Annotated in this window: 49 protein-coding genes, 1 pseudogene and 1 riboswitch (2 of these 51 cut by a window edge); of the genes and pseudogenes, 23 read left to right on the forward strand and 27 right to left on the reverse strand. The window is 36.8% G+C overall.

Annotation, left to right across the window (positions count from 1 at the left end):
• From uvrC to FORMA_RS06775, 10 genes are all read left to right on the forward strand, one after another.
• Positions 1–466 carry the 3' end of an excinuclease ABC subunit UvrC gene (gene uvrC / locus FORMA_RS06730; RefSeq protein ID WP_069674938.1) on the forward strand. Its footprint begins 1,331 nt before the window's first position, so 466 of the gene's 1,797 nt are visible here — the last part of the coding sequence; its start codon lies off the left edge, out of view; its stop codon occupies positions 464–466.
• Positions 463–2,691, forward strand: a complete 2,229-nt coding sequence (locus FORMA_RS06735; RefSeq protein WP_069674939.1) for a patatin-like phospholipase family protein — start codon at positions 463–465, stop codon at positions 2,689–2,691. The genes uvrC and FORMA_RS06735 overlap by 4 nt, the downstream gene beginning before the upstream one ends.
• 164 nt (positions 2,692–2,855) lie before the next feature.
• Positions 2,856–4,016 carry a homogentisate 1,2-dioxygenase gene (locus FORMA_RS06740; protein WP_069674940.1) on the forward strand — a complete coding sequence of 387 codons (1,161 nt, stop codon included), beginning with the start codon at positions 2,856–2,858 and terminating at the stop codon, positions 4,014–4,016.
• Between the two features lie 21 nt (positions 4,017–4,037).
• Entirely contained in the window at positions 4,038–5,198 is a 1,161-nt protein-coding gene (gene hppD / locus FORMA_RS06745; protein ID WP_069674941.1) for a 4-hydroxyphenylpyruvate dioxygenase, read from the forward strand.
• A gap of 83 nt (positions 5,199–5,281) precedes the next feature.
• Entirely contained in the window at positions 5,282–6,061 is a 780-nt protein-coding gene (locus FORMA_RS06750) for a DUF3108 domain-containing protein (protein ID WP_069674942.1), read from the forward strand.
• Between the two features lie 9 nt (positions 6,062–6,070).
• The gene (locus FORMA_RS06755) at positions 6,071–7,000 is read left to right on the forward strand and encodes a tryptophan 2,3-dioxygenase family protein (protein WP_069674943.1); all 930 of its coding nucleotides are present in this window, start codon (positions 6,071–6,073) and stop codon (positions 6,998–7,000) included.
• Entirely contained in the window at positions 6,990–8,249 is a 1,260-nt protein-coding gene (locus FORMA_RS06760; RefSeq protein WP_083236572.1) for a peptidoglycan DD-metalloendopeptidase family protein, read from the forward strand. The genes FORMA_RS06755 and FORMA_RS06760 overlap by 11 nt, the downstream gene beginning before the upstream one ends.
• A 16-nt stretch (positions 8,250–8,265) precedes the next feature.
• On the forward strand, positions 8,266–9,885 hold the full coding sequence (gene pgi, locus FORMA_RS06765) for a glucose-6-phosphate isomerase (protein ID WP_069674944.1): 1,620 nt from the start codon (positions 8,266–8,268) through the stop codon (positions 9,883–9,885).
• Positions 9,886–10,033: 148 nt separating this feature from the next.
• Positions 10,034–12,637 (forward strand): TonB-dependent receptor, encoded by a 2,604-nt coding sequence (locus FORMA_RS06770; RefSeq protein ID WP_069674945.1) that lies wholly within the window; start codon positions 10,034–10,036, stop codon positions 12,635–12,637.
• Positions 12,638–12,742: 105 nt separating this feature from the next.
• Positions 12,743–13,174, forward strand: coding sequence for a hypothetical protein (locus FORMA_RS06775; protein ID WP_069674946.1), 432 nt, complete (start codon positions 12,743–12,745; stop codon positions 13,172–13,174).
• Between the two features lie 3 nt (positions 13,175–13,177).
• On the opposite strand, the gene FORMA_RS06780 is transcribed toward FORMA_RS06775, so the two are convergent.
• Positions 13,178–14,233 carry an endonuclease/exonuclease/phosphatase family protein gene (locus FORMA_RS06780; protein ID WP_069674947.1) on the reverse strand — a complete coding sequence of 352 codons (1,056 nt, stop codon included), beginning with the start codon at positions 14,231–14,233 and terminating at the stop codon, positions 13,178–13,180.
• A gap of 127 nt (positions 14,234–14,360) precedes the next feature.
• Here FORMA_RS06780 and FORMA_RS06785 point away from each other — a divergent pair, with 127 nt between their 5' ends.
• From FORMA_RS06785 to FORMA_RS06795, 3 genes are all read left to right on the forward strand, one after another.
• Positions 14,361–17,117 carry a carboxypeptidase-like regulatory domain-containing protein gene (locus tag FORMA_RS06785; RefSeq protein ID WP_069674948.1) on the forward strand — a complete coding sequence of 919 codons (2,757 nt, stop codon included), beginning with the start codon at positions 14,361–14,363 and terminating at the stop codon, positions 17,115–17,117.
• 32 nt (positions 17,118–17,149) lie between these two features.
• Positions 17,150–18,574 carry a DUF5689 domain-containing protein gene (locus FORMA_RS06790; protein WP_069674949.1) on the forward strand — a complete coding sequence of 475 codons (1,425 nt, stop codon included), beginning with the start codon at positions 17,150–17,152 and terminating at the stop codon, positions 18,572–18,574.
• Positions 18,575–18,635: 61 nt separating this feature from the next.
• Positions 18,636–19,010, forward strand: coding sequence for a hypothetical protein (locus tag FORMA_RS06795; RefSeq protein WP_069674950.1), 375 nt, complete (start codon positions 18,636–18,638; stop codon positions 19,008–19,010).
• A gap of 54 nt (positions 19,011–19,064) precedes the next feature.
• Here the strand turns inward: FORMA_RS06795 and FORMA_RS06800 are convergent, their stop codons facing one another.
• From FORMA_RS06800 to FORMA_RS06810, 3 genes are read right to left on the reverse strand one after another with little or no spacing between them, the layout of a single operon-like run.
• Positions 19,065–20,975: an OmpA family protein gene (locus FORMA_RS06800; protein ID WP_069674951.1), complete on the reverse strand. Its 1,911-nt coding sequence runs from the start codon at positions 20,973–20,975 to the stop codon at positions 19,065–19,067.
• Between the two features lie 21 nt (positions 20,976–20,996).
• Positions 20,997–21,914 (reverse strand): PorP/SprF family type IX secretion system membrane protein, encoded by a 918-nt coding sequence (locus tag FORMA_RS06805; protein WP_069674952.1) that lies wholly within the window; start codon positions 21,912–21,914, stop codon positions 20,997–20,999.
• Between the two features lie 23 nt (positions 21,915–21,937).
• Complete coding sequence (locus FORMA_RS06810) at positions 21,938–26,269, reverse strand: gliding motility-associated C-terminal domain-containing protein (RefSeq protein WP_069674953.1); 4,332 nt, start codon at positions 26,267–26,269, stop codon at positions 21,938–21,940.
• A 168-nt stretch (positions 26,270–26,437) separates the two neighbouring features.
• On the opposite strand from FORMA_RS06810, the gene hflX reads away from it, so the two are divergent.
• The gene (gene hflX / locus FORMA_RS06815) at positions 26,438–27,649 is read left to right on the forward strand and encodes a GTPase HflX (protein ID WP_069674954.1); all 1,212 of its coding nucleotides are present in this window, start codon (positions 26,438–26,440) and stop codon (positions 27,647–27,649) included.
• 43 nt (positions 27,650–27,692) lie between these two features.
• On the opposite strand, the gene FORMA_RS06820 is transcribed toward hflX, so the two are convergent.
• The 15 genes from FORMA_RS06820 to FORMA_RS06890 form a co-directional block, all read right to left on the reverse strand.
• Complete coding sequence (locus tag FORMA_RS06820) at positions 27,693–28,532, reverse strand: DUF3078 domain-containing protein (protein WP_069674955.1); 840 nt, start codon at positions 28,530–28,532, stop codon at positions 27,693–27,695.
• A 77-nt stretch (positions 28,533–28,609) separates the two neighbouring features.
• The gene (locus FORMA_RS06825; RefSeq protein ID WP_069674956.1) at positions 28,610–29,122 is read right to left on the reverse strand and encodes a DUF2480 family protein; all 513 of its coding nucleotides are present in this window, start codon (positions 29,120–29,122) and stop codon (positions 28,610–28,612) included.
• A gap of 1 nt (position 29,123) precedes the next feature.
• On the reverse strand, positions 29,124–29,450 hold the full coding sequence (locus FORMA_RS06830; RefSeq protein WP_069674957.1) for a DUF59 domain-containing protein: 327 nt from the start codon (positions 29,448–29,450) through the stop codon (positions 29,124–29,126).
• Positions 29,447–29,872, reverse strand: coding sequence for a SufE family protein (locus FORMA_RS06835; RefSeq protein ID WP_069674958.1), 426 nt, complete (start codon positions 29,870–29,872; stop codon positions 29,447–29,449). The genes FORMA_RS06830 and FORMA_RS06835 overlap by 4 nt, the downstream gene beginning before the upstream one ends.
• 18 nt (positions 29,873–29,890) lie before the next feature.
• Positions 29,891–30,349, reverse strand: coding sequence for a hypothetical protein (locus tag FORMA_RS06840; RefSeq protein ID WP_157506047.1), 459 nt, complete (start codon positions 30,347–30,349; stop codon positions 29,891–29,893).
• Between the two features lie 8 nt (positions 30,350–30,357).
• Entirely contained in the window at positions 30,358–31,590 is a 1,233-nt protein-coding gene (locus FORMA_RS06845) for an aminotransferase class V-fold PLP-dependent enzyme (RefSeq protein ID WP_069674960.1), read from the reverse strand.
• Positions 31,590–32,906, reverse strand: coding sequence for a Fe-S cluster assembly protein SufD (gene sufD, locus FORMA_RS06850; protein WP_069674961.1), 1,317 nt, complete (start codon positions 32,904–32,906; stop codon positions 31,590–31,592). The genes FORMA_RS06845 and sufD overlap by 1 nt, the downstream gene beginning before the upstream one ends.
• A 15-nt stretch (positions 32,907–32,921) precedes the next feature.
• Positions 32,922–33,677, reverse strand: a complete 756-nt coding sequence (gene sufC / locus FORMA_RS06855; protein ID WP_069674962.1) for a Fe-S cluster assembly ATPase SufC — start codon at positions 33,675–33,677, stop codon at positions 32,922–32,924.
• A 2-nt stretch (positions 33,678–33,679) separates the two neighbouring features.
• On the reverse strand, positions 33,680–34,033 hold the full coding sequence (locus FORMA_RS06860) for a hypothetical protein (protein WP_069674963.1): 354 nt from the start codon (positions 34,031–34,033) through the stop codon (positions 33,680–33,682).
• 11 nt (positions 34,034–34,044) lie between these two features.
• A complete protein-coding gene (gene sufB, locus FORMA_RS06865) occupies positions 34,045–35,493 on the reverse strand; it encodes a Fe-S cluster assembly protein SufB (RefSeq protein WP_069674964.1) in 1,449 nt (482 codons plus the stop codon).
• A 20-nt stretch (positions 35,494–35,513) separates the two neighbouring features.
• A complete protein-coding gene (locus FORMA_RS06870; RefSeq protein WP_069674965.1) occupies positions 35,514–35,843 on the reverse strand; it encodes a HesB/IscA family protein in 330 nt (109 codons plus the stop codon).
• 106 nt (positions 35,844–35,949) lie between these two features.
• Entirely contained in the window at positions 35,950–37,023 is a 1,074-nt protein-coding gene (locus tag FORMA_RS06875; RefSeq protein WP_197500752.1) for a cytochrome-c peroxidase, read from the reverse strand.
• A complete protein-coding gene (locus FORMA_RS06880) occupies positions 37,016–37,786 on the reverse strand; it encodes an MbnP family protein (protein WP_069674966.1) in 771 nt (256 codons plus the stop codon). Before FORMA_RS06880 ends, FORMA_RS06875 begins: the two co-directional genes overlap by 8 nt.
• Positions 37,783–39,135 (reverse strand): hypothetical protein, encoded by a 1,353-nt coding sequence (locus FORMA_RS06885; RefSeq protein ID WP_069674967.1) that lies wholly within the window; start codon positions 39,133–39,135, stop codon positions 37,783–37,785. The genes FORMA_RS06880 and FORMA_RS06885 overlap by 4 nt, the downstream gene beginning before the upstream one ends.
• A gap of 10 nt (positions 39,136–39,145) precedes the next feature.
• Positions 39,146–40,504 (reverse strand): choice-of-anchor B family protein, encoded by a 1,359-nt coding sequence (locus FORMA_RS06890; protein WP_083236573.1) that lies wholly within the window; start codon positions 40,502–40,504, stop codon positions 39,146–39,148.
• Between the two features lie 90 nt (positions 40,505–40,594).
• Between FORMA_RS06890 and thiL the strand changes: the two genes are divergently transcribed.
• The gene (gene thiL, locus FORMA_RS06895; RefSeq protein ID WP_069674969.1) at positions 40,595–41,644 is read left to right on the forward strand and encodes a thiamine-phosphate kinase; all 1,050 of its coding nucleotides are present in this window, start codon (positions 40,595–40,597) and stop codon (positions 41,642–41,644) included.
• On the opposite strand, the gene gldD is transcribed toward thiL, so the two are convergent.
• From gldD to mutY, 4 genes are read right to left on the reverse strand one after another with little or no spacing between them, the layout of a single operon-like run.
• Positions 41,641–42,201 (reverse strand): gliding motility lipoprotein GldD, encoded by a 561-nt coding sequence (gene gldD, locus FORMA_RS06900; protein ID WP_069674970.1) that lies wholly within the window; start codon positions 42,199–42,201, stop codon positions 41,641–41,643. The two genes, thiL and gldD, sit on opposite strands and share 4 nt — an antisense overlap.
• On the reverse strand, positions 42,201–43,523 hold the full coding sequence (locus tag FORMA_RS06905) for a gliding motility-associated protein GldE (protein ID WP_069674971.1): 1,323 nt from the start codon (positions 43,521–43,523) through the stop codon (positions 42,201–42,203). The genes gldD and FORMA_RS06905 overlap by 1 nt, the downstream gene beginning before the upstream one ends.
• 22 nt (positions 43,524–43,545) lie before the next feature.
• On the reverse strand, positions 43,546–43,989 hold the full coding sequence (locus tag FORMA_RS06910) for a single-stranded DNA-binding protein (RefSeq protein WP_069674972.1): 444 nt from the start codon (positions 43,987–43,989) through the stop codon (positions 43,546–43,548).
• A gap of 59 nt (positions 43,990–44,048) precedes the next feature.
• On the reverse strand, positions 44,049–45,089 hold the full coding sequence (gene mutY, locus FORMA_RS06915) for an A/G-specific adenine glycosylase (RefSeq protein WP_069674973.1): 1,041 nt from the start codon (positions 45,087–45,089) through the stop codon (positions 44,049–44,051).
• Between the two features lie 131 nt (positions 45,090–45,220).
• Here mutY and FORMA_RS06920 point away from each other — a divergent pair, with 131 nt between their 5' ends.
• Both FORMA_RS06920 and FORMA_RS06925 read left to right on the forward strand, forming a co-directional pair.
• Positions 45,221–45,514: an HU family DNA-binding protein gene (locus FORMA_RS06920; protein WP_069674974.1), complete on the forward strand. Its 294-nt coding sequence runs from the start codon at positions 45,221–45,223 to the stop codon at positions 45,512–45,514.
• A 327-nt stretch (positions 45,515–45,841) separates the two neighbouring features.
• Entirely contained in the window at positions 45,842–47,389 is a 1,548-nt protein-coding gene (locus FORMA_RS06925) for an Rne/Rng family ribonuclease (RefSeq protein ID WP_069674975.1), read from the forward strand.
• Positions 47,390–47,445: 56 nt separating this feature from the next.
• On the opposite strand, the gene leuB is transcribed toward FORMA_RS06925, so the two are convergent.
• The 4 genes from leuB to FORMA_RS06945 are packed head-to-tail and all read right to left on the reverse strand — an operon-like array spanning position 47,446 to position 51,716.
• Positions 47,446–48,564 (reverse strand): 3-isopropylmalate dehydrogenase, encoded by a 1,119-nt coding sequence (leuB, locus tag FORMA_RS06930; RefSeq protein ID WP_069674976.1) that lies wholly within the window; start codon positions 48,562–48,564, stop codon positions 47,446–47,448.
• The gene (gene leuD / locus FORMA_RS06935) at positions 48,561–49,157 is read right to left on the reverse strand and encodes a 3-isopropylmalate dehydratase small subunit (RefSeq protein WP_069674977.1); all 597 of its coding nucleotides are present in this window, start codon (positions 49,155–49,157) and stop codon (positions 48,561–48,563) included. The genes leuB and leuD overlap by 4 nt, the downstream gene beginning before the upstream one ends.
• Entirely contained in the window at positions 49,157–50,539 is a 1,383-nt protein-coding gene (leuC, locus tag FORMA_RS06940; RefSeq protein ID WP_069674978.1) for a 3-isopropylmalate dehydratase large subunit, read from the reverse strand. The genes leuD and leuC overlap by 1 nt, the downstream gene beginning before the upstream one ends.
• A gap of 7 nt (positions 50,540–50,546) precedes the next feature.
• Positions 50,547–51,716, reverse strand: coding sequence for a 2-isopropylmalate synthase (locus FORMA_RS06945; RefSeq protein ID WP_083236574.1), 1,170 nt, complete (start codon positions 51,714–51,716; stop codon positions 50,547–50,549).
• Positions 51,717–51,863: 147 nt separating this feature from the next.
• On the opposite strand from FORMA_RS06945, the gene FORMA_RS06950 reads away from it, so the two are divergent.
• The 6 genes and pseudogenes from FORMA_RS06950 to dnaG all read left to right on the forward strand — a co-directional run.
• Positions 51,864–53,405, forward strand: a complete 1,542-nt coding sequence (locus FORMA_RS06950) for a hypothetical protein (protein WP_069674979.1) — start codon at positions 51,864–51,866, stop codon at positions 53,403–53,405.
• A gap of 86 nt (positions 53,406–53,491) precedes the next feature.
• A riboswitch (SAM riboswitch) is annotated at positions 53,492–53,606 on the forward strand.
• Positions 53,607–53,716: 110 nt separating this feature from the next.
• Positions 53,717–55,009: an O-acetylhomoserine aminocarboxypropyltransferase/cysteine synthase family protein gene (locus FORMA_RS06955; protein ID WP_069674980.1), complete on the forward strand. Its 1,293-nt coding sequence runs from the start codon at positions 53,717–53,719 to the stop codon at positions 55,007–55,009.
• Positions 55,010–55,026: 17 nt separating this feature from the next.
• Positions 55,027–55,476, forward strand: coding sequence for an OsmC family protein (locus tag FORMA_RS06960; protein ID WP_069674981.1), 450 nt, complete (start codon positions 55,027–55,029; stop codon positions 55,474–55,476).
• A 10-nt stretch (positions 55,477–55,486) separates the two neighbouring features.
• A pseudogene (locus FORMA_RS06965) lies at positions 55,487–56,449 on the forward strand (alpha/beta fold hydrolase); the annotation flags it as partial.
• Positions 56,450–56,555: 106 nt separating this feature from the next.
• Positions 56,556–57,533 (forward strand): polyprenyl synthetase family protein, encoded by a 978-nt coding sequence (locus FORMA_RS06970; RefSeq protein ID WP_069674983.1) that lies wholly within the window; start codon positions 56,556–56,558, stop codon positions 57,531–57,533.
• A 98-nt stretch (positions 57,534–57,631) separates the two neighbouring features.
• Positions 57,632–57,671, forward strand: the 5' portion of a protein-coding gene (gene dnaG, locus FORMA_RS06975; protein WP_069674984.1) for a DNA primase. 1,916 nt of this gene lie beyond the right edge of the window; only the first 40 of its 1,956 coding nucleotides appear in the window; it begins with the start codon at positions 57,632–57,634; the stop codon falls past the right edge of the window.

The raw sequence follows: 57,671 nt of genomic DNA on the forward strand, positions 1-57,671 counted from the left end.
AAGATATAAGCGTCTTTTAGATGAGGGTCTACCTCTTCCGCAGCTTATCATTATTGATGGGGGTAAAGGACAGCTATCCGCAGCTTTAAAAAGCTTAGATGAGCTAGGGCTTAGAGAGAAAATCGCAATTATTGGAATTGCTAAAAGATTAGAGGAATTATTTTATCCAAATGACCCAATTCCTTTATATTTAGACAAGAAAAGTGAAACATTGAAAATCATACAGCAGTTAAGGAATGAAGCTCACCGTTTCGGCATAGAACATCACCGCAATAGGCGCAGCAAGTCTGCATTGAAATCGGAGTTAGAGTCAATTCCAGGAATTGGGGATAAAACACGTATACAGTTGCTCCAAGCGTTCAAATCGGCACAAAGAGTTTCTTTTGCAAAGTTAGACGAACTAGAACACATTGTAGGCAAATCAAAAGCCCAAAAAATTTATAATTTTTACAATAATAAAAAATGAAATTTGCATCCAAATTTTATATTATCCTTTTATTTTGTTGCAGCCTAGGCTTTGCTCAAGAACCTTTAACAGACAATCCCAAAGTTGGTTTAGTTTTGAGTGGTGGTGGCGCCAAAGGCTTGGCACATATAGGAGTCTTGAAAGTTATAGATAGTTTGGGGGTGCGTATTGATTACATCGCTGGAACAAGTATGGGTGCAGTTGTAGGTGGATTATATGCATCCGGCTACTCCGCAATGCAGTTGGACTCTATTTTTAGAGAAGTTGATATAGATGTTCTATTGGGGGATAAAGTGCCACGAGCATCAAAGACTTTTCAGGAACGAAGAAACTCAGAAAAGTACGCCGCATCTTTACCATTAAATAACTTTAAAATTAAATTGCCTTCTTCTATTTCTAGAGGGCAAAACGTATTCAATTTGTTTACCAAATTGACAATGAATGAACGAGAAATAACGAACTTCAGTCAACTTCCAATTCCATTTTATTGCGTAGCTACAAATATGGAAACTGGGGGAGAGGTTCTGTTAGATAAAGGCAATCTTGCTGAAGCAATTTCAATTAGTAGTGCGCTACCAACGCTATTTCAACCAGTGGAATATGATGGCGAATTGCTGATGGATGGTGGAATTGCTAATAATTACCCTATCGAGATTTTAAAGACAAAAGACGTTGATCTGATTATTGGAGTGAATGTTCAAGATGATTTATTGACCAAAGAAGAAATCAAATCGGTTTCGGAAATTTTGACTCAAATCAGTAATTTTAGATCTATTGAGTCCATGCAAAAAAAGATTCAATTGACTGATATTTACATTGAACCTGATGTTGACGATTACTCAATTATTTCATTTAATAAAGGAGCAGAAATTATTCAAATAGGAGAACGTTCTGTTGCACCATTCTTAGACAATTTAAGCGCTATTGCAAGCAAACAAAATTTCAGAAAACCTTATTATCATCCCCCTGTTTTGGACAGCTTGAAAATAAATAGTATAAAAATCACTGGCAATGAAAAGTACACAAAAGCATACATTGCTGGGAAACTGCGTTTTCGTCCAAATGAGGTGTTGAGTTTTGATAATATTAATAACGGCGTAAACAACTTATTGGCAACAAATAATTTTGACCGCTTTCGTTACGACTTTTCTTTATCAAAAGACTTTGGATATGACTTTAGAGGGACAATAAAAGAAACCACCAATACAAGTTTTTTAAAATTTGGAATACATTATGATCAAGTTCTCAAAAGCTCCGTTCTTTTAAACTTCACAAAAAAACAATTTCTCATCAAAAATGATGTATTGTCTTTAGATTTTGTTTTAGGTGATAATTCGCGCATAAATTTTGACTATTACATTGACAAAGGGTTTTATTGGAGCATAGGCCTTAATGCCAAATATATGCGGTTTAGGTATGATATAAATCCGTTGTTTTTTGACAACGCTCTACCAGAGTCAATGAGCAACAGAATCCCCACAGCCTTTTCTGATTTTAGCGGAAGCTTCTTTGTAGAAACACTCATTAAAAAAGATTTTTCCTTCAAACTAGGTTTGACGTTCAAACGCTTAAACATATATTCAAGTAGTTCTTCGCTAGTTCCAACTTTTCCAAGTGATAGATATCAATTAGTTGATTCAAACCTTTCTTTTTTTAATACCCGTTTAAAATTTGATACAATTGACGACCCGTTTTTTCCATCAACAGGTTTTTTGTTTGAAGGCGGTATGGATTTATATTTAAGCGCATCAAATTTTAATGACTTCAGTCAGTTCTCTGTTTTAAAAGCAAATGTTTTAAAAGCATTTACTGTTACTGAAGACTTATCTATTTCTATTGGTTCAGAAGGCGGTTTTATGATTGGTAACGAACAATTTCCTTCACTTAATTTTGGATTAGGTGGTTATACACATCAACAAATTAATTACAACAGAACCTTCTACGGATACGACTTTTTTAGTCTATCAGGAAATAATTATTTGAAAGCTCATTTTAATATTGATTACGAGTTTTATAAGCGCCACCATATTAATATTTCTGGTAACTTTACTAACATAGGGAATGATATTTTTTTAACTAAAGAATGGCTTTCAATACCAGACTATAGTGGCTATGCTATAGGCTATGGTCTAGAGACTATTTTTGGCCCGATTGAACTCAAATTTCATTGGTCTCCAGAAAACGACTACAGCGGCGCTCTAGTGAATTTAGGCTACTGGTTTTAACTCGTATCATTTTTTTTATTAAATTTGTGTATGACTCTTTTTTGGAATGATCTTTTATTGTTACTTCACTTTCTTATCAAAAGAAATCCTGAATAAGCCAGTTCTTGTGCCCCGCACGAACAATTCTCCTTTTTAGCTTATTTGTTTAACAAAAAAAATTTAAAATGCCATTTTATCACAAACTTGGAAAAATTCCGCCCAAAAGGCATACTCAATTTAAAAAACCAAATGGTGGTTTTTATTATGAACAATTATTTGGCACCATAGGATTTGATGGAATGTCTACCAACTCCTACCACGAGCAACGCCCAACACAAGTCAAATCTATAGTTAAGCAATACAGTATTGCCCCAAAAGTCTCTAAATCCAATAACATTCAATCCTACCGTTTACGTGGATTTGAAGTCACCCCAAAAGCAGATTATTTGGACAGCAGAACAGTTATACTCACCAATTCCGATTGCAATATTATTTTAGCAGCGCCAGAGTCATCACTCACGGATTACTTTTACAAGAACACTGATGCAGATGAGCTTATTTTTGTACACAAAGGAAGTGGTAAGCTGCGCACAATGTATGGGAATTTAGAATTCAAATACGGAGACTATTTATTAATTCCTAGAGGGATTATTTATCAAATTCAATTTGACTCTGAAGATAATAGACTTTTTATTGTTGAGTCTTTCAGTCCGATGTATACCCCAAAACGATACCGTAATTGGTTTGGCCAAATGTTGGAGCACTCTCCTTTCTGCGAACGAGACATTCGCAGGCCAGAGGAGTTAGAAACGTACAATCAAAGTGGTGAATTTACTATCAAATTGAAGAAGCAAAATGAAATTATTGAAATGATTTATGCTTCACATCCTTTTGATGTGGTTGGCTACGACGGATATAATTATCCATACGCCTTTTCAATTCACGATTTTGAACCCATTACAGGCAGAATTCATCAACCGCCTCCGGTGCATCAAACTTTTGAAACTAATGCATTTGTGGTGTGTAGTTTTGTGCCTCGCATGTACGATTACCACCCCGACTCAATTCCTGCACCCTACAACCATAGCAATATTGATAGTGATGAGGTTTTGTATTATGTGGATGGAGATTTTATGAGTCGAAATGATATCGAAGCAGGTCATATTTCTCTGCATCCAGCAGGGATTCCACATGGGCCACATCCAGGAGCTATGGAACGAAGTATTGGCCAAAAAGATACTCAAGAACTAGCTGTAATGGTTGACACTTTTAAACCCCTTCAAGTTACTGACGAAGCCCTCAAAATCGCTGACGATGATTACCATAAATCATGGTTAGAAAATTAATATTTAACCCAAAATTTAGTTATGAAAAAAACATTAAAATCTGTAGACTATGGTCTTGAAAAAATATTTGAAGGTGCGCAAGACTTTTTGCCTCTTTTAGGAACCGATTATGTAGAGTTTTATGTCGGCAATGCCAAACAAGCAGCGCACTTTTACAAAACCGCTTTTGGTTTTCAGTCTCTAGCCTATAAAGGCTTGGAGACAGGATCAAAAGATGAAGTGAGTTATGTACTTCAGCAAGGAAAAATTAGATTAGTACTCACCACCCCGCTTAACAGCAAGTCCGCAATAAATGATCATTTGCGAACTCATGGTGATGGCGTTAAAGTAATTGCCCTTTGGGTTGATGATGCTCGCAAGGCCTACGAAGAAACCACTAAGCGTGGAGCAAAATCCTATTTTGAGCCTAAAATTCAATCTGATGAATTTGGCCAAATCATTAGCTCAGGGATTTATACTTATGGCGAAACTGTCCATGTTTTTGTGGAGCGTAAGAACTATAAGGGTGTATTTTTTCCAGGTTATGTTGCAATGGAATCGGATTATAATCCGCCCAGCGCAGGCCTCAAATTTATTGACCATATAGTTGGCAATGTGGGTTGGGGTGAAATGGATACTTGGGTGAACTGGTATGAAGAGGTGATGGGTTTTGTTAATTTTTTATCATTTGATGATAAGCAAATTCATACCGAATATTCTGCCCTAATGAGTAAAGTGATGAGTAATGGGAATGGACGTATTAAATTTCCAATTAATGAGCCTGCAGAAGCCGAAAAGCGCTCACAGATTGAAGAGTATCTCGATTTTTATGAAGGATGTGGTGTTCAGCACTTGGCGGTGGCAACAGACGATATTATAGCTACAGTAAAACATCTGCGTACCAATGGGGTTGAGTTTTTACCACCCCCTCCTCAGGCTTACTACGATGCGATTCCAAAGCGTCTTGGTAAGCACATGAAACTTATGAAGGAAGATATTTCAAAACTTCAGGAGTTTTCTGTTTTGGTTGATGCAGATGAAGAAGGGTATTTATTACAGATTTTTACTAAACCTCTACAAGATCGACCAACCTTATTTTTTGAGATTATACAGCGGATGGGTGCAAAGGGCTTTGGTGCTGGGAATTTTAAAGCGTTGTTTGAATCAATTGAACGCGAACAAGCAAATCGAGGAACACTTTAATAAAACTGTTCATTATGCTTTTCAATTGTTTTTAGATTTGGAATAATAATTGCAAATTTGCATCTACATCAATAAAAGATGGTATGATGCGTATAGTATTAATTTGCTTCCTTTTTCTTGCGAGCGTAAAGTTCGGTTCAGCCCAAAGCGAATCTTCTTTTCAAGCTGGAGAATGGCTTAAGTTTAAGCTCAGCTACAGCGGCTGGGTAAAAGCTGGAAACGCAACATTGCATATAAAAAATGCAACATACAATGGCTTGCCCGTTTACCGTGTTGTTGGCAAGGGCGAAACCACAGGCGCACTCAAATGGTTTTTTAAAGTCAAAGACCGTTACGAAAGCTATTTTGATAAATCAACGGGAGTGCCTTATAAATTTATAAGAGATATTTATGAGGGCGGTCATGTTAAAAACAGAATTGTTGAATTTGATTATGATAAGAACGTTGCAAACGTAAACGATCTCAAAAGAGGAACGAAAAAATCGGTGCCCATACAGGACAATATTCAAGATATGATTTCTGCTTATTATTATTTGCGAAATCACTACGACACCAACACCATCAAAAAAGGGGATATTGTCAAATTAAATATGTTTTTTGATGATGAAATCTTTGGATTCAAATTAAAGTTTTTAGGTCGTCAAACAATAAAAACTAATTTTGGCAAGGTAAAATGTTTGAAATTTCGACCTTATGTAATGGCAGGGCGTGTGTTTCAGGAAGAAGAAAGTGTTACACTTTGGGTTAGTGCAGATAAAAATAAAATACCTTTGAAAATCCAAGCTAACCTTCGAGTGGGATCTATTCGATCTGATTTGATAGCGTTCAAAGGCCTAAAATTCCCCTTTGAATTACAACTCTAATATATTCCTATGAAAAATAACGCAACAAAAAACTTAATCCAATCCCTTGAAGATAAATATAGCGCTATAAATCAGGACAAGAATGTATATTTAGAAGGGCTTTTACACAGTAAAACGATTAATTATTGGGATTATATTCATACCGATGCGCTTCTAAACTTACAAATTCAACGAACTACACTCCCTGACGAAATGGTTTTTATTGGTTATCATCAGATCAATGAATTAATCTTTAAGATGATTTTGTGGGAGCTGCAGCAGCTTGCTGAAATGCCCGTCCTAAATGTTGACATTTTCACTGATAAGCTCATGCGTGTTAGTCGTTATTTTGACATGTTGACCTCCTCATTTGCAATTATGCAGGATGGTATGGATCTAGCACAATACAATAAATTTAGACACACACTAACACCTGCCAGCGGATTTCAAAGTGCACAATACAGAAAAATAGAGTTTGCTTCAACGGAGCTTATCAATCTAATTGATCCTCGATTTCGCGAAACTATTGATAGAGATACAGCATTTGAGCATGCCTTCGAACACCTTTACTGGCAAGCTGCTGGAAAAGATTTCAAAACCGGTAAAAAATCGATTTTACTCACAAATTTCGAGACACGATATAAAGAAGAGTTTATTACATTCATGAAAGTGTACAACACCAAAAACCTTTGGACACGTTATAAAGAATTATCTGTTGACGATCAAAAAAACAACACCCTTGTAAATGCCATGCGTCATTACGATTACACAGTCAATATCACGTGGGTTATGGCTCATTTTAACGCTGCAAAACACTATATATTAGCAAGCTCTGGTGACGGTGAAGCAACTGGTGGAAGTAACTGGCAAAAATATATGCACCCGAAATACCAAAAAAGAATATTTTTTCCTGAACTTTGGAGCGCAAAAGAAAAAGACAATTGGGGGCATGAAGTTTAGTATTAATCCAGAACTATTTAATTTAAAATTTTTCCTTTACGGATTTATCTTGTTTATTGGATTTTATACTTTTAAAGGGTGTTCAAATGAGGAGACTAAGCCCCTTTTAAATGAATCAACATTCCTTTCTGATAATTATAAATTTGGTTATAATTTTAATAATTATAATGTAGTTTATGATACCATAAAGAAAGGCGATAGTTTTGGTGAGATTTTAGAAAAAAATAAGCTCGTATACCCAAAAATCCATTACATTGCTGAAGCTACTAAAGAAGTTTTTGACATCCGTCAGTTAAGAATAGGTAAGCCCTATGTAATGCTATTTTCAAAAGATGGCTCTGATCAACCTTTGATTTTTATTTATCAACAGAACAAAATTGAATACTTAGTTGTTGAGTTTTGTGATACCATCAAGGCTTATCAACAACGAAAGCCTGTTAAAATTGTTGAAAAAGAAGCTTTTGGAGTCATTGAAAGCTCATTGTCAGAAACGATGGAAGCACAAGGGTTACCAGTTCAATTAATCTACGATATGTCTGATGATATTTATGCCTGGACGATTGACTTTTTTAGGCTACAAAAAGGGGATAGTTTTAAAGTAATTTATAAACAACGCTTTGTAGAGGATAGTATTTATGCTGGAATTGAGCGAATAGATGCTGCCTATTTTAAACACAAAGGCGAACCTATATATGCTTTTGATTTCATTACTCCTGAGTCTAAAACTAGCACTGACTATTACGATCTGAGTGGGAAAAGTCTTCAAAAAGCGTTTTTGAAGAGTCCTATAAAATTTAGTCGAATTTCATCTAGGTACAATCTCAATCGCCGTATTGCTTTGTATGGGAACAGAGTTCGTCCTCACAAAGGTACTGATTTTGCTGCAGCTGTTGGTACACCAATCTTGGCTACTGCAAATGGTACAGTTGTGGAATCTACTCGTCGTGGAGGAAACGGCAAGTATGTTAAAATCCGGCACAACGCCACTTATTCCACGCAGTACCTTCACATGAGTAGGCGCTTGGTAAATGTCGGCGATTTTGTTAAACAAGGAGATGTAATAGGAAAAGTTGGAATGACGGGCAATACCAGTGGACCGCATGTGTGCTATCGTTTTTGGAAAAATGGACGTCAAGTCGATCCATTTCGTCAAAAACTACCGGATGCAAAAGCATTGCCAGATAAATATAAAACCGAATTTCTAGCGTATATTGCACCGCTCAAACAAAGACTTGATTCTATAAACTAACCGAATTTTAAACATTATGAGCTTAAAATCTATAAACCCTACCCAAACTAAGGCCTGGAATAAATTACAACAACATTTTGAATCCATAAAGGAGGCTCACATGACTAAATGGTTTGAGCATCAGCCCGAAAGAGCCCAACAAATGACTATAAAATGGGAGGATTTTTTTCTTGACTATTCTAAAAATAGAATCAATGCTGAAACCTTGAGTTTATTAAAAGATTTAGCGGAAGAACTTCAATTATCTGATGCAGTCTCAAAATATTTTGGAGGAGAAAAAATCAATAAAACTGAAGGCAGAGCTGTTCTGCACACAGCACTGCGTGCACCAGAAGATGCAGAGGTCTTTTATGAAGGTAACAATGTTATTCCTGAAATCTGCGAAGTAAAACACAAAATAAAACAATTCTCACTGGAAGTTATTGAAGGGGATAGAAAAGGGTTTACCAACAAGGCCTTTACAGACATTGTAAACATTGGAATTGGTGGTTCTGACCTTGGGCCAGCGATGGTTGTTGACGCATTGTCTTATTACAAGAATCATTTAAATGTACATTTTGTGAGTAATGTAGACGGCGACCATGTGAACGAGGTTCTGAAAAACTTAAATCCAGAAACGACCCTCTTTGTAATTGTTTCAAAAACATTCACCACGCAAGAAACGTTATCAAATGCTACAACCATCAAGCAATGGTTTTTGCAACATGCAACCCAAGACGATATTGCAAAACAATTTGTAGCCGTCTCTACCAATATCGAAAACGTAAAAGCATTTGGTATTGATCCTCAAAATATATTCCCTATGTGGGATTGGGTTGGAGGCCGTTTCTCATTGTGGAGCGCAGTTGGATTAAGTATTAGCTTGGCTGTTGGGTTTGATCATTTTAATGCCCTTTTAAAAGGAGCTCATAAGATGGATATACATTTTAAGGAAGAAAAGTTTGAGCAAAATATACCCATGATTTTAGCGTTTATAAGCATTTGGTACAATAACTTTTTTAAGGCCGAAAGTGAAGCTGTTATCCCTTACACCCAATATCTAAATCAGTTTGCGACTTATCTTCAGCAAGCTATTATGGAAAGTAATGGAAAAAGTATCGATAGAGCTGGTGACAAAGTGAGTTACCAAACAGGGAATCTTATATGGGGCGAACCAGGAACCAATTCCCAGCATGCATTTTTCCAATTGATTCATCAAGGCACAAAACTGATTCCTGCTGACTTTATAGGATTTGGGACACCATTGCACGGCAATCAAGACCATCAAGACAAGTTGATGTCCAACTTTTTTGCACAAACAGAAGCACTGCTCAATGGCAAAACAAAAGCTGAGGTGAAAGCCGAAGGAACCAATGAATCTATAATCCCATATAAAATTTTTGAAGGGAACCGCCCTACTAATACCATTTTTATAGATAAACTTACGCCAGAAAGTCTTGGAAAACTGATAGCAATGTACGAGCACAAAATTTTTGTGCAAGGGGTGGTTTGGAATGTTTACAGTTACGATCAATTTGGGGTTGAATTGGGCAAGCAATTGGCAGGAAAAATACTTGATGAATTTACGGACAGTTACTCTGCGCATCACGATGCATCAACAGCCAATCTTATCAGCATGTACAAATCTATGCGTTGAGGGTTAAACATTACATATTTTTTAATTATTAACATGATTTCCGCTCTTGTGTTAACAAATTATCAAAATACAAATCTATTATTTTTTAATCCTGTAAAAATATTCTTATTTTTATAGTAAATCAACATAAAATCATTACACAAAAAAAATGAAAAAATTATTAATTTTAATAGTGGGATTTCTCCTTAGTGTGGCTCCTGCTTTTTCTCAAAGTGTCATTACAGGAACTGTAATGGACGCAGAGCTTAATGCACCATTATCTGGTGCAAATGTTATTGAATCAGGAACTTCAAATGGTACCATGACTGATTTCGATGGAAAGTTCTCTATCGAAACAACCGCAAATAGCGGATTGGTAGTAGTTTCTTATGTAGGGTACCAATCTATGACAGTCAGCTTTGACGGGTCTACAGATTTAGGGACATTAACTTTGGTTGCAGACAATTCACTCGGTGAAATTGTGATCGTTGGATCTGGGGTTATCGATTTAGCTGACGACAGAAAGACACCCGTAGCGGTATCTACTATTCGCTCTGCAGAAATTCAGGCACGTGCCGTAGGTAACGTAGAATTCGGAGAAGCGTTAAAGAACACACCATCTGTCTATGTATCTAACCAAGCAGGTGGATTTGGAGATAGCCAAATTTTTACGCGTGGTTTTTCTCAATCTAACACGGCTTTCCTTTTGAATGGTCAACCAATCAATGGTATGGAAGACGGTAAAATGTATTGGTCTAACTGGTCCGGTATGTCCGACGTAGCTAATGCTGTTCAAGTGCAAAGAGGTCTTGGATCCTCAAAGCTCGCAATTTCATCTGTTGGAGGTACAGTCAACATTGTATCCAAAACAACAAACAGAACAAAAGGAGGTTTCGTTCGTTTCCTAACGGGTAATGATAGTTATTTCAAAACTACAGCATCCTACGATTCTGGCTTGGATGAAAATGGATGGGCATTTTCCATTTTGATGGACCATTGGCAAGGGCACAGAAAATATGCAGTAGGAACTGCAGGTCAAGGCCAAAACTATTTTTTCTCTGTTGGATATAAAGCAAGTGAAAGAAGTACATTCAACTTTTTAGTTACTGGGGCGCCACAATGGCATGATCAAAATTTTTCAAAACGATTAGATGAATTTGAGCAATACGGCAATAAGTACAACGATAATAGCGGATTTTACAACGGAAGACGTTTCACTGAAAGACGTAATTATTACCACAAACCAATTGCCAACATTAACTGGGATTTCAATATCAATGAAACTTTAGATCTTTCTACAGTACTGTATGCCTCTTGGGGCCGTGGAGGAGGTACTGGTGGATGGGGCCGTGGAAGAATCCGTTATGACGACCCTGAATCAATAAACTCTGGTAATGGCGAAGAAATTGACTTTGATGCGATTGAAGTACAAAACACTGCAATTCCAGGTGGTATTGGTTATTCAGACAGTGATGATCCAAATTATTCTCCTGCTTACGCGCGTAGAGCTTCTGTGAACAACCATAACTGGTATGGGGTTGTATCAAACTTAAACATTGATAATGGTGGTCCATTAACTTATAACATCGGCTTTGATGGCAGAACATACACTGGAGACCACTTCAGACAATTAACACATATGTTTGGTTTGGATGCTTGGAGTGATAATGGTAATTTGATTACTCAAACATTTGATGCAAACCCTTGGGCATCTTTATCAAACTATGCTGATGAAGACCAAAGAATTGCTTATGATTATTCAGAAACAATCAATTATTTAGGTGGTTTTGCTCAAGCAGAATATGCTACCGACAACCTTTCTGCTTTCTTACAAGGATCTGTATCGACTCAGTCTTATCAAAGAGACGGGGGAAATGTTGCTGGTGATGCTGGAAAATCGGAAAAGATTAATAAATCGGGGTACAACCTAAAAGGTGGTTTAGGGTATACAAGTAACGATGACCAACATAAATTATTTGCAAATGCTGGAATTTATTCCAGACAACCTTTCTTAGATAATATTTTTGATAATGTTCGTTACAGCAACGATTTAATCAATAACGGTGATGTAGAAAATGAAGAAGTAATTGGCTTTGAAGCTGGATACCGTTTTCAGTCCGATGAATTCCGTTTAAATATTGATGCATACAGCACTGAGTGGGGAAATCGCTACCTTTCTTTCGGAGGTCAAGACGACGCAGGCGATGATGTTTTCTATAACTTCAACGACGTAACACAAATACATACTGGTATAGAATTTGACTTTCAATACAAACCAATGGCTGCAAACGGATTAGCTTTTAATGTATTTGGTTCTATTGGAGACTGGAAATATAAAGACACCACTCCTTACAGAAGATTTGATGGTGAAACCAATCAATTAGAGGAATCTGGAGAAGTTAATCTCTCTAACGTGAAAGTTGGCCAAGCACCACAGACCTCATTTGGCGTAGGTTTGGATTGGGACGCTACCGACCGCTTAACTCTTTATTCTTCATTCAATTATTTTGATGATTTTTACGGCTTTGTAGACGTAGAAGATGTTATACAAGCTGGTGTTGATGGTGAGGTCTATGAAGCAGAAAAATTAAACAGCTACGGTCTACTTGACTTGGGTCTGTCTTATGATTTCACCCTTGGTGGTAAAAACGTACTATTTAGAGCTAACGTCTATAACCTTCTCGATAAAGATTACGTAAATCAAAAAGATGCATATGGATATTTTAAAGGTAATGGAACAACATGGAACGCAAGTTTCCAATACAGATTCTAATTCACAATTTTAAATAATGCAATGAATTTAAGCCCCCACACGTGTGGGGGTTTTTTTATGGCTAGAAATCTTGTACTTTTGTAGAGAAAACTAAACTTCATTACAATGATCAAATCTGTACATTCCTATTGGGCCTATTTAGTCTTATTCGTTTTGCTTTTAGCTGTATTTAAAGCAATCTTAGGGGTAATTTCAAAGAAAGAATACGACCCAAAAACATTTCGTGTGGCTTTGTTTACACTAATTGTTTCCCATATTCAATTACTTATTGGTCTTGTTTTGTATTTTACCTCTAGCCGTTTTTCTTTGTGGGCTGATTTGGGCGTTGGCGAGGTTATGAAGACGGCTGTTCACCGACTTTACTTAGTAGAGCACCCCACTATTAATATTTTGGCGGTAGCCTTAATAACAATAGGCTATTCGAAACACAAAAAGAAAAGATTATCTGCTCCAAAATTCAAAACATTGGCAATTTTCTACACCATTGCATTGTTGCTCATACTGTCTAGGATACCGTGGGATGTATGGCCCAATTAGAAATTAGTTTACTTCTTTTATGACATGCACATATACGGGGAAATGATCGCTGTAGCCATTTGTAAATCCTCCCCAAGAAAAGCTTCGGAATGGATACCCCTTGAATTGCCCCTTTTTGGTGATTAAAAATTGTGCATTATAAATACCCGCTTTATAAAATCTGAATGATGAATAATCCTCTTCAAGCAAAGGCTTTGTAATTAGAATTTGATCAAACAAACTCCAAGCGTCTCTGTATGCATTTGAGCCAAGTCCACTTTTAAAAAAGGGCTCCATAGGGTTGTAAATTCCCTTAAAGCCAACTTTCTTTTTATTGCCTTTGGCCTTGAGTATTTTTTTTAGGCTACTGTTGTTTGGGTTATCATTTAGGTCACCCATACTAAACACCTTAGCATAAGGGTCATTACTTTGAAGCGAATCAATAAGTCGTTTATTCAAGGCGGCCGCAGCTTCACGTTTAGACCTACTTCTTGCTTCTCCTCCACTGCGTGATGGCCAGTGATTGACGATAAGGTGAATTAAATCACCTTCCAAATACCCACTGACTAAAAGTTGATCTCTAGTGTAATCCCGATCCCCATCGCTATCTCTTAATTTTAATTCATGTGAGCTTGTGCTGATTGGCACAAATAATGCCTTTTGATACATCAGTGCTACATCAATTCCGCGTTCATCAGGTGATTCGTAATGAACAATTCCATAATCTTTTTCCAGTAATGCAGGATCGTTGGCTAAATCTTCAATAACCGCTCTGTTTTCAACCTCAGAAAGGCCGATAACCGCAGGGGTATTTTTTGCCATATCTGCACCAATTCTCGCAATCACACTAGCCATATTTTCGACTTTTTTTTGATAAACTTCGGCGCGTGCTGTTTTAAGCTCCATCATTGGACTGGCTTCATCGTATTTGTTGGGGTCGTTAATAGTATCAAAAAGGTTTTCAACATTATAAAAAGCGATGGTATGTACTTTAAATTTTCGTTTGTTCTGCGCTTCTGTTTTAAGTGCGAAAAGAGCAGAAAACACGATTATTACAGCTTTGAAGTATTTGTTTAACATATGAGAAAAAATGGGTCTTTGATTTACAATTAATTATTACTTCAAAAGTATAAATTTTAAAAATAAGAAACGTACTTTTGTTTAATATATATATATACATATATACATCAACAAAATCAATCTTAATATGAAAAAACAATTTTTTAGTTTTTTGTTTGTATGTTTTAATTTATCCTTAGTATTTGCACAACAAACTGTTGTCAAGGGTATAGTGAAAGACATGCTCACAGACCAACCTATTATAGGCGTTTTGGTCAATTTTGAAGGAACTCAATTAACTACTTACACTAACGAATTGGGTGCGTTTGAGTTTTCCTCTGGCTTACCCTTAGGGGAGCAAATACTTACGCTAAGTAAAGTAGGTTACCTCAATGCGCGATACCCCATTATCGTTTCGGAGGGACAAACGTTAAGTATTCAAGACATGATGTTATCGTTAGACAACTCGGATGATGATTTATTCACTATTACACTTTCCGATGATGAACTTAATGATGACACTAGTGGCGCTGATAACATTTCTGGATTACTGTCTGCTTCTCAAGATATTTTTCAAAGAGCTGCCGCATTTGAGTTCAGTTCTTCATTTTTTCGTGTACGAGGGTTAAATTCAGAGAATGGAAACGTTTTGATGAATGGTATTGAAATGAATAAATTGTTTGATGGCAGGCCTCAGTGGAGCAACTGGGGAGGACTAAACGATGTTTTAAGAGGTCAAGAACTGAGTATGGGATTGGCGCCATCTTCATATAATTTTGGAGGTCTACTAGGGTCAACCAACATTAATTTGAGAGCATCTAGTTACAGAGCTGGAGGTAGAATTACATATTCCTCATCCAATAGAAGCTACACAAATCGTTTGATGGCAACATATGCCTCAGGAATGGTTGATGGTGGATGGGCCTATGCTTTTTCTATCGGTAGACGTTGGGGTAATGAAGGGTTTCAAGATGGAACTTTCTACGATGCCAATTCATTTTTCGCATCTGTAGAAAAGAAAATTAATGATAAACATAGTTTAAATTTTGTTGGAATTTATACGCCTAACCGCCGTGGTAAATCTTCGCCTAACACTCAAGAAGTTTTTGACCTTAAGGGGATTACTTACAATGAATACTGGGGATGGCATGATGGCGAAAAACGCAACTCTCGTGTTAGACGTATTGCAGAACCTGTACTAATGTTGAATCACTATTGGGATATTTCTGAAAAGACATCATTGAACACGAATGTTGCTTATCAATTTGGAGAACTTGGAAATAGTCGCTTGGATTATGCAGGAGGAGCCAATCCAAGTCCAGCCTACTACCAAGGGTTGCCGAGTTACTTTTTGGCGGATACTGATGGTCCAGATTATGCAGGGGCTTATTTAGCCGATCAATCCTTTAGAACTGGTGGTCAAGTCAACTGGAACCGTATTTATGATGCTAACCTAACCAATAACATCAATGGCGATTATGCCGCTTATGTATTGTATGAAGACCGTAGCGATGATGAGCAATTAACAGTCAACACTATTTTAGAATCTCAATTATCCGAACATACAACGCTTAATGCAGCGATAAACTACAAACGTCTAAAGTCACATAACTTTGCTGAAATAGTTGATATGCTAGGCAGCAATACAGGCTATCTCAATGTAGATTCTTTTGATCAAGTACAATTTGATCTGCAAAATCCAAATCAAGTTGTTGGTGAGGGTGATACCTTTCGATACAATTACAATATTGATGCGAATGTTTTAAGTAGTTTTCTTCAGGCACAGTTCAAATACAACAAAGTAGACTTCTTTTTATCGGGGAGCTATACAGCTACAGAGTATCAGCGTGAAGGGCTGTATCAAACAGAAACATATGCCGATAATTCTTTAGGTAAAGGGCGTAAACTTTCTTTTACCGGATTAGGAGCAAAGGGAGGGTTTACTTATAAATTTTCTGGTAAGCATATTTTTAATGTCAATGCAGGATATCTTTCTAAAGCGCCAACCATTAGAAATACGTTCACTAATTCTCGCGAAAATCACGCGATTGTTGGCGATAAATCAGGTATAAACATCACAGAAGAAAAAATCACCTCTTTTGACGCCAACTATATTTTCAGATCGTCAACGGTTAAAGCTAGATTGACAGGATATTATACACAAATGCAAGATGCTAATGAGGTTTCATTTTATTTTGCTGATGGTATTAGTGGAGTTGATCAAGGGACTGCTTTTGTTCAAGAAATACTTCAAGGGATAGATAAAAGCCATTTGGGAATGGAATTTGGGATTGAAGCCCAAGTCACGCCAAGTATTAAGTTGACCGGTGTTGCTTCGGTTGGTCAATTTACTTATGATAACAATCCAAATTTGGTTTTAACATCCAGTGACTTTGTTGAAGGGCTAAACTTTGGTGAAGCGCAGCTAGAGAACTATAAAATAGCAGGAGGACCTCAACAGGCAGCCTCTATTGGGTTTGAATACAGAGACCCAAATTATTGGTGGTTTGGTGCAACAACTAACTTCTTCGCCAACACCTATGTTGATGTTTCTCCATTGACTAGAACAGAAAACTTTTATTTAGACACGGATGGACTTCCTTTTTCAGATTATGATCCGAACTTGGCGAGAGAACTATTACGTCAAGAGCGATTTGAAGACTATATGGTAGTAAATGCCGTGGGCGGAAAATCTTGGAAAATAGGTGACTATTATGTTAGCTTATTTGTAAGCCTAAACAATATTTTTAATCAAAAATATAAATCTGGCGGATTTGAGCAAGGGCGAAGTGCCAATTACCAATCTTTAAAAGAAGATGCAGCCAACCCCAAGCGCGTCTTTGGACCAAAATATTGGTATGGTCGAGGCCCAACCTATTTCTTAAACCTAAATTTCAGATTCTAAAAAAACTAAAAATGAACATTAATTTTAAACTAATGAAAACAATAAACTTTAAAACAATAGCCCTATCCTTACTCACATGTTTAGCTATGGTAGGATGTATAGAGGACGACGAATTTGACGTGCCATCTAGCCTTGGTACTGAAGAGAATCAAAATCTTAATGATTTACTTTCAAGAATAGATTCTGGAGAGGTTCAATTAATCACCATAGAACAGTTGAAAGCTCAATTTGAATCGGACGACGAAGCCACAGAGATTACTTCTGAAATTGCTGTAAAAGGTTATGTGTCTTCATCCGATGCGAGCGGAAATTTTTATAAAGAATTTTTTATTCAAAATGCTTCTGAGAACCCAACTGACGCAGTAAAAATTGCATTAAACCAAGTGGACTCGTATAATCAATTTAATATTGGTCGTGAGGTTTATATTTATTTAAAAGATCTCTTTATAGGTGAAGTAAGAGGTGGCGACGGTGTGTTTACCATTGGGAGTTCTATGAATGGTGATGGTGAGGTACAAGAATTTACAGCGAACGAGGTTCCTTTGTATATCTTTCGCTCTGCAACAACAAACAACTTAGTCCCTAAAGAGGTTCCATCTTTATCAGCAAGTGATATTGGAATTTATGTAACTATTGAGTCTACAGAATTCCCTACAAGCGATGTAGGTTTACCTTTTGTATCCCCAACAGATGATTACGACACACAGCGTACTGTTCAGCGTTGTACAGGTTTCGATTATTCAACCTTCAAATTAGAAACCAGCTCATTTGCAAGTTTTAAAAATGAAGTTCTACCTGCAGGAGGTGGTTCGATCTCCGGAATTGTTTCAAAAACGTACAATGGAAGTGAATTAGTTCTTGCATTAAACTCATCAGATGATGTTCAAATGGATGGTAGCCGTTGTGAACTTCTAGACATAAACGATTTTTCACCAATTTTTGAGGATGATTTTGAATCTTATCCAAATTATAGTTCTTTAAGTGGAAATGGTTGGACTAATTATACAGAGGCGGGGAGTAGAGAATGGTTTATTAAAGTTACAAATGACTCTCAAAATTCTGGAAGTAAAATGGTTTCATTAGGATCCTATAACACAGGAGATGCTAGTACGATTGCTTGGCTGATTACTCCTGTTATTGATCTAGATGCTCAAGGAGTAGAGTTTGTGAAGTTTATTTCCTCAAACAGTTTTTCTGATGGTAGTGAATTGGAATTACTTATATCCACGGATTGGGATGGTACAGAAGCCACAATTGAGTCATCATCTTGGAGTACTCTAAATGCAAATATTGTATCTGACAGTGAATACTATCAAAACTGGGTAGATTCTGGACTTGTAGATTTGAGTTCTTTTTCTGGGAATGGGTACGTTGCTTTCAAATATATTGGTAGTGGACAGGCCTCAACAGATGGAACTTTCGAAATTGACGATTTTAAAATTTTAGTGCAAGACTAGAAAGCATTAAAATAAACTTAAAGCCTGTGGGTCTCTCACAGGCTTTTTTTTACATTTTATAATGGATTTTTTTGATTCCTTATACCTTTCTGTTTTTCAACATATAAAACAACGCAAGCCAAAGCTAGCTGTGCGATGGTCAGGTTTGTATGTTTCTATAGTTCAAATAGCTTTGAGCCTTGTTTTAGGTATATTTTTCATAAAGTTTGCAATGCAAATGAAACTCAATGTTTTAGACGATACAAGTTTATGGATTGTATCCATAGGCATTGTTGGTTTTATCTTATTTAAAAACTGGATGAGTTATAATGGAAAAAAGCGCGCGGTTCTCATGTCAAAACGCTTAAAACGTTCCAAAACACACTCTATTTTGCTTTTGATCCTTATTCCGATTTCTCTTTTCTCTTTAGCTTTTATTTTGTCTAAGGCTGCATAAAAAAACCCCCACTAATAAAGTGGAGGTCTTTTCAAATTTGAATTTATCTATTAACTATTCGTTGTTTGGATTACCTTCAAGAATAATAAATTCTGAACGTCTATTCATTTGATGTTCGTCCTCGTTACACCCACCTCCACAATCATTTACTGGGGTAGTCTCGCCCATACCAACACCTGTAATCCTATCTGCTGTAATGCCTTTAGAAACTACATATTGTGCTGTAGTTAGTGCGCGCTTTTCTGATAAACCTTGATTGTAGGACGCGCTACCTCTAGAATCTGTATGCGATTCTGCTCGAATAACGATAGATTCGTATTTATTCATGAGTTGTACCAATTTGTCCAGCTCAAAAGCAGCTTGAGCTGTGATATTCGATTTATCAAAATCAAAATAAATTGGATTTAGTATGACTTTATTTGCAAGTATAATTTCGTCAATAGGATCCAACAGAATTTCTGTTGAAACTTCTTCTTCGCTTGTGCCTTCAATAGTTCCTGAAGCACTTTCATATTCTTCCATTGAAGCTGTTAGGTAAAGCGCTGTTTCACATTCGATAATGTAACTCACTTCACCCTTTTCTGATGTAATTTTTGTCCCTATCACATTGCCTTCAGTGTCAGTAACATTAACAGTTGCTCCAGCCAGTACAAGACCACTTTCGCTGTCTTTAACAGTCACATTAACCAAAACGTCACAGATAGGCTGCAATACTTTTACAGTATAAATATCATCACTTCCTGCACCACCTTCGCGATTAGAGGACACAAACCCTTCTCCGGATTCATTATTTATGGTGAATGCAAAATCATCTGCATTTCCATTTACAGGAATACCTACATTACGTATAGGCCCCACTTTTCCATCAACCAATTTAGCAAAAAACACATCCATACCACCAAGGCCTAAGTGGCCATCAGAGGAAAAGTAAAGTGTGTTATCTGCGCTTACAAAAGGAAACATTTCTTGACCTTCAGTGTTTAGTTTTTGACCTAAATTGGTGGCTTCACCTATGCTACCATCGCCATTGAATGGTGCTGAATATATATCAAATTGTCCCATTCCTCCGGCCATATCCGATGCGAAAAATAAGGTCTTTCCATCTGGGCTAACAGCTGGGTTTTTTACGGAGTAGTTTTTTGAATTTAAAGAAAGCGCTTCTCCCTCAGACCAACTTCCTAATTCTTTTGTTGATTTATAAAGATTGAGCACACTGAATTTATTTCTAGACAGTGAATCTCTTTCAAAAATATTGTCATAATAGCTTTCTCTAGAGAAATATAAAGTATTTCCGTCAGGAGAGAAAGAAACTACTCCCTCATGGTATTTAGTATTTAGTGTATTGACTGCAGTTGGAGCTTGGAAAGACCCATCCTTGTTTTTATTTGCCGCATAAATATCTAAAAAAGGCTCTTCGTTCCATCCGTAGCTCTTACCCTCTTCATTTCTAGCGGTAGCGATGTACAATTTGCCGTCTTGTAGCGTACCTCCAAAATCTGAATAAGCAGAGTTGACACCCGCGTCTTGAACATTGAATTTTTTACCTTTTTCAAGGATTTTTGGCAAATAGTTTGGGTTATTAACAAAAGCAATTGCTCTGTGGTCTGCAGGGCGCATAGAAGCAAATTTTACCATCTGCGTGTTAGACTCCTCGTATTTACCATTGGCTTTTAGCATTTGTGCATACTTGTAAATCTTTTCTGGAGCTTCAGAAGATTTAAGTGTTTTTGCGTACCATTTTTCTGCTTCAACAGTATTGAAAACATTATAATAAGCATCTGCAAGTTTTCCGTAAATATAGGCATTGGCTTCACCCTTCGCGATCAGTGCTTCATAAGCCTTTGCCGCATCAACAAATTCAAACTTTGAAAAGAGTTTGTCTGCTTTTTTAGTAGCTTTTGATTGTGCATTGGCAAATAAACCAGTGACTAATATGATAATTAAAATTGAACTGTATTTTTTCATGATAATGTACTTAGCTTAAATTTAGAAATAACGAGGTGATCGAGAAACTTTTGAAGAAAATCTGAAATCAAAATTTATGAATATTTCGTGGGATGAATTTGTTACAATATCCAAATCCGATCGGATAGCATCGTAAGCATATCCAACACGAAGGTTTTCCATAACTTGAAAGTTAATCATACCACTAAATGAATCTTCAAGTCGATATCCAACTCCGACTTCAATTAAATCATACATAAATAAATTAGCATTGATATCATAACTCATTGGTGCATCAAATGCATATTTCAATAAAGCATGTGGCTTAAGTTTAAAATTTTCTGACAGGTCAAAAACGTAACCAGCAGCAGCAAACATATGCTCTGATTCTGAACCAATTTTAGTTCCATTGGCATCTAAATGTACCCCGTTGAGAATATTTGGCACAGAAACAGAGACGTAATATTTGTTTGGTTTGTAAAAATATACACCCGCTCCTATATTTGGCGTTGTTTCATTAATGGCGCTTGCAAAAAACGGATCTCCCATATCAACTAGGTTAATTTGTGTTTCTGCAATCCCAATATCGTGAAACGTAAACCCTCCTTTTACTCCGAAAGCAAGGCGTGTTTCCATTCCCGTAGGAATTGTGTAGGAAACATCTACATAGGCATTGGTTTCTTGTACTGGGCCAATTTGGTCTGAAATTACAGAAAGCCCCATTGCTAATTGTTTTCCAATAGGTGAATGAATATTAAACGTATAAGTCTCTGGTCCGCCATCTAGACCCACCCATTGACTACGATATAGCGCGCCGATGGATAGACCTTCAGAAATTCCAGCATATGCTGGGTTTATAATATTCATATTGTACATGTATTGCGTATACTGAGGATCCTGCTGAGCAGAAACCTGCTGTGCAATAAGTACGGTTAAAAATATTAGAATTAATTTTTTCATTTTTATTTTGTTAGTTGTTTAGGTTAGTAATTTAGATAAATCCAGCTGATTGTTGGTTCGCGACCAGAAGCATATTGAATGACATAGAAATAGGTCCCTACAGGCAATAATTCGTCTGAAGACCCACTGCTTGCGTCCTGACCACACCAATGGTCAACATAGTCATTAAGTTCAAAGACCTTAACGCCATATCTATTGTAAATTTCAGCTTTCACAATATCTTCCTGCTCTTCTAAATGGTCAAGAACCAAACAGTCATTGAGGCCATCTCCATTGGGTGATATACCTTGGGGTATATCTACACAATTTTGATTTTGGAAGTAATTTACATTAATCATTGTTTCCGAAGCACAGCTTGTAGTTAAATTCGTTACTATTACAACAACAGGGTCATTTGTCAAATCTTCACCATGAATAAAACTTCCACTAGTGTCTTCTGCGATGAGCTCATTATCAACGTACCATGCGTAGTTGTACTCGGATGTCATTTCAGGGTCGTTAATGATATTAACGCTGAGTTCAACTTCGCCATTAATACATTTATTAAATGACGTGTCCTGTTCTAATTCAGGAACAATCCCTGGTAAAACATTGATTACGGTGCTTGCGTAACAGGCTGTTTCTTCATTATAAGCAGTGACAAGATATTCCCCATATGCTTGAGCTCCTTCTGCGAACATAAATGTATTTTCAGGGCCAGATTGAATATCCACGTTATCATAAGTCCAATAATAAACAATATCTGGTGATTGTGCCGAAGCATCAATATTAACTTCTAGTACAGCTTCTTCTCCTGCACAGATAAATACGTCGTTTTCTACAGCAATAGGAATTGGGGTGGGTGTGATTTCAACAAGCACGGTATCGGTTACCGTTGCGGTCTCACCATTACACAAGTTGTATGTTACCGCAGCTGTATATGTGGTAGTTTCTTCAGGGTAAACAGTGATGGTATCCTCAGTCCCAACAAGAGTATCTCCATCGTACCATTCAAACACATAGTCAGCCTCTCCAACTGATGGAGAAAAGCGCCAAGACTCGTTTGATGCTTCCCAGACACTTGTATTTCTATCTTCTGGTGTAAATGCAATGGTGTCATTAATATTTTGAATACCTACTACGGCAAGCCCATCATTCCATTCTGTACAGATTGGCTTGTCTATAATATTTACATCTATAAAATTTGAGGATTCATAAAGAATAATCTGAGATGTAGAGGTGTAATCTGAACAGCTGAAGCCAAAATGGCAGACATCAATATAATTAACTACAAATTGTCGTGCAGGAGCACTTCCTAAAACCATATAATTAATCTCACCACAATCTGAAGGGTCAATGTCGTGACCAACACCAAATATATTAGCTTCAGAAATTGTTGTGTTAGAACTGTTTGGGAGTTGATCAGGAGTTGAACTTCCAAATCCTTGTAAATCCCATCCATTTCCAGTTTCAGCATTTTCAAACTCAAAAGATAAAACACCATTTGAACCAATCAGTATTTGGCTGTAGGTTTCTCCAAAGAAACAAAAGTCAAAACCAAGGTCAATAGCTTCTGACCAAATGTCATCCGTATCAATACTTGTGGGCGTTCCACCTTCTAATATTGGCGCTGGGCATTCATCTAGTAAAGTGACATCATAAGATGTGGTATCCTGGCCAACTATATGGTAGGACGCTGTTAGTACCGTAGCAGGATCATTATCACTACAAAATGTTGTGTCTTCTCCAGCATAAACAATCGAGCATTCGTTTGGTGGTGGTGGACACAAAAATGTGAGTGGATCACTTTCCAAAAGACAGCTTGTATCGTCTGTGTTTAATACAGAAATGACCACTTGGGTATTGGCAACATATGGACCAAAAGTCACCACACTTGTAGCTGTTGCTGTTTGAGTCGCACTTCCTTGATTATCAGTCAATTCAAGATTTGATGAACTTCCCATGTCTGTAATGTTGGCTTCAACATAAAATTCTTGATTGGGTTCGCAACTGCCTACTATATCGAATTCAACGGTTTGCGTAATGCACGTTTTACAAGATACATCAAAATCCCATGGAGTATAGCCAAAAGATGACTGACAACTTCCAGAACCATCTGAATCGACTTCAATGTAAACTGCTGTAGATGTTGATTCTACAACTAAGTCTGTAAAATCTTCAATGTCTGCATCGTTATTATTGAATAGAACGGGAGATGTATTATCTGGGCCATCATAAATCGTAAGATCATCCCAGAATCCTTCAATGGTTCCAGCATTAAATGTTATTTCTAAAGGAAAACCGTCAGTGGATGTAAATAACCAGAATGTTGAGTCATTGTTGGTGTAACAATATTGAATATTTACTGCTTGGCCTGAAGCACAATCCACTGTATAATTAGTTTGTTGCGTCGTGGTAAAGGTTTCTGGTCCTGACCAAATAGAATAGCCGTCTTCCGTTCCACAATATGCACGAACATATACATCATAAGTTGTTAGAAAATCTAAATCAGTAAACGTTGTGGAGTTGACTGCTGTAAAGACACCAGCTGCAGTTGGAGCGGGATCTCCATTAGGCACAATCACATATTCCCATGATTCATTGCCATTTTGTGTTTCCCAGTCAAAATCTGCAGTAGTTCCACTAATGTTAGATATGGTAAGCTCTGTAGGCGCCAAACATGTTGGAGGTGGACCACAAGTAATTAAAATTTCATAACCATCACTTGTTACAGAAGAATCACTGTCAAACACAAAAGTCAGTGCTCCAGAAACGTCTGTAGAAGTTATTGGGTCAGGGATAGTGGTTCCAGCATATGTACCTACAACTTCAGAACTAGTATTTGGGCCATTGTATACGGTCATGTCGTCACAGCAACCTTCTGTATCAAAACTTAGGAAAGTAAACGTCACAACATCTCCTGTGTTTTCTGGGAAAACAGTAACGGTTATTAATTCATTATTCCCGTAGTTGCCGTCATTTCCACCAGCATCTGTTATAATGTCCCCACAGGCAGGGCCAGTTGAAAAGCTTGAAGATACCCATCCGCTTACTGAACCATCATCACATAAAGCTCTTAGATAGAAATCATAACTTGTGTTGCTGTTTAATCCATTAATACTAAGTGGATTAGTTGTTGTGTTGGTACCTGTCTCATTTGGAGTTGTACCCGATGGAACAACTTGCCAATCCCATGAGGTTTCACTGCCCGCACTCCACGAAACATCAGCAGAGGACGCTGTTATGTTTGTAAGCGATAAATTACTTGGCGCTTGGCATTGTGGCTCTAAATAAGTCACGCTTAAATTCAAGCACATCGTAATACTGTCTGTCCAGTTATCAGTATCGTTAGAAACAAGCGTCAATGATGTAAATCCAGTGAGGTCAATTCCTGCCATTTCTGCATTACATCCTGTTATTGAAACTCCATCGGACACCCCTCCAACTACGGTTAATGTCGCATTGTACCAAGTTGGACAAAAACTTCCCATTGTCATTGAGGCGATTGTAATTGATGTAATGGGTTCTCCTTCATTTACTGTAAGATCGTCTGGAGTTAAATTTATAGTAGTCCCACCAGCGTCAGTTCCAGAGGCACAAACCTCTTCTTCAGCGTCTAAGGTTGCCACCGCCCAAGAGATTTCTAGCTCCAGACACATCGTAATATTGTCTGACCAGTTATCAGTATCGTTAGAAACAAGGGTCAGTGATGTAAATCCAGTAAGATCAATTCCTGTCATATCGTCGTTACATCCTGTTATTGAAACTCCATCGGAGACCCCTCCTACAACAGTCAATGTCGCATTGTACCAAGTTGGACAAAAACTTCCCATTGTCATTGAAGTAATAGAAACTGAACTAATTTGATTTTCACCATTGACTGTAAAGTCAATTGGTGTTAGATTTAAACTAGTTCCACCAGCATCAGTTCCTGAAGCACAAAATTGTTCAGAGTCAGCGAGGTTTGGATTACTCCATGTTGGCTGCCAAGATACTTCTAAATCCAGACACATTGTAATACTATCTGTCCAGTTATCGGTATCGTTAGAAACAAGGGTCAATGATGTAAATCCAGTCAGGTCAATTCCTGCCATATCTGCATTACATCCTGTTATTGAAACTCCATCGGAGACCCCTCCAACTACGGTTAATGTCGCATTGTACCAAGCTGGACAAAAACTTCCCATTGTCATTGAGGCGATTGTAATTGATGTCGTAGGATAACTATCGTTTACAGAAATATCGGTTTGGGTTATGCTTAAAGTCGTTCCACCTGCATCAGTCCCTGTTGCGCAAAATTGTTCAACTTCAGTGTTAACAGCATAAGAAAAGATAGAGAATAATATGCACATCAGTGCGGTAGTAATATTTTTCATCTTGTAAATTGGTTAATTTGAAGTTTGAATTTAACAAAATCATAACACATTAACTTGTTTTTAAATGTGTAAATAGATAAAAGGTTAATAAAAGCCGACCAAAAGCATAATTATTGATTAAAACTTTATCTTTCCTTCTATTTATTAATGTGTAATTTTGCATTCATTATGATTGAGAAAAAAGACAGTAATTTGGAGTCAGCAGTGCTTGTTGGGGTAATTACCAAGACCCAAAATGAAGAACAATCCAAAGAATATTTAGATGAGTTGGCGTTTTTGACCTACACTGCTGGAGGTGAAGTTGTTAAGCGTTTTACACAAAAAATGGACATGCCCAACCCAAAAACATTTATTGGCTCCGGCAAAATGAAAGACTTGGAAGAATTCATTAAAGAAAATAAAATTGGAACTGCTATTTTTGATGATGAACTTTCTGCAGCTCAAGAGCGAAATATCAGCAAAATCTTAAATTGTAAAGTTTTAGACCGCACCAATCTCATTCTCGATATTTTTGCCCAACGCGCGCAAACCAGCTATGCTAGAACTCAAGTAGAATTGGCCCAATGCCAATACTTGTTACCACGACTTAAAGGCATGTGGACACACCTTGAGCGTCAAAAAGGGGGGATCGGAATGCGTGGACCAGGGGAAACTGAAATTGAAACAGATCGACGAATCGTTAGAGAAAAAATAGCTCTTCTTAAGGCTAAAATCAAAAAAATTGACAAGCAAATGTCCGTTCAGCGTGGCAATCGTGGGGCTTTGGTGCGTGTCGCTTTGGTGGGCTATACCAACGTTGGAAAATCTACGTTGATGAATGTCATCAGCAAATCGGATGTTTTTGCTGAAAATAAATTATTTGCAACCCTAGATACTACAGTACGCAAAGTTGTAGTAAAAAACTTGCCATTTTTGATGAGTGATACTGTAGGATTTATACGGAAACTTCCAACACAATTGGTTGATTCTTTTAAAAGTACTTTAGATGAAGTGCGGGAGTCAGATTTATTATTGCACGTTGTAGATATCTCTCATCCCAGTTTTGAAGAGCACATAGAATCGGTCAATAAAATATTGGAGGAAATTCATGCTTTGGATAAGCCCACGCTTATGGTATTTAATAAAATTGATGCATATACCCCTGAGCCTTTTGATGAAACCGACCTCATGAATCCAAGGACAAAAGCGCATTATTCGCTACAGGAGTGGAAAGCTACATGGATGTCTAAAATTGGTGATCATTCGCTATTTATTTCGGCCTTAAATAAAGAAAATCTTGAAGATTTTCGTAAACGTGTTTACGTTGAGGTGCGTAAAATTCATATTCAACGTTTTCCTTACAACCATTTCTTATATCCTGACTATGAAGATAATGAATAAAAAAAGCACCATTTGGTGCTTTTTTTTCTTAAATCAATAGGTCTTAAAAATCATAGTTAACACCAATACCAAAGACTTGACGTGTTTGCAGACCTCTAAACGCATTGTCGTCATATATAGTTTGGATAGAGAAGTTGGCCGAAATGTATTTATTTACAGTCATGATTAAATTCATGCTGTAATCCAAATCGATGTTTCTAGCTTCGATAAGATAGTTAGAAAATAGATTCAAAATATTTTCCATGCTTATATTTTTCATCAAATTGAGTTTATAATAAGCACTAATTGAGGCTCCTAGTTCGTAACGGGTACTCTTCCCTTCTTCAACGCCAAAATACTTTTCGTTGGGCAGGGTTAAGCTCTTATCTACAATAATAAATCGGCTTGTGGCTGGTGCAAAATTGATCTTAAGGTTATCGCTTTTTTTCCAAAATAGTCCTGGTCCAAATTGTATGTATGCTGGAGATAAAAATGTTGTTGGTCCTTTTGTGTCTTTGTCTAGGTCGTCAGCGAATTGTGTTTTAAAATTCAAAAAGAAAGAATAATGCCATAAGTTCTTTGCTTTTTTCCCAAGGATAGAGTTCCATTCTAAAAGGTCACTAGACTTTTGGACCTCTTGGCCCTTAATTTTAGTAATGCCGAAATTAGCAATCAATTTATTGTCCCAGGTCCAATGTTCTTTTAGGTAGTTAAAATCGTAATTAAGACCAAGTGTTCCAGAGATATTATCGACGCCGCCTGCAATCCAATTGTTAAATGAGGATTGGTTGGCTAAAAAGGTAATTACCCCTTTTTTGGTCCAATTTGATTGAATTTGATCAGTGTTTTGTGCATAGCTAGAGCTAAGCTGAACGCTCAGCGCTAAGAGTAGGATTTTTTTCATTTGATTTTCAGATTTAGGGTGTATTATAATACAAAGATATTATTATACTTGAGTTCTCAAATAATATTCAGGCGAAATTATATTTTTTTCCTCTTGGTGAGTGGTACTGAAGAGCAGGCTTCTCCATACATAATGGATTTTGCGATTGGTTGCAACTTTTGAATAAGCATCAAGTATGCATTTTGGGGTACAGGTTTATTTGTACAGCCCTTTATAATGACAGGTTTGTCTGTGCAATAATCTAAGTCCAAATTGTTAATTATTGCAGCGTAAATTATGGATTCTAGCTGCTCCATAGACCCGACAATAACTGTCTTTGCAATGCCACTAAGATGCGTTTGGATGAGCATATAGGCCCATGTAGGGACAATTGCGTCAGAACTACAATGCAGGGCAATATGGTGGTTTTTGTACTGCTGCCAATCGAATTTTTTTAGCGTTTCCCTAAATTCTTTTTCTTTCAAAACAAGCTCTTGAAATAACCAATACTTAATATCTATAAGGCTACGTTTCTCTGTTGTGTAGAATGTTTCTAGGTCAATTGAAACTAAATTGCTTTTCGCTACGCGATTTATAATTTCGTCTGCCATTCTAAAGCATTCCAAGTTCAAGTTTTGCTTCGTCGCTCATCAAATCTTGTGTCCACGGTGGATCAAAAGTGATTTCGACTTCTGCATTTTTCACCTCGTCAAGAGACTTTACTTTTTCTTCAACTTCCAAGGGAAGTGTTTCTGCAACAGGGCAATTTGGTGTTGTAAGCGTCATTAGGATTTTAACCTCATAATCTTCATTCACAAAAACGTCATAGATGAGACCTAGCTCATAAATATCTACAGGAATTTCTGGATCGAATATGGTTTTTAGAACGCGGACAATTTTTTCGCCTAAAGCATTAACATCTATAGTTGATTCACTCATGATTGTTGTTGTGTTTGGTATGCAATAGCATACATTTTTATTTGTTTGATCATACTTACCAACCCATTAGCGCGAGTTGGCGAGAGGTGTTCTTTAAGGCCAATTTTGTCAATAAAATTAGTATTGGCTTCTAAAATTGATTGTGGAGTTTGTTGTGTAAATACACGGATCAAAATCGCCACTATTCCCTTTGTAATGATCGCATCACTATCTGCTGTAAAAATAACTTTATCTTGCTCAAATTCAGCGTGAAGCCATACTTTACTCTGACACCCTTTGATGATGTTGTTGTCCGTTTTGTGTTTTGGATCGATAAGAGGCAAAGATTTACCTAGTTCAATCATATACTCATAGCGTTCCATCCAATCTTCAAACATGGAAAACTCATCTACTATTTCTTCTTGAATTATTTTTATACTCATAATGCAAAAATACGATTCTTATTTTTGAATTGCATCGTCTTCGCTCATGTACAATAAATGGGTCACCAAAGCTTTGATTTGATCAGGAGGATTTCCATGATCAAAACTACGTGACCTGAAAGTTGAGGTGTTGATCTTGATGGTCAATTCGCCATGCTGAATTTGATCTGTATGCCGATCGTTTGAAGGGGCTTCTAGATTTTCGAATTCTTTGAAATCAATTTTATTCAAAAGGTCAAGTGCTTTTGCCCAATCTATTGGCACCACTTCTCTGTATGTAAATTTGCTTTTAGCATAGTCAAGAAAAGTTTTAACTTTATTTTGCTGGACATGATATTCTCTATAGAATCCACGGGTGTAGTATTTATACACCATCACTACTTTTCGATTATCATTGTTGCTCTGTTTGTCTAATTTATTCGACACACATTGGGTTGATAAGATAGTAACACAGAAAAAAGTAATTAGAAATTTCATATTTTAAATTAACTCAGCATACGTTGGGCTTTTTTTAGAGCTGCAACCAACAGATCTATCTCTTCTTTTGTGTTGTAGAAAGCAAAAGACGCGCGCGCAGTTCCTGAGATACCGTAAAAATCCATAATTGGTTGTGCGCAATGTTGGCCGGTTCTGATGGCAATACCTAATTTGTCTATAATAGTGCCTAGATCGTAAGCATGAACACCCTCAATATTGAACGAGATAACAGATGTTTTGTTGCTTGAGGTGCCATAAATCTTTAAGCCCTCAATTTCCAGCAGCTTAGTGGTGGCGTAGGCTAAAAGCTCATTTTCATAGGCCGCTATGTGTTCGAATCCAATAGAATTCATATAATCTATAGCAGCTCCAAAAGCTATCCCACCACAAATATTTGGTGTTCCAGCCTCAAATTTATGTGGTAAATCCGCATAAGTTGTCTTGTCGAAAGTAACCTCGGAAATCATTTCACCACCACCCTGGTATGGAGGTAGTTTTTTTAACCACTCTTCTTTGGCATATAACATTCCTACACCAGTTGGGCCACACATTTTATGGGCCGATGTGACGTAGAAATCAACATCCAACTCTTGTACATCGGACTTAATGTGTGGGCAAGCTTGTGCGCCATCTACAAGTACAGCTGCACCTACACTGTGGGCTTTTGTAATAATTTTTTTGATGGGGTTGATGGTGCCTAAAGCATTTGAAATATGATTCGTAAAAATTAATTTAGGTTTTAATTTTAGGAGGGTCTCAAATTCATCCATGTCTAGCTCCCCTTCTTGAGTCATTGGAATTACTTTAAGTAGTGCTCCTGTTTTTTCACAAAGCATTTGCCATGGAACAATATTACTGTGGTGTTCAAGAGCAGAAACCAATACGACATCATTTTTTTTAAGGATAGATCTGAAGCCACTGGCAACAAGATTAATGCTGTGTGTTGTTCCCGACGTGAAAATGATTTCGTGTGCGTGTTTAGCATTAAAATGTTTCTGTATGGTTTGCCTCGATTCTTCATATTTATCTGTAGCTTCCTGACTGAGTTGGTGTACACCGCGGTGAATATTAGCATTGTATAAGCTGTAATAATCAACAATTACATCAATCACCTGCTTTGGGGTTTGTGCAGTTGCAGCATTGTCAAAATAAACCAAAGACTTCCCATTGATTTTCCGGTTTAATATGGGAAAATCTTTTCGAATTTCGTGGACATTTAAATAAGTATTCTGATTTTTCATTACAAATCAAATCCAATATTAACACCAAGTTTTTGTGCGATCAATTTATTAATTCGATTTTTGAGCTGTGGAATTTTAACGCTTTCTAGAACATTGTTAGCGAATGCATACATCAGCAATGCTTTTGCTTCCTTTTCTGGAATACCGCGCGCACGCAGGTAAAACATGGCATTTTCATCCAATTGACCTATGGTACAACCGTGAGAACATTTTACATCATCTGCAAATATTTCAAGTTGTGGTTTTGTGTTTATAGTCGCTTTATCATTGACCAATAAATTATTGTTCGCTTGGAAGGCGTTTGTTTTTTGAGCTTCCTTTTCAACGACAACTTTACCATTAAAAATACCAACAGCACTATCGCCAAAAATCCCTTTGTAATCTTGATGACTTTCACAATTAGGTTCTATATGATGCACGAGCGTGTTGTGGTCTACATGTTGTTTGTTACCAATGATTGTAACTCCTTTTAATGTGGAATCAATGCGCTGTCCTTTTTGATAAAAGTTCAGGTTATTTCTCGTGAGCTTTCCTCCAAAACTAAAGGTGTGAACGGCAACATTACTTTCTTTATGTTGTTCAATGAATGTATTGTCTATAAGTGACGCTTCAGATTTATCGTTTTGTACTTTGTAGTAATCAATAACAGCTCGTTTACCTGCAAAAATTTCTGTCACACTATTTGTTAGAGTTGGATTTTCACTTAAACTTTGGTGGCGCTCGATGATTTGTACATGCGCATTTTCATCAACCACGATTAAGTTTCTGGGCTGCAATAACATAGCTGTCTCCTTTCCTGTAGAAAAATGTATGATTTGAATCGGCCGATCAGAAAGTTTATTCCTTTTGATATGAATGTAAGCTCCTTCGTGGCAAAAGGCAGTGTTTAGCGCATTTAATCCGTTTTTTTCAGCAATTTTATTGAAATAGTTTTCAATTACTGCTTGATATTTTGACTTGTTCAATGCAGAAGACATGAGGCAAACGTCAATGGCTTCGTGGGTAGTTTTAGATAAATGTGAAGCATATTGTCCATCCACGAAGACAATTTTGTAACTATCGATATCTTGTATCAAATAGGGCTGTACATCTTTGTATTCAATTGTATTTTCGGTGTTTGCAAAAACACTAAAGTCTTCCTTAAGGACTTTAGTTAACGAAGTATACTTCCAGTCCTCATTTTTTTTAGTTGGAAAACCTTCATTTTCAAAAACTTTAATCGCCTCACCTCTTAAGTTAGCCATTAAGTTGCTTTCCATTGAAATTTGATTTTCAAAGGCAATAAAGGAAGACAATAATTTTTCTTTTAGGCTCATAAAACCGTCAATTATTTAGCGTTGATTCACTTCTTTTTTGATCCAATCATAACCTTTTTCTTCAAGTTCAAAGGCCAGTTCTTTACCCCCAGACTTCACAATTTTTCCATCGTAAAGAACATGAACAAAATCAGGAACAATATAATCTAATAGGCGCTGGTAATGTGTGATCACTAATACAGCATTGTCCTTGGTTTTTAATTTGTTGACGCCATTGGCTACAATTCTTAATGCATCAATGTCAAGGCCAGAATCCGTTTCGTCCAAAATAGCTAGTTTTGGTTCCAACATTGCCATTTGAAATATTTCATTTCTTTTTTTCTCACCCCCAGAAAAACCCTCATTGAGTGAGCGCGAAAGAAATTTGCGATCAATTTCTAAAAGTTCTGATTTTTCACGGATACGTTTCAGCATTTCGCTAGCGGGCATATCTTCTAAGCCTTTTGCTTTACGTGTTTCGTTAAGAGCTGTTTTAATAAAATTTGTAACTGTAACTCCAGGAATCTCAACAGGATATTGAAACGACAAAAACACCCCTTGGTGTGCACGCTCTTCAACGCTCAATTCACCAATGTCCTTACCGTCGAAAAGAATTGATCCTTGCTGGATTTCATATTCTTCTTTACCCGCAATAACCGAAGCAAGTGTACTTTTTCCAGAGCCATTGGGCCCCATTATGGCGTGTACCTCACCGGCTTTAATATCTAAATTAATTCCTTTTAGAATAGATTTTTCGTCTATTTGTGCATGTATGTTTTTTATTTCTAGCATAGTTAATTTGTTCCTAGAATTAGCGTATTATTAGGTTTTTCATCTGCTTTAACAGATATGATTTTTTTGATATCAAATTTCTTTTCCCACAGGATTTTTTCATGTTTTTCAGTAGAAATAATCCCTTTGAGTTCTACGTAAATCATTTCTGAGTCAGTTGCTTGAAGTTGTGCCGCTCGCTTGTTGAGCTCAAGTGCTTTTTCGCTCATGTAAACCCCATATATTTCGTGATCTGTCTGCAACACAGCGGCATCATCAAAGAACAGATATCCCCCTTTAATGGTTGTAAGCTTTTCGGAAGAATTTACACATCCAAAATTGATTATAAACAGAAATATAAAGCTGATTTTTTTCATGATTCTAAAATTTACCCAACAGAGCCTTCAAGACTTATTTCTAATAATTTTTGCGCCTCAACGGCAAATTCCATAGGCAATTTGTTAAGTACATCTTTGCTAAAACCATTTACAATAAGCGCAATGGCTTTTTCAGTATCAATACCTCTTTGATTACAATAAAATATTTGATCTTCACCGATTTTACTCGTAGTGGCCTCATGTTCAATTTGTGCTGTTTTATTTTTGGCTTCAATGTAAGGAAAAGTGTGTGCCCCACATTCATTACCCATCAATAAGCTATCGCATTGGGAGAAATTTCGGGCGTTAGTCGCTCTAGAGCTTACTTGCACTAATCCTCTGTAACTATTTTGTGATTTTCCTGCGGAAATTCCCTTGCTTATAATGGTTGATTTAGTGTTTTTACCGAGGTGAATCATTTTGGTGCCTGTATCTGCTTGTTGGTAGTTATTGGTTACAGCTATTGAGTAAAATTCACCAACAGAATTATCACCTTTTAAAACACATGACGGATATTTCCAAGTTACCGCGCTACCCGTTTCCACTTGGGTCCATGAGATCTTTGCATTTTTTTCGCACAATCCGCGCTTTGTAACAAAGTTGTAAACTCCTCCTTTTCCTTCCGCATTCCCAGGATACCAGTTTTGAACAGTAGAGTATTTAATTTCTGCATCTTCTAATGCAATAAGTTCCACTACTGCTGCATGCAATTGATTTTCATCCCGACTTGGCGCTGTGCATCCTTCTAAATAACTTACGTAACTTCCTTGGTCTGCGATAACTAATGTGCGCTCAAACTGTCCTGTTCCAGCTTGGTTTATTCTAAAGTAGGTAGAGAGTTCCATTGGGCAGCGCACACCTTTTGGGATGTAGCAAAAACTTCCATCACTAAATACTGCGCTGTTCAATGCAGCATAATAGTTATCTCTTTTGGGGACAATTGTACCTATATATTTTTTGACCAATTCAGGGTGTTCTTTTATGGCTTCAGAAATGCTCATAAAAATGATGCCTTTTTCCGATAATGTCTTCTTAAAAGTAGTGGCGACTGATACTGAATCAACAACAACATCCATTGCAACTCCTGATAGTTTTTTCTGTTCGTCTAAAGAAATGCCCAGTTTCTCAAATGTTGCTAAAAGTTCTGGATCTACTTCGTCCAGAGAATCGTATTTCGGCTTGCTGTTGGGTGCCGAGTAATAGGATATGGCTTGAAAATCAGGTTTTTCATATGAAACGTTCGCCCAATCAGGTTCATCCATTTCTTTCCAAATCTTGAAGGCTTCTAGGCGCCAATCGGTCATCCATTTGGGTTCATTTTTTTTCTCAGAAATGGCGCGTACAATAGACTCATCTAGGCCTACAGGAAAGGTCTCAGACTCTATATCTGTGTAAAAACCATATTCGTACTGCTTGGTTTTTAGCTCTTCTCTTAAGTCGTCTTCAGTGTACTTATTCATTCCTGTGTTTTGTTAATTATTTAAAGAGAAAAAGATTCTCCACAACCACACGTGCGGTTGGCATTTGGGTTTTTAAAAACGAAACCACTACCGTTAAGACCACCTGAATAGTCCAAGGTTGTTCCGATGAGGTATAGAAAGCTTTTGGTGTCTACAATTATTTTGATGCCATTGTCTTCAAAGAGTTTATCGCTTTCATTTTGGCTTTTATCAAATTTTAAATCATAGGATAAGCCTGAGCAACCTCCGCTTTTTACCCCTACACGAACAAAATCGGTTGCTGGATTAAAGCCATCCTCTTGCATGAGGGTTTCAACTTTACTTTTTGCTACTTCGCTTACATTTATCATAACTTCTTAAATAGAAAGTTTCTAAATTAGGGAACAAATATACAACATAACACCTTACGATGCTATTTCCTAACATTATATTAGCATATGCAATTATAGGTTTTTATTATGGTTGTGCGTACTCAGGGTTATTAATGAAGCTAAAATCTGAGAGCGATAACAAAAATGCTTTGAGATTTGCTTTTTCTGTTGGGTTTAGTTGCACCCCGCCTTGTGCTACTTTTTTCATCAGTGGATCTACAGTCGAAGAATTTTGTAGTCCTTCGCTGTAGTGGTCGATTACTTCCTCTAAGGTTGCAAATCTCCCGTCATGCATATAAGGTGCTGTAAAGGCTAGATTGCGCAGCGACGGTGATTTAAACTTGGCATTGTCATTAGGGTCGCCTGTAGCAAGCGCCAGCCCCAAGTCTGTCGGGTTGGCATCTAGCCCGTTGTTGTGAAATTTATTATCAGTCCAAAGAGGGTTGTTTTCACTGCCGTGACAATGAAAACAATCGCCACGATTTTCATCCATAAAAATATTAAATCCTTCAATTTCTTCTGAAGTAAGGGTAGCTTCCCCCAAAAGATAGCGGTCAAATTTTGAATCAGCTGAAATAATACTGCGTTCGAATTGTGCGATGGCTTTACTTATCCCGACAGAGTCAATTGTTGCGCTTCCAAAAGCCTGTTCAAAAAGTGGGGGATATGTAGTGTCTTGCTGGAGCTTATGCACAAGACTTTGGAGGGTGTTGTGCATTTCAATAGGGTTAGTTATGGGGTCAAATACCTGCCGCTCAAGGCCTAATTCTCTTCCATCCCAGAAAAACCTATCATCATAATTCCATGCTAAGTTAAATAGGGGCATACCATTCCTGGTTCCTTCAATGTTATCTATGCCTATACTGTATCGCAGGCCATCGGTAAAGGCCTTTGTTGGATTGTGGCAGCTGGCGCAAGATTGAGTGTTGTCGGCTGAAAGTTGTTTGTCAAAAAACAATAGTTTGCCTAATGCAATACCCTCTTGAGTCAAAGGGTTATTCGTTGGAATTACAGGCGGTAAGATTCGTCCTTGGAATACTTCTGGGATGTTTAAATTTACGGGCGTTGGGACATAGCCATTAATTACAGCTGCCTCATCCTCTGAACAAGAAAGGCATAGGGCGAAAATGAAGATTATATGTTTTAAATTGTTACTCAACAGATACTAAGTTAAAAACATTTTGACCATTATTAAACATCAAAATTTGCGCCGCACTGTTGGGCATCAACATTTGATTGTATTCATTTAAATCCCACAAATAGGGGTTTTCAAACCATTGCGATATATCCATTTCTATATTAATTTGGGTATTCTCTGACAGTGTTATAGCGCCTAAGTTAACTTCAAAAAAGGTGTCTTGAGGGAAACTAGGATTTGGTCCTGGGTTATCTGCCGCGCGAATTGCATGGTAATTGTATCCTGCCTGCGCTCCAGTGGAGTTTACAAACTTGCCGTCCAGCTGCATATAGTGGTATCCACCACCCAGCATTGCTGGAACATTCCACGACACAGAGTTCAATTCAGGGTGTATTCCATCGCCATTGTCTTCATTTGTGAACCCGAAAATAAAAGAAACCTTAGTATATTCCCCTAAAGAAACGGATTGATTTGAACTAAAATTCAATGTGCTTTCATTTTCCAAATCAACAAGGGTGTACTCGTCTAATGTTGTGACATCTCCTGAAGCCTTGGTCAATTGTATTTTAGAAATTAGATACCTCAACCGCTCAATACTAAGTTCGTTGCCATATGCATTTATGAATTGAATATTATTAAAGTCTTCGTTTGTTACTAATGCGTTACCCCATTTGTGTGTAAATGTCAAATTTATGGGCGCTGTAGCTAAAACATCATCTTTGTTGTCAGATGAACAACTAAACAAAGTAAGGGTAAATATTAAAAGTGTCAGTTGAAGTTTCATTGGCTTGCATTGATTATTAGAATATCTGTAAAACCTTTGTTTTCCGGCAAATCTAAATTTGAACTGTTAGAATTTCCAACGCCAATTATTGTGCCATTTTCAAGCTCAGTAACATCCATTAAAAGATCAATATCACTTCCGCCCAACGAGGATTGTGCTTTGAGTGTTCCATGGGTATTGATTTTGAAGAGCCAGGCATCATTTTGTCCATTATTATTTGTAAGATATCCGTTATCGCTTCTCGAATTCCCAGCAACAATAAAATCATTATTTTGGGTTTTATAGATAGATTGAACACCGTCAAACCCACTTCCTCCATAACTATTTTCCCACAGCACATCGCCATCAGAGTTTATTTTAATTGCCCAAATATCTGCAGCGCCATTGTTTGAAGAAATATCTACGTCGTTGCTTCTGCTGTCCCCAACAATAATAAAATTTCCGTCTTGAGTTCCAGTAATTGCCCTGGCTTCATCAATTTCACTACCTCCATAAGATTTTTCCCAAATTAAAGTACCTGAGCTGGAAACTTTTAAAACCCAAAAATCATATGATCCTTTGTTATTATTGATGTCTATATCCTCGCTGTCTGAGGATCCAACAATTATGAAGTTTCCATTTTGTGTTTCAACGGCATCATAAGCCGTGTCTGTAAATGTACCTCCAAAATAACGACTCCATTGGAGGTTACCACCTGTGTCGAGTTTAATGACCCAATAATCTCCACCTGCGTGTCTTTGCGTGTTTATGCGGCTATTTCCTTCACCCCCAGAAGCTGAAACATCAAGGACACCAGATAAAAGATACCCTTGATCTTGAGTTTGAATAACAGAAAAAGCACTGTCGGCACCTGCGTAACCTAAGGATTTTTCCCAAAGTATTGTTCCTGTGGTGTTGAGTTTTGCTAACCAAAAGTCATTGTAACCCGCATTGGCTGAAACATCATTGTCGCTGCTTTTACTGCTGCCTATAATTGCATAGCCGCCGTCATTGGTCACGATTATATCTTGTCCGCGGTCATCGTCTGTACCTCCATAAATTTTTTGCCATTGTTGTTCACCATCAGCACTAAATTTTAACAAAAGATAATCGTAAGAGTTATTGGTTTTGTTTAGAATATCCTCATCCATACTTTGGGTGTATCCCAAAACGGCATAGCCTCCATCTGAAGTGCTTACCACTGACTGAGCGCTCTCATTTCTTGTTCCCCCTAAGGTTAAAATTTGTTGAATTTCTATAGCTTCATTTCCAGTTGAAGGTTGATCGTTTTCAGTAGAACTACACCCCACTGAGCCAAGAAGTATAATGAGAACAAAACAAACTATTTTAATGTTTTGTATTAGGGTCATTTAGATTTTATTAATTGCTTTTTTTGACAATGAACAGGCCTTTTTCTATGTCGCTTATGATTATATTTCCGCTTTCGAAATAGGGGTAAACATTCCACACACCATTGAAATTGGCGTTATCATTTTCAGGGTAAGTATCGAAAAAGCCTACTTCACTCATGGATTGATTACCAATATCACTGATACTAATTTCGCGCATACCCGCTCTGTAGCTAGCTAAGAAATAACTATCGCCAAGAGTATATCCGTTGTGGTCAATAGAGGTGTTTTGTGAAAAATACTCAAAACTTAAAATTGGATCATCCAAATCATTGAAATCAAAAATCAGTGTTCGTGTATTGTTGCCAAAGTTTTGCTCGTCGAGCTCATCTCCCACGATAAAGTACCGCAAATCTTCTGTAAACCACCCTTGATGAGTATACTTGATGTTGCTGTAGTCGGTTGTTGAAATTGTTGTTGGATTTTCTTTGTCTGAAACATCAACAATAACGACTTCGTCTTCATTGCTGCCAATAAGGATTTCTTTTCCTGTAAAATCTGTGTCAGGCCCATTGTATGTTACTACTTGTGCATCATGAGAATAACCACCATCACTGAATCCACCTTCAAAAACAGGCGAAGTTGGGTTTTGGATATTAATGAATAAAGGACCACCTTGATAAGGTCCATTTCTATTGGTGCCAACAACATAAGCATAACCAGACTCTTCGTTAATGACAATATTGTGGGCACTGCCAAACTCAGTGAAATGGGTGTCTGCATTAAACTCAACCGGTGGATTCTGTACATCACGTAAGCGGGTTAAATCAAATACTTGCATCCCATGACTCCCTGCCTCAGAAACAATAAAAGCATGGTCATCATAAACTTTTATATCCCGCCAAGAGCTATTTACGGTTGCTGTAGGTAAAACTCCAATGAGTTTCATATTGTTTGGATTGCTTATGTCAACAAAAGCGGCATGGGAGGATAGCCCTATTAATGCGTATTCTTTTCCATCCTCAGAATCTGTCCAACCCCAAGAATCATTCCCTGAAAGACCCCCACCCTCAGAAGAAGGAATGCTTAAATCTTCTAGGGATAAATAGCCGATTAAATCATAACCATCACAAGGGTATATATCGGCAAAACCATTGACGCATGGTTGGGCAGTAAAATTGACATCGTCACAAACATCACCGATACCATCATTGTCGCTATCCACTTGATCAATGTTAGCAGTTGATGGGCAATTATCTATTGCATCGTAAATACCGTCACCATCTGTATCTGAATAAGAAACGCCAACAGCTTCATTTTCGCAGTTCAGTAGTAATCCTGTAAAGGATAGAAATAAAATAAAGGCAAATCTTTTTGTAGTAAAGTGCATTAGTTTTAAAGTCTTAATTTGGAAACCACAATTTACATTAAATTCTATTATTAAATCTTAAAAAATGCATAATTACCGTATTTTTGCAGTATGATAGAAGATAAAAACCATAAGAAAACAGCGCTTTCGGCTTTAGGTGAATTTGGCTTAATTGAACATTTAACGTCTAATTTTTCTGTACAAAACACAACTACAATTTTAGGGATTGGTGATGATGCCGCAGTTCTTGATTTTAAGGACAAATCGGTTGTTGTCTCCACAGATTTATTGGTAGAGGGAGTTCATTTTGATTTGAGTTACATGCCCCTCAAGCATTTGGGGTACAAAGCAGTTGTTGTAAACTTATCTGATATTTACGCCATGAATGCTCAAGCGACTCAGATAACCGTTTCTATAGCGGTATCAAATCGTTTTGGATTGGAGGCACTGGAAGCTCTGTACGATGGTATTCGCACTGCAGCTTCTATTTATGGCATCGATGTTATTGGTGGAGATACGACCTCTTCACAAAGTGGTCTTACGATTTCAATTACAGCTATTGGTGAAATAAGTTCTTCTAAAATTGCAAAACGAAGTGGCGCTAAACCAAATGATCTTCTCGTAGTTACTGGAGATATTGGCGCTGCTTACTTGGGGCTTCAGGTATTGGAACGCGAAAAAGAAGTTTTTAAAGTCAATCCAAACAATCAACCGGATTTGGATGCTTATACTTATATTATTGAACGTCAATTGAAACCAGAGGCGCGAAAGGATGTTGTAAAATTGCTTCAAGATCTTGAGGTTCAGCCAACTGCTATGATTGATATTAGCGATGGCTTGTCTTCAGAAATTATGCATATATGTAAACAAAGTAATGTAGGCTGTGATCTTTACGAAGAAAAAATTCCGTTGGACCCTCAAGTAATTTCGACTTGTGAAGAATTTAATATGGACAGCACAACAATTGCTTTGAGCGGGGGTGAGGACTATGAGCTTTTGATGACTATTAGTCAAGAGGACTATTCTAAAATTAAAGGCAACCCAAATTTGACTGTAATTGGTTACATGACTGAGCCAAGCTCTGGCATGCACTTGGTTACTCGCGGAGAAGAAAAAATCCCCCTAAAGGCACAAGGCTGGAATAGTCTAACCAAAGATTAATTTCTCCAGTGTATACTTTCCATTAGCTTTAAAATATCATTTTTGACATAATCCACAGCCGGTAAAATTGAGTCGTAATTTGGGCGTGTTTTGAAGTATAAAGCGCCTGAAAGAAAATGTTTTTTATTGTCAGAAATATAAAACTGCAGCTGTGAGGCAACAGGCCCACTGAGCTCATATAATTTGCCAAATGTTTTTGTGGTTTCATTTTCAAATGAACGCTCAGAAACCTCTCGAGCCATTTGCGCATGTTTTTGGGTAATCGATTTAGCTTCTGATAAATAAGTTTGAAGGTTGTTGTCCAAATTATTATACGTTAAATATAAGGTGGCATTGAGTGTGTTATAATTTAGATTTAATCCGAGCAACTGATTATTTTTTGTTATGGTCTCAACTGTAGCGATTTTATTTTTTTTAAATAAAAAAGGCATTGCGGTTTTTAGTGGTTGGTATTTAGCTTTGGGATAATCTAGGCGTAAAAAAGCCTTTGGTTTTGGCACGTTTGTTTGTTGGCAAGCAAAACAAAAACAAATCAATATGACTATTAGACGATGCATTATTTCAGAAGTGTAACCTTTAGTTGTTTTATTCTTTTGTTATCAATACCTTCAACAATAAATGTGTAGGAATTAAATTTTATTTTAGATCTAATTTTAGGAAAGCTCTTGGAAATTTCAAGCACAAATCCAGCAATAGTTTCTGCTTCTCCTTTATGGTTTTCGAATATAGACTCATCCTTAAGTTTTATGATCCTGTAGAAATCTTTCAGCGCTGTTTTACCATCAAACACATAATTATTTTCGTCAATTTTTGAATAAATCAAATCATCATCATCAAATTCATCGCTAATATCTCCTACAATTTCTTCTATTACATCCTCCAAAGAAACCACTCCAGATGTTCCTCCATATTCATCTACCACAATAGCTAGATGAATTTTTTTCTCTTGAAACTCAACCATCAAATCATCTAACTTTTTATTTTCTGGGACAAACAATGGTACTCTTAATAAGCTATTCCAGTCGAATTCTTTTTTTTGCAAATGAGGCAAAAGATCTTTAGCATATAAAATTCCAGATACAGAGTCTATAGAGTTCTCATAAACTGGAATTCTAGAGTAACCATGAGCTACAATTTCTGGGATAATAGCCTCAAATTTTAATGATGATTCTAATGCAAAAATGTCGATACGAGGGCGCATCACTTGTTTTGTGTCTGTATTCCCAAATGAGACTATGCCCTGAAGAATTTTCTGTTCCTCTTTGGTTGTATCCTCTTCGCTTGTTAACTCGAGTGCTTGAGAAAGATAATCTACATTAAGATTAGATTTTTGTTTTCCCAGCCCTTTATGGATCATTAAAGTAAGCCTGCGCATCGGCATGCTGATGGGTGCAAACAGAACATCTAAAATCTTTAGCGGTCTTGCCATGAATTTTGAGAATTTTAAGTTGTTCCTGTTGGCATATATTTTCGGTAAAATTTCACCAAACATTAAAATCAAAAAAGTTATAATAATGACCTCAATAAAAAAGACCAAATCGATTTTAAAAAACACCAAGTCAAGTTCGGAATTAACGCCTTTAAATAGGTGTTCGCTAAGCGAAGCAAAAAGTAAGACGATCCCGATATTTATAAAGTTATTAGCAACTAAAATAGTGGCTAACAATTTCTTTGGTCGATGCAGCAGAGCAATAATTGTTTCAAGTGCTTTTGAAGGGGTGTTTTCTTCTGGTTCTAAATCTGATTTACTCAATGAAAATAGAGCTACCTCTGCACCAGAAATAAGGGCAGAGCATACCAAAAGAATTACAAGAGAGACCCCGCCGAATAATAAGTGGGGGTCTATAAAATTTAGGAATAGAGTGCGCTCAGCGTCCAAATGAATTTAGTTGGTGGTACAATTAAAAGGGTAAATCATCATGATTTTCTGTTTCTGTCGTTGATGGATTTACTGCTTGGTGTGGTGAAGACTCTACAGGGGTATTAGTCGATTGTTGTGTCTGGTCAGTTTTTGCTGTCAAAAATGTAAAATCTGAACATACAATTTCGGTGGAGTAACGATCACTTCCTTTATCATCTTGCCACTTGCGAGTTTTAAGGCGTCCTTCAATGTATACGCGATCTCCTTTTTTTAAATACTTTTCGCAAATTTCTGCTGCCTTATTGCGTACAACAATGTTGTGCCATTCTGTATTGGTTACCTTTTCGTTTGTTTGTTTGTTGGTGTATGTCTCATTGGTAGCCAGAGGGAAGCGCCCCACACAATTGCTGTCATCAAAATAGTGGATTTTAACGTTGTCACCCAAATGACCGATGAGCATGACTTTATTTAGTGTTCCAGACATATGTTTTAGTTGAAAGAGGATGAATGTTTAAGTTATAAAGATATTTAAAAAAATGATAACTAAGATTGAAATTTCTTAATAAATCGATCAATAACTATAGGGACTGCGTATTTTGAAATTTCCGACCACAGCACTCCCTCTTTTAACGATTCGCAGGTCTTTAATATCCAAAATTTGATGTGTAATTCTTGATGTGAAAGTCGGTGGATGACCTCTTTACTGTTGAACAAATCCACTGTTTCGACCATTAGATCCTTAGTTTTGATATGATTTTGATTTAATTTAAAATCTGTTTTAGTCATCTTTTCAGAAGTTTCAAAAAGAGGAAATTGGTAGAGGTTTTGCCAAATTCCCTTGCTCGTTCGCTGTTCAAGTATTGTTTTCCCATCTTTTGATTTTACCACCAAAAAGTTTAAATACCGTTTTTTTATTTTCGTTTTATTTAGCTTTGTAGGAAGGATAGTGATCTTTCCTGTATTAAAGGCCACGCAGTCCTTAGTAAGAGGGCATATTGAGCAATCTGGAGATTTGGGTTTACATTGGCGTGCACCAAATTCCATGATGGCCTGATTATAATCACCAATTTTAGTTTTTGGTAACAGAGATGAGGCCAGAGTTTTGAATTGCTTAACGCCTTGAGTTGAGTTTATGGGTGTGTCTATTCCAAAAAAACGAGACAACACTCTATAAACATTGCCATCGACTACGGCTGTTTTTTCCTCGTAGCAGATGGAAGCAATTGCACTCGCCGTGTAATCACCAACCCCTTTTAGTTGTATTAAATCTTTGTAGCTTTTAGGAAAAACCCCATTTAGCTCCTCAGCAATATATTTGGAGGTAAGGTGTAGATTTCTTGCTCTTGAGTAATAACCCAACCCTTGCCAGTCTTTGAGAACCATATCTTCACTTGCATTGGCAAGATCAAAAACTGTTGGGTAATGGGCAATAAACTTCAAATAATAGGGCAATCCTTGTTTAACTTGAGTTTGTTGTAGTATGATTTCGGACAACCAAATGCTGTAGGGGTCTTTATTGAGGCGCCATGGCAAATCTCTTTTATGAATTGAATACCAATGGGTTAATTTTGAATTAAAGTTCATTTTTTTCAAGCGTCAGCAACAAAAATAAACTATTCAACGGATAAATTTTAATTCTTAAGGATTGAAATATTGAAATTAAAATACATATATTTGCAAGCCCTTAAATGACATTAACTTAAAAGTGCAATAAAATGACAAAAGCAGAAATTGTATCGAAAATTTCTAATGATTTAGGAATTGAAAAAACTGATGTTCTTGCTACTGTGGAATCTTTTATGAATGAAGTAAAAGCATCCCTAGAGTCAGGCAATAACGTTTACCTCAGAGGTTTTGGTAGTTTTGTGATAAAAACTCGCGCGGAGAAAATTGGTAGAAATATATTAAAAAATACATCCATTAAAATCCCTGCACACAATATACCGTCTTTTAAACCCTCAAAAGTATTTCTTGATGGTGTTAAGAAGAAGGTTAAAGTAAATAATTAATTAATAAAAAAAGGTATATATGCCCAGTGGTAAAAAACGTAAAAGACACAAGGTAGCTACGCACAAGCGTAAGAAACGTCGTCGTGCAAACCGACACAAAAAAAAGTAAACTGATAAAGTAGCATGTGCTACTTTTTCAGTTTTTAAATTATAAGTTCATTGAAATCAAATTCATAGACAGTCAATTTTACCTATTCGACTTCTAGAATTTACCGGGATTAAATCCTGTGAAAATTAATTATCGCCATGGTATATTGTCATCGGTGAATAAAAATTATTGTATAATCCATCTGTGCAACTACCGTTGTATAGATTAAAATTAACACTATGAATAAAGAATTAATAATTCGATCCAGTTCAGACAATGTTGATTTTGCCTTATTAAAAGATGGAAAACTAATTGAATTTCAAAAGGACAAGGAAAACAATAAATTTTCAGTTGGCGATGTGTTTTTAGCCAAAGTTAGAAAATCTATTCCTGGACTCAACGCTGCATTTGTAAATGTAGGATATCATAAAGATGCATTTTTGCATTATCATGACTTGGGGCCAAAACTTCCTTCTTTGTTGAAATTCATAAAACGTGTAAGCACAGGTAAACAAAAAGATTTTTCTCTAAAAGATTTTCCTTACGAAAAAGACATTCATAAAGATGGTAAAATTGATAAAGCCATTAAGCCAAATCAATCTTTGTTGGTTCAAATTGTAAAAGAACCAATATCATCTAAGGGGCCAAGAATTAGTTCAGAGCTTTCATTTGCGGGGCGCTATTTAGTACTAGTGCCATTTTCAGAGCGAATTTCAATTTCTCAAAAAATTGAAAGTCGTGCAGAAAAAGAGCGTTTGAAGCGACTGGTCAAAAGTATTACACCCAAAGGATTTGGTGTAATTATTAGAACTGTGGCCAAAGGCAAAAAAGTAGCCGAACTTGACAAAGATTTGCAAAATTTGTACGCAAAATGGGAAACTGTTTGCAAAAGCATTCCCAAGGCACATACACCTAGTAAGGTTTTAGGAGAAATGAACAAGGCTTCCTCTATTTTGAGGGATATTTTTAATGACAGCTTTACTAAGATAACCGTTGATGATCAAGATCTTTGTGATAAAATCAAAGATTATGTTTTTGAAATTGCTCCTCACAAGGAATCTATTGTCAAGCACTACAATTCCAAAACACCAATTTTTGAAAAATATGGAATTGAACGTCAGATTAAAACCTCGTTTGGGAAAACAGTTTCACTACCCAAAGGGGCTTATCTCATTGTAGAGCATACAGAAGCACTTCATGTTGTGGATGTCAATAGTGGCAACCGAACTAGTAAAGAAAAAAACCAAGAAGACACCGCTATAGAAGTCAATATGATTGCAGCTACAGAGCTGGCAAGACAATTTAGGCTTCGAGATATGGGCGGTATCATTGTCGTTGATTTCATTGACATGAGTAGTGCAGAAAATCGCAAAAAACTCTTCAATCATCTCAGAGATGAAATGAAGGACGATCGAGCAAAACACAAAATTTTGCCGCCGAGCAAATTTGGACTTATTCAGATTACGCGTCAACGTGTTCGGCCAGAAATGAATATCAAAACAAAAGAAGCAAATCCAAATGGAACAAATGGTTCTGAAGTTGAAGCGCCTATTGTTTTGATTGACAAAATCAATCACCAACTCGATCAAATTATCAAAAAAGGTAATAAAAGTGTGACTTTAAACACACACCCTTTTATCGCCGCCTATATAACAAAAGGGTTCCCATCTATTCGTTTGAAATGGTATTTTCAATATAAAAAATGGGTTAAAATTATGCCTAGAGATGCTTACACGTATTTAGAATATCGTTTCAAAAACGATAATGGCAAAACAATTAAATTGTAATAAAAAAGCTTCATGCATTTGCATGAAGCTTTTTTTTTTGGTCAAATGCAACCTTTTTATATTATCGTTGATTGGCCTAGATAAATATTTGAAAAATTTAAATTAGAATCTTCAGGATTATTTATAAAATCTTCAATAAAATCGCCTACTTTACTGGTGGTCACATTATCGTATTTTTGGTTCAAATCAGGTGTAGTGATTTGCAAGTGTAATGACTTGTCTACAGCTTTTCTTATCATACTGGCCTCATCTTTCAAATCAAAATGATCCAATAGCATTGCTGCAGATAGTATAGAGGCCACTGGGTTAGCAATTCCTTTTCCTGTTGCTTGTGGATAAGAACCGTGTATGGGTTCAAACATAGCGTATTTTTTACCAACAGAAGCCGAAGCTAACAACCCAATTGATCCACCAATAACACTCGCTTCGTCGCTGATAATATCACCAAATAAGTTTTCTGTTAAAATAACATCAAATTGAGTGGGGTTCAGTATCATTTGCATGGCAGCATTATCCACAAATAGAAATGCAAGCTCCACATCAGAATACTCTTTTCCAACTTCCGTAACCACTTTTCGCCAAAGGCGTGAGCTTTCCAAAACATTAGCTTTATCTACCAAAGTAACTTTATGCCTTCTTTTTCTGGCAGCTTTGAATGCAAGGTGTGCGATGCGTTCGATTTCCAATCTTGTATACGTACACAAATCAGAGGCCGTATTGCCATCGTCACTTATTTTCTTTTCCCCAAAATACAATCCACCGGTGAGTTCTCTGTAAATACTAATGTCAGTTCCTTTAATGATGCTCTTTTTGAGGGGGGATTTTTTTAGCAATTTATCATAGGCCTTTACCGGTCTTATGTTGGCAAACAATTCTAATTCTTTTCTTAGTTTTAATAGGCCTTGCTCTGGGCGCACCTTGGCCGAAGGATTATTGTCGTATTTAGGGTCGCCAATGGCACCAAATAAAATAGCGTCGGTAGACTTACATAAATCCAAAGTGCTTTTTGGTAATGGGTCATTGTGGTTGTCAATGGCAATTGCACCTACATCTGCGTAACTGTAATTAAATTTATGATTGTAGTTTTGCGCAATGGCATCAAGTACTTTTACAGCTTGTTCTGTTACCTCTGGGCCAATGCCATCTCCTGGAAGTACAGCGATTTTTAAGTTCATAGTGAGTTAGATTTTTGAAGTTCAAAGGCTTCAATTTTATTTTTTTTACTTAGCAAATAATCAATATCATCGTACCCATTGATAAGGCAAGTTTTTTTATATGGGTCAATATCAAAATGGGTTTTAATAGTTGTTTGTAAAACAGAGAGCGTTTGCGCTTCAAGATCGATCTTAAATTCTACCACAGGGTTATGCTTTATGGCTTCAAAGAGTTGTTGCAGAACTTCCGCTGAAACTTGAATAGGTAATAATCCGTTATTAAGCGCATTGCCTTTAAATATATCAGCAAAAAAACTAGATATAATTACTTTTAATCCATATCCTGCAAGCGCCCAAGCAGCGTGTTCACGACTAGAACCACAACCAAAATTATCTCCTGCAACGAGGATACTGCCAGAGTATTTGGATTTGTTAAGTGCAAAATCCTCAATGAGGTCTCCTTGTTTGTTGTATCTCCAGTCTCTAAATAAATTATCACCAAACCCCTTTTTATCTGTTGCTTTCAAAAAGCGAGCAGGGATGATTTGATCGGTGTCCACATTAGAAATGTCTAATGGTACTGCGGTTGAAATTAAGGTTGAAAATTTTTCCATTATGAGAATTGTTTTGAGACATCAATAATTGCACCCTCTACTGCAGTTGCTGCCGCGACCAAGGGGCTTGCCAAAATTGTCCTTGAGCCTTGACCTTGTCGGCCTTCAAAATTCCTGTTGGAAGTAGAAACACAATATTCGCCTTGAGGTATTTTATCATCGTTCATGGCCAAACAAGCTGAGCAGCCAGGTTGTCTGAGTTCAAAGCCAGCAGCTTCAAATACATCTTTGAGTCCTTCTTCAACAATTTGTGTTTCCACTTGTCTACTTCCAGGAACAAGCCACGCAGTGACATTGTCTGCTTTTCGTTTGCCTTTTATGTAATTTGCAGCTACGCGAAAATCCTCAATTCTGGAGTTAGTACAACTTCCAATGAAAACATAATTAATAGGCTTTCCTAGAAGCGTTTCTCCGGCTGAGAAGTTCATGTAGGCTAAAGATTTCTTATCTGATTCATTTTTTGAATTTGGAATAGCTTCAGAGATTTTTATACCCATCCCCGGATTAGTGCCATAAGTAATCATTGGGTCAATATCTTCAGCATCAAATATATATTCCTTATCAAATGAAGCGCCGTCATCTGTTGGTAAGGATTTCCAATAGGCTACCTTTTTTTCGAACTCTTCTCCTTTTGGAGCAAATTCACGTCCTTTGATATATTCAAAAGTTGTCTGATCGGGAGCAATCATTCCTCCTCGGGCACCCATTTCAATACTCATATTGCAAACGGTCATTCGGCCTTCCATGCTCATATTTTCAAAAACATCTCCTGCATATTCACAAAAATAACCGGTTCCGGAATTAGTTCCTAGCTTAGAAATGATATAGAGAATAACGTCTTTTGGTAAAACGCCTTTTTTGAGTGTTCCATTTACGGTAACGCGCAAACTTTTGGGTTTTGTAAGAAGCAAACATTGACTTGCAAATACTTGTGCTACTTGACTGGTGCCTATGCCAAATGCAATAGTTCCAAAAGCGCCGTGTGTGGAAGTATGGCTGTCTCCACAAACCATAGTCATGCCAGGTTGAGTTACTCCAAGCTCTGGAGCCATAACGTGAACAATACCATTGTATTTATGTCCCAACTCATATAGAGTAATATTGTTTGCTTTACAATTTATTGCTAATTGTTCGAGCTGATGCCTCGATAGGTCATCTCGAACTGGAAGATGTTGGTTTTGAGTTGGGGTGTTATGGTCAGCAGTAGCAACAATTTGGGTGGGCCTAAAGATTGGTATGTCTCGGTCCTTTAATTCGTTAAATGCTTGAGGGCTTGTGACCTCATGGATTAAATGTTTGTCAATGTAAAGTATTTGTGGGCCGTTATCAATAGCGTCCACAACATGTGCATCCCAAACCTTATCAAACAAAGTTTTTTTCATGTTATATTTAGCGGAGTTCGTTATAAATTGAACTGGATTCTATTATTGTGTGAATATCGTTGTCGAGAACCTCTTTTTTAGCATCAGCAAATTTTAAGAAGTCTTTGTATACTACATCTAACTGAAGTTTGGTCAATTCATAACCAACATTTTTAGCTCTGTAGGCCAAGGCTGCGCGTCCACTTCTTGCAGTAAGAACAATAGCTGATTCGGTAACTCCGACGTCTTTTGGGTCAATAATTTCGTAGGTTTCGCGGTTTTTTATGACACCGTCTTGATGTATCCCAGAGCTGTGTGCAAAAGCGTTTGCGCCAACAATAGCTTTGTTGGGTTGAGCGTATATGCCCATGTGGTCTGAGACAAGCTGGCTCAAGTCATAGAGCATGGGGGTATTGATGTTAGTATCCAGATTTAGGTATGGGTGCTGCTTCATAATCATAACCACTTCTTCAAGAGCAGTATTTCCCGCGCGTTCACCAATCCCATTTATAGTGCATTCTATTTGTCTTGCGCCATTAATTGCGCCTTCAATCGAATTGGCAGTTGCAAGCCCTAAATCGTTGTGGCAATGGCAAGATAAAATGGCTTTATCAATACCTTTTACGTTTTCTTTCAGGAATTTAATTTTTGCGCCATATTCCTGCGGGAGGCAATACCCAGTAGTGTCGGGAATATTTAATACTGTAGCCCCGGCTTTTATAACCTCCTCACACACTTTTGCTAAAAATTCGTTGTCTGTTCGGCCAGCATCTTCAGCGTAAAATTCAACATCCTCAACAAAAGATTTTGCATACCTAACTGCAGCAACCGCACGTTCAATGATTGCTTCTCTGTTGGATCTAAACTTAAATTTTATGTGTGAATCAGAAGTTCCGATTCCTGTATGAATTCTTGGTTTTTTGGCATACTTAAGAGCTTCAGCAGCGACCTTAATGTCATTTTCAACAGATCGAGTCAGGCCACATACTGTAGCATTTTTTACAATTTTTGAGACGGCCTCTACTGACGCAAAATCTCCTGGGCTAGAAACTGGGAACCCAGCTTCGATTATGTCAACTCCTAATAAATCCAGCTGCTCGGCAATGATTACTTTCTGCTCTGTATTGAGTTTGCAGCCAGGTACTTGCTCCCCATCACGTAGGGTTGTATCAAATATTTGGACATTTGTGTTGGACATATCTGTAAATATATTATATATTGGCTAACGAATTTAATTTTTTTGAAAAATTTAACCTAAGATATTATTAATAATTTTACGATGTTTACCCCCTGATGTAGGGTCATAAGAAATTGATTTTCAAGGTTTTACATCTATTTTTAAATTATGACTAAACCACAAAAAGATAATTTATTTATTCTGATTAGATCGCTGACAAAGTCCGAAAAGAGGCAATTTAAGCTTTACATCGGACGACTTGGAGTAAATGAAGACTCAAAATTTTTATTGTTGTTTAAAGTCATGGAAAAATTAAAGCTATATAATGAGCAAGCTATTTTAAAAGAGGGTTTTGTGAAAAAGCAACAGCTTTCAAACCTCAAAGCACACTTGTACAAACAGATTCTTATAAGCTTGCGGCTTAATCCTTCACATCAGAATTTAAGAATACAGCTCAGAGAGCAACTTGATTTTGCTACCATTCTTTATCACAAAGGTTTGTATAAGCAAAGTTTGAAAATTTTAGACAAGGCAAAGGCTCAAGCCATAACAAATCAAGAAAAAAATATTGCTTATGAAATTGTTGAACTTGAAAAAGTTGTTGAATCTCAGTACATCACTAGAAGTCTAAGTAATAGAGCTGACGAGCTTACTGTTCAAGCTAAAATGTTAAGTCGCCAGAATTTAATTGCCAGTAAACTTTCGAATTTGTCTTTACAGCTCTACGGATTGTTTCTTAAAACAGGCTATGTCAAAAACGACACTGAATACCAAAATGTAACAAATTATTTCAATAAGCGGATGCCTAAATTTGAATTGAAGGAGCTTGGTTTCAGAGAAAAACTTTGGTTGTATAAATCTTATTTGTGGTATAGTTTTTTGGTACAAGATTTTAAATCCTGTTATAAATATTCCAAAAAGTGGGTTGATTTATTTTACGATAATGAGCCTATGATTCGTTTGAACCCTGTATTCTTTTTAAGAGGTTACCAATACCTTTTAGAGGCTTTATTTTTTGTAAAGCACCACAAAAAATTCAAAACTGTACTTAGCGAGTTAGAGCAAATTGTTCTAAAATCTTGGTTTCCTCGAGACGAGAATATTGATGGTTTGGTTTTCTTATACGTCTATTCTAATAAAATTAATTTGCATTTTATTCAGGGAACATTTAAAGAAGGTCTACCTTTAATCAACGAGGTTGTTGCCGGTTTAAAGACGCATTCGGACCAGGTTGATGAACATCATGTTATGGTTTTTTATTACAAAATAGCAAGTTTGTATTTTGGAACGGAAGATTATGTAAATGCCATCAAATATCTTTCAAAAATTATAAATAACAAATCACTTCAGATGCGCGAGGACTTGCTCTGTTTTTCGCGCATATTAAATTTAGTAGCACACTATGAGGCCGGCGAGGATTACGAATTGGATCGACTTATTAAAAACACCTATAAATTTCTCATTAAAATGGAGGATTTATACGCTGTTCAGCGTGAAATGGTTGCTTTTTTAAGAAAGCTTGTAGATATTTACCCCCATCAATTAAAAGCTGCATTCAAGTCTCTTCTTCAAAAATTACTTACTTATGAAAACCACCCTTACGAGCGCCGTGCCTTTTTGTACCTTGATATTATTTCCTGGCTAGAGAGTAAAATAGAAAATAAGTCTACAGCAGACATAATAAGAGAAAAATTTACTAAATTAACATAGGTTTATTATTTTTTTTAGAAAATTATTTGGTTTTTAAATTTTAATATTTGAATATTTGCACTCACAAAGTTCAATAATTTAGTGAAATGTTATCAAGAAAGGCTGAAGGAATAGACCTGTTGACGCCTTAGCAACCCTGCAAACTATTGGAGAAGGTGCTAAATTCTACTTCTTATATTTTTATAATTAGATAGATAACAAGAGATACTTTTAGTATATCTGAATTCTTTTTAACATTTTTCTTTAAGATTCGCCAGAAATGGTGTGTTTGACTTTTGTTTTAATTTATTATTAACTCAAAAAATAGAAAAATGAGTACTCAAAAATTTGCAACAAATGCATTACATGCGGGACATGACACCGCTCAAAATGGAGGTACACGTGCTGTACCAATTTATCAATCTACTGCTTATGTTTTCAACGATTCAGATCATGCGGCAAATCTCTTTGCTCTTGCTGAGACCGGAAACATTTACACTCGAATTAACAACCCTACAAACGACGTTCTCGAACAGCGTTTAGCTGCTCTTGAAGGAGGAATTGCTGCTGTAGTTACTGCCTCAGGAACATCAGCTATAGCGACTTCATTACTCACCTTACTGAAAGCTGGGGACCACATTGTGGCTTCTAGTAGCTTGTATGGAGGAACTTACAATTTATTGAGTGTTACCCTTCCAAGACATGGAATTACTACAACTTTTGTCGATCCCTCTGATGCTGAAAATTTCAAAAATGCAGCTCAAGAGAACACGCGTGCGTTTTTTATAGAGTCTCTTGGAAATCCTAAGTTAGATGTATTGGACATTCAAGCTATTTATAATGAGGCTAAGGCCTATAAAGTCCCTTTGATTGTAGACAATACGGTGGCAACGCCTTATTTGCTAAATCCAATTGAATATGGCGCAAATATTGTCATCCATTCACTTACAAAATACATCAATGGTAACGGTACTGCTTTATGTGGTGTAATTATCGATGCAGGTACATTTGATTGGGCTAATGGGAAATTCCCAGAATTTACAGAGCCTTCAGCCGGGTACCATGGATTAGTATACAGCGAAGCGCTAGAAGCTGCAGCATTTATCGCGAAAGTTAGAATAGAAGGGCTCAGAGATTACGGTGCTGCATTAAGCCCTTTCAATGCTTTTCAAATTATTCAAGGCCTTGAGACGCTTGAAATAAGAATTAAAAAACACAGCGAAAATGCATTGGCTCTTGCCAAATGGCTTCAACAACAAGAGCAGGTGACTTGGGTTAATTATCCAGGACTAGAAACGAGTGCTTACAAATCTTTGGCAGATCGTTATTTGCCAAATGGGCAAAGCGGATTAGTTACTTTCGGAGTAAAAGGAGGATTTGATACTGCCAAGACGATTGCAGATACAACAAAACTATTTTCGCTCCTTGCAAATATTGGTGACACAAAATCTCTAATTATTCACCCAGCAAGTACAACACACCAACAGCTAAGTGACGAGGCCCAAGAATCGACTGGAGTAACAAAAGATCTCATTCGTCTTTCGGTAGGTCTGGAGGATATCGAAGATTTAAAGGCAGACTTAGTAGAGGCTTTTAAGGCTGTTGATGCACTTGTTGAAGTTTAATCTCAAAATATAAATTTATGAGTGATTTGACATTTTCAGTGCGTGGGCAAAGCAATTCCGCAACAAAATTTACAGCCAAAGCAAGACAATTTAGTTTAATAATAGATGAACCAGATACTCTAGGAGGGAATGACGAAGCTGCCAACCCTGTTGAATTTATTTTAGCAGGACTTGCAGGCTGTCTCAATGTAGTTGGTCATCTTGTAGCAAAAGAGCTACACTTTGAATTAAAGCAATTGGATATTGAGATTACAGGAGAAATCAACCCAAATAAATTTTTAGGCTTATCTAAGGACGAACGTTCAGGATTCAAAGCAATAAATGTTTCACTGAAAACTGAAGCTGATGCTAGCGATGCAACTTTAGAAAAGTGGTTAGAAATTGTTCAGGACCGCTGCCCTGTAAAAGACAATTTGTTAAACCAAACCCCTTTAAAATTAAAATTGGAACAGCTGATTTATAATTAAAATTATTGGATTGAGTAAAATTCAACATATAGACATTCCAAATTATACCACAATTTCTGGTAAGACAATACCTATTAATTTGTCTTACCAGTTATTTGGTTGTGCGCTGCAAAGCGCACCAGTTGTTTTAGTGAATCACGCGCTCACCGGTAATTCAAATGTTACAGGTTCCGAGGGTTGGTGGAATGCACTTATTGGTCCAAACAAGCCTATTGATACTAATCTATTTTCGGTTTTGGCGTTTAATATTCCTGGTAATGGATTCGACGGGAACCCAAATCATCTCATTCATAATTACAAAGACTTTATTGCAAGAGATATTGCCGAGCTTTTTCTTTTGGGATTAAAGGCATTGAGTGTTGATCAATTATTTGCGGTCATAGGTGGTTCTTTGGGAGGAGGTATTGCTTGGGAAATGGCAGCGATCAATCCTAAAATAACGAAACATTTAATCCCAGTAGCAAGCGACTGGAAATCTACAGACTGGATTATTGCTAATTGTTTGATTCAAGAACAGTTTTTACTCAATTCTAGCCAACCACTGCACGACGCGCGGCTGCATGCCATGTTGTGCTACAGAACACCGGAATCCATAAAAAACAGATTCCAACGTTCTCAGAACTCAAACTCTAATTTATTCAATATCGAATCTTGGTTACTCCACCACGGAGAAAAGTTGCAAAAACGGTTTCAGTTGCCCGCCTACAAACTTATGAATCAGTTACTAAAAACAATTGACATAACAACAAATCGAGTTGGAGCTGCTGAGACACTACAAAGTATAGAAGCTGAAATTCATATTATTGGAATTGATTCAGATTTATTTTTTGTTTCAGAAGAAAATACAGAAACGCTAAAGTTAATACAGCCCAATTTATCAAATGTTCATTACCACGAGATCTCTTCCATTCACGGCCATGATGCATTTTTAATAGAGTATGAGCAGTTAAACACAATTATTACTGGTATATTTCAACCTAAACTAGTACATATAGCCTGTAAAGTTTAGGCTTAGTTTTAACATTTCCCCTAAGATACATTTGGTTTTATATGCGTAATTTTGCATAAAATTACAGCGCTTGAAAATCATTGAACGCATAAAGCAGCCAATAAGTTATGAAATGGAACTTTTTGAAAAAAAGTTTCGTTTATCGATGTCTAGTAAGGTAGCTTTACTCAATAGAATTACTCATTATATTGTAAATCGAAAAGGGAAACAAATGCGTCCAATGTTTGTTTTTCTAAGCGCAAAAATGGTGTCTAATGGCCAGTTGAACGAACGGACCTACCGAGGTGCTTCTGTGATAGAATTGATTCATACTGCAACTTTAGTTCACGATGATGTTGTAGATGACAGCAACCACCGACGTGGTTTTTTCTCTATAAATGCATTATGGAAAAATAAAATTGCTGTTTTGGTAGGAGATTTTCTTTTATCTAAAGGCCTTCTTTTCTGTATTGACAATAATGATTTTGACTTACTTAAAATAATTTCTGTTGCTGTTCGTGAAATGAGTGAAGGAGAGCTACTTCAAATCGAAAAGGCAAGGAAATTAGACATTACAGAAGATGTGTACTACGAAATCATTCGTCAAAAAACAGCAACCCTAATTGCTGCCTGTTGTAGTTTGGGAGCTGCTTCTATAAAACCCCATTCCAATGAAGTAGAGACCATGAGAAAATTTGGCGAACTTATAGGGATGGCATTTCAAATAAAGGATGATTTGTTCGATTACGGAACCAAGAAAATTGGAAAGCCAACGGGAATAGACATAAAAGAACAAAAAATGACCTTACCTTTAATTCATGTGCTAAACAATTGTTCGAAAAAAGAACACGATTGGTTGATTAATTCGATAAAAAACCACAACAAAAACTCAAGAAAAGTCAAAGAGGTTATTGATTTTGTCAAACAAAAAGGTGGTTTGGATTATGCTGTGTCAAAAATGAAACAATTTCAAGAGGAAGCACTTGAATTGCTTAAGGATTATCCAAAATCTGAGTATAAAGAGGCTTTAATTTTGATGGTCAATTATGTGATTGATCGGAACAAATAGTAAAACACAATAAGCTAAACTCCTTTTTTCTTTTACTAGAGAAGATTTTATATCTTTACAATTCGGCAAGTTTTAATTCTTTAATAACACCAACTCAATTGATATCAAAAGCGACCATAGATCAAGTATTCGACATGT

The organism is Formosa sp. Hel3_A1_48 (assembly GCF_001735715.1).
Taxonomy (GTDB): domain Bacteria; phylum Bacteroidota; class Bacteroidia; order Flavobacteriales; family Flavobacteriaceae; genus UBA3537.

Coding starts and splice junctions, on each gene's coding strand:
- FORMA_RS06945 (WP_083236574.1), bottom strand. CDS start 51,716: ATGTCCAACACAAATGTCCAAATATTTGATACAACCCTACGTGATGGG.
- FORMA_RS06775 (WP_069674946.1), top strand. CDS start 12,743: ATGATCAAATCTGTACATTCCTATTGGGCCTATTTAGTCTTATTCGTT.
- FORMA_RS06820 (WP_069674955.1), bottom strand. CDS start 28,532: ATGAAAAAAATCCTACTCTTAGCGCTGAGCGTTCAGCTTAGCTCTAGC.
- FORMA_RS06955 (WP_069674980.1), top strand. CDS start 53,717: ATGAGTACTCAAAAATTTGCAACAAATGCATTACATGCGGGACATGAC.
- hppD (WP_069674941.1), top strand. CDS start 4,038: ATGAAAAAAACATTAAAATCTGTAGACTATGGTCTTGAAAAAATATTT.
- FORMA_RS06780 (WP_069674947.1), bottom strand. CDS start 14,233: ATGTTAAACAAATACTTCAAAGCTGTAATAATCGTGTTTTCTGCTCTT.
- FORMA_RS06920 (WP_069674974.1), top strand. CDS start 45,221: ATGACAAAAGCAGAAATTGTATCGAAAATTTCTAATGATTTAGGAATT.
- FORMA_RS06750 (WP_069674942.1), top strand. CDS start 5,282: ATGATGCGTATAGTATTAATTTGCTTCCTTTTTCTTGCGAGCGTAAAG.
- leuC (WP_069674978.1), bottom strand. CDS start 50,539: ATGAAAAAAACTTTGTTTGATAAGGTTTGGGATGCACATGTTGTGGAC.
- FORMA_RS06755 (WP_069674943.1), top strand. CDS start 6,071: ATGAAAAATAACGCAACAAAAAACTTAATCCAATCCCTTGAAGATAAA.
- FORMA_RS06770 (WP_069674945.1), top strand. CDS start 10,034: ATGAAAAAATTATTAATTTTAATAGTGGGATTTCTCCTTAGTGTGGCT.
- pgi (WP_069674944.1), top strand. CDS start 8,266: ATGAGCTTAAAATCTATAAACCCTACCCAAACTAAGGCCTGGAATAAA.
- FORMA_RS06840 (WP_157506047.1), bottom strand. CDS start 30,349: ATGAAATTTCTAATTACTTTTTTCTGTGTTACTATCTTATCAACCCAA.
- FORMA_RS06885 (WP_069674967.1), bottom strand. CDS start 39,135: ATGACCCTAATACAAAACATTAAAATAGTTTGTTTTGTTCTCATTATA.
- FORMA_RS06910 (WP_069674972.1), bottom strand. CDS start 43,989: ATGTCTGGAACACTAAATAAAGTCATGCTCATCGGTCATTTGGGTGAC.
- FORMA_RS06835 (WP_069674958.1), bottom strand. CDS start 29,872: ATGAGTATAAAAATAATTCAAGAAGAAATAGTAGATGAGTTTTCCATG.
- thiL (WP_069674969.1), top strand. CDS start 40,595: ATGATAGAAGATAAAAACCATAAGAAAACAGCGCTTTCGGCTTTAGGT.
- FORMA_RS06845 (WP_069674960.1), bottom strand. CDS start 31,590: ATGAAAAATCAGAATACTTATTTAAATGTCCACGAAATTCGAAAAGAT.
- FORMA_RS06925 (WP_069674975.1), top strand. CDS start 45,842: ATGAATAAAGAATTAATAATTCGATCCAGTTCAGACAATGTTGATTTT.
- FORMA_RS06810 (WP_069674953.1), bottom strand. CDS start 26,269: ATGAAAAATATTACTACCGCACTGATGTGCATATTATTCTCTATCTTT.
- FORMA_RS06795 (WP_069674950.1), top strand. CDS start 18,636: ATGGATTTTTTTGATTCCTTATACCTTTCTGTTTTTCAACATATAAAA.
- FORMA_RS06785 (WP_069674948.1), top strand. CDS start 14,361: ATGAAAAAACAATTTTTTAGTTTTTTGTTTGTATGTTTTAATTTATCC.
- gldD (WP_069674970.1), bottom strand. CDS start 42,201: ATGCATCGTCTAATAGTCATATTGATTTGTTTTTGTTTTGCTTGCCAA.
- FORMA_RS06880 (WP_069674966.1), bottom strand. CDS start 37,786: ATGAAACTTCAACTGACACTTTTAATATTTACCCTTACTTTGTTTAGT.
- FORMA_RS06950 (WP_069674979.1), top strand. CDS start 51,864: ATGACTAAACCACAAAAAGATAATTTATTTATTCTGATTAGATCGCTG.
- sufD (WP_069674961.1), bottom strand. CDS start 32,906: ATGAGCCTAAAAGAAAAATTATTGTCTTCCTTTATTGCCTTTGAAAAT.
- FORMA_RS06735 (WP_069674939.1), top strand. CDS start 463: ATGAAATTTGCATCCAAATTTTATATTATCCTTTTATTTTGTTGCAGC.
- FORMA_RS06740 (WP_069674940.1), top strand. CDS start 2,856: ATGCCATTTTATCACAAACTTGGAAAAATTCCGCCCAAAAGGCATACT.
- FORMA_RS06870 (WP_069674965.1), bottom strand. CDS start 35,843: ATGATAAATGTAAGCGAAGTAGCAAAAAGTAAAGTTGAAACCCTCATG.
- mutY (WP_069674973.1), bottom strand. CDS start 45,089: ATGAACTTTAATTCAAAATTAACCCATTGGTATTCAATTCATAAAAGA.
- leuD (WP_069674977.1), bottom strand. CDS start 49,157: ATGGAAAAATTTTCAACCTTAATTTCAACCGCAGTACCATTAGACATT.
- FORMA_RS06760 (WP_083236572.1), top strand. CDS start 6,990: ATGAAGTTTAGTATTAATCCAGAACTATTTAATTTAAAATTTTTCCTT.
- FORMA_RS06890 (WP_083236573.1), bottom strand. CDS start 40,504: ATGCACTTTACTACAAAAAGATTTGCCTTTATTTTATTTCTATCCTTT.
- sufC (WP_069674962.1), bottom strand. CDS start 33,677: ATGCTAGAAATAAAAAACATACATGCACAAATAGACGAAAAATCTATT.
- hflX (WP_069674954.1), top strand. CDS start 26,438: ATGATTGAGAAAAAAGACAGTAATTTGGAGTCAGCAGTGCTTGTTGGG.
- sufB (WP_069674964.1), bottom strand. CDS start 35,493: ATGAATAAGTACACTGAAGACGACTTAAGAGAAGAGCTAAAAACCAAG.
- leuB (WP_069674976.1), bottom strand. CDS start 48,564: ATGAACTTAAAAATCGCTGTACTTCCAGGAGATGGCATTGGCCCAGAG.
- FORMA_RS06805 (WP_069674952.1), bottom strand. CDS start 21,914: ATGAAAAAATTAATTCTAATATTTTTAACCGTACTTATTGCACAGCAG.
- FORMA_RS06825 (WP_069674956.1), bottom strand. CDS start 29,122: ATGGCAGACGAAATTATAAATCGCGTAGCGAAAAGCAATTTAGTTTCA.
- FORMA_RS06960 (WP_069674981.1), top strand. CDS start 55,027: ATGAGTGATTTGACATTTTCAGTGCGTGGGCAAAGCAATTCCGCAACA.
- FORMA_RS06790 (WP_069674949.1), top strand. CDS start 17,150: ATGAAAACAATAAACTTTAAAACAATAGCCCTATCCTTACTCACATGT.
- FORMA_RS06800 (WP_069674951.1), bottom strand. CDS start 20,975: ATGAAAAAATACAGTTCAATTTTAATTATCATATTAGTCACTGGTTTA.
- FORMA_RS06860 (WP_069674963.1), bottom strand. CDS start 34,033: ATGAAAAAAATCAGCTTTATATTTCTGTTTATAATCAATTTTGGATGT.
- FORMA_RS06830 (WP_069674957.1), bottom strand. CDS start 29,450: ATGAGTGAATCAACTATAGATGTTAATGCTTTAGGCGAAAAAATTGTC.